Genomic DNA, 57,671 nt, shown 5'->3' with positions numbered 1-57,671 from the left:
AACATAATAGCATGTTTTCAATTCGTTCTTTTTCCTCAGTTGTTAAGATCGGACGGGTTACTTTGTTTTGTTCCTTAATCATTTCACGTATCCCATCAAATTGAGATGTTAATGCAGCAAACGGATTCCATTTGACCATTTTATCAAGACTTTTTTTCGATTATTGTAGCGATATTAATGCCTCTATCGTTGTATACATATCTTCATACATAATTCTCTTTATAATAGATTTCTATATTTTAAAGTTTGTTAAGCAATTATTACATTTTGATAAACCTGGAAAATTAAAACACCTATGTAAGGTGTTTTTAATACACTGGGATTTTATATGCCAACTTAAGTACCTTTACAGTGGTGTTTAAATACAATGGTATGAGTAGTTACCATTGTATTTAAGTGTTCAATAAATATCAGAATAACGAAGGGGTTTGGCTGATGAAGAACAATATTAAAGGATTAATTGAATATGGCGAACGTATTCCACATTTTCATAAAGATTTCCCCATAATTTTATTTTGGAGTCACAGAAGTGGTTGCACTTCTCTGGCGAATTGGTTTTTCTTCCAAATTGGGTTATATGAGGAAGCAATGAAATATGCACCGTTCATTCATTACTATGAATCTGAAATATACAAAAATAAAGTTGATTACTACACAAATTTAGAAATGCAACTCTTGGAACTAAGTAAGGATACCATAAAACTTGTGCGCAACCCTTATAAAAGAGCTGTAAGCTCATTTTTAATACTTTATGACAACCCTTACGCCTCGAAACAATGGGAACAGATTAGAGAATATTTTTATAATGATAAAAATGAATCGAAAGGAATTTCATTTAAACAATTTTTATATTATGTAAAAGAAATAGGGGCTAAATCCATTCTGTTAGATCAACATTTTTCACAACAATATATTGAGGGAGAAGAAAAGGTCATCAAACAAAATATAAAACTAGAGAATTTTAATACAATAATTCCGCAGCTGGAGAAAGAATATGGATTACTTTCTTCTGATATATCACTCCTTACAAACTCCAATCACCATAGGGCACATCAAATGATTCATAAAGGAAATTATGCAGATGATGATATTACAAATCCACACTTCCCTTCATTACCAACCTATCGAAGTTTTTATGATGAAGAAGCTCTAAACCTTGTTTCAGAAATATTTACTGACGATTTTGAAGCATATGGATATAAGAAGAATGGAATTAATTTTTAACTAATATACCTATCACCCGACTATGTATAGAGTCTCTTTAAAAACTATAACCACTATGAAAAGCCAGCGGTATGGAAGGGGAATTATAATGAGCATTTCTATTATAATGATGGGTTTCATCATAGGGGGATTGGTTGGAGTAACAGGGATAGGTGGGGCCGCATTACTGACTCCATTTCTTCTAACATTAGGCATAAGTCCTTCTGTAGCTGTTGGAACGGATCTAGTATATAATTCTATCACTAAAATGTTTGGAATATCCCAACACTGGAAACAGAAAACCATCAATTTTAAACTAGTAAAATATCTAGCTATTGGGAGTTTACCTAGTGCAATTATCGCAGTAATAATAATTCATTTCTTGCCAATTTTTCATGATAATCGAGAGGGAATTATAAAATATATATTAGGATATGTTTTAATCCTTGCGGCAATTTCTATTTTTATAAAAACATTTTTCTATAATGAATCTACACAAAGTTTTTTTCAAAAACAGACTATGGTCCAAAAAAAGAACCTAACAATTCTTATCGGTGCAATACTCGGTTTTATCGTGGGACTTACTTCCGTTGGATCAGGCTCTTTATTTGCTATTGCAATGATATATTTATATCGACTGAAACCATCCGAATTAGTAGGCACAGATATTACACATGCGTTTTTATTAGTGACGGTTGCAAGCATACTAAATATGAATTTAGGAAACGTAGATTATCTTTTATTAATTCACTTACTCATTGGTTCTATCCCAGGTGTCATACTTGGTAGTAAATTCTCCACTAAGATTCCCGTTAAACCTCTTCAAATATTTTTAGCTATCATTATTGGTGTTAGTGGACTAAAGTTAGTTATCGCTTATTAAAAATATTTCATGTTTTGCTATATAAGAATGGAGGTTCAAAATGGATCATATAGAACTATATAATTTTATATACAAGCAAGGGCGTGTCCCTCATTTTCATAAAGATTTTCCCCTCATCTTGTTTTGGAGCCAAAAAAGCGGATGTACTTCGCTAGCCCACTGGTTTTTTTATCAAATTAATTTATTTAAAGAAGCGATAAAGTACAATCCGTTCATTCACAACTATGAGTATGAAGTATATAAGAACTCTACACATTATTTAGCACAATTAGCTAATGGATTACAAACTAAAGAGAAGAAGACGTACAAACTAGTAAGAAATCCTTATAGAAGGGCAGTAAGTTCTTTTGTTGCTCTGGTTCCACCACCAAATATTGAAAATCCCGTATGGAAACCCATTCGGCAATTTCTGTATGGTGATGAAACTTGCAATAAACCCATTTCCTTTAAACTATTTTTGTATTACTTAAAAGCACACATGACAAAATTAGATCAAGTAGATCCTCACTTTACACAACAATATATACAAGGAGAAGAAGAATTTGTTACAAACTATATCCATCTAGAAAATTTTAACACAGGTATTTCGAAGCTAGAAGAGGTATATAAATTAAAAAAATCACCATTAGATCTATTATCAAAATCTTGGCATTATCAAGGGAGTAAGATGATTTACAAAGGAGTTTATGCAGACGCTGATATTACAACCCCTGTTTTTCCACGATTACCTACTTATGATAGTTTTTATGACGCAGAAACAATTCAGTTGGTTCAAGAGGTATTTGCAAAAGATTTTAATATGTATCATTATGATTTAAATTCTATTTCTTAAAATAAAAATGTTCAAATCCTGCTTTATTAAGGGTGTTATTTTACAACTGATAGGACGATATCACATATTTATAAATTTTCATAAACCTTTCCTAAATCTTTTTTCAGTTGTGTTTTTAAGTGCTCATTTTCACTTTCTAATAGCTTGTTCTTATATTTTAAAAGATTGAGCTTATTCTTTAAAGTTTCTATGATTACATCCTTGGAGGCATCCGATGTCCTTCTTTTTATATTCTTAAAATCATGTATGCCTTCTTGCTGTTGACGTAAGTCTTCAATCGTTTTTCTGATTAAGGGTTCTCTATATAAATATGCTTTTGAAACCTGTGCTTTTTCTGAAACTGAATTAAAATTAATTTTTTGTCCTTCTTTAACCATTAACTGTATTACTTCATTCACTCTATATTGTGTTTCCCTCTTTTTTTTAGAGGCATGATTCAATAACCCCGTTGTATTCGGATGTTTGTTAACCATCAATTTTTCTTTCCTCTCCTATATATTCTCGTTTATGTTTCGGCATACCGAAAATTCCAATTTCATTTTTCAATGAATCCCTAATTTCCTTATACTTATTAAGTTTTGGTTGAATCAATTCAATAGAACGAATACGACCGCTAGTTTGATACTTTATAATATCTTCTTCCATCTTTGATATCTGCGCATTATAGTAATCTAAAAATGTTGTATCTACATGAAAACTCCTACAATTATTTTTAATACAAGGGGTTTCTAAAGAATAATCTAAGAATTCACAGCTAACCTTAGGACTCTTTATGCATAATCCATGATCCAAACGAATAGAGTCCATGTTATGGCGAATCCATTCTAGTTCCAAACCGTTTTCTTCTGCCTGCTCAGGGAGACTGGCTTGTATTAATTCTCCAGTTGTGTCAATACGCACTGAGTTTTGAACTTTTTCCCATTCCCTACGAAGAGTGTTATCTGAAATTTTTGCATAAGTTAATGTCATTTCAGGACTAGTATGTGCCATTAACTTTTGTACATGAAGAATATTCATACCATTATTAATTAGATTGACCCCATATCTATGTCGAAAAGCATGGTTCTTAAATAGAAATATTTCTCCATTTTTATCAAGGATTTTATATTTTTCGGCTAGTTGATTTAATGCATAGGTAACCGATTTTTGTGAAAAGGCCATCCCTCTATTTTTTCCAGTAAGAACAGGGAACAAAAATTGATTTAAGTTGTTATGATTCTTTTCATGATTGTTAATATATTCTTGTTGTATTTTAACGATTTCCACAATTTCTTCTGAAATAGGAACAATATGTTCTTTTACATTTACTTTTCGTTGATCTCCTACCAACCACCAACCATCTTGCTTATATGTTAGACAATTTAATTGTAACTGACATACATCTGAGACTCTAAATCCTGTTGCTTCCATAATGACTATTAATCGTGCAATTTCCGAATCTAAATCATGTAGATTTTCCAACACTTGCTCCCATATAAAATCTGGCACATGTTTAACATGTTCGTGATAGTTTTTCTTTTCTCTTCGAGGAAAGTCTTCGGGAAATATTAATCTGTTAACAGGGGTTTTAGGTGCTTCTTTCCATTCAAAACCTTGCATATATTCAATTATTCTTCTGACATTTGAAAGGCACTCTATTACATGACGATTACTAGGAACACGATTTTTCGTATAACTCTTTCCTCCCATTTCACGATTTCTAACATAAAATAAAAAATCTTCAATGTCCTGTCTTTGTAGATTCTGTAAATCTATCCACTTTGGATACGTTTCTACAATGTAATCAAAAAACAAATACATTTTCTTTAAAATATTTTGGGCGGTGGCAAAGGTAATTTGTTGGTGTATAAGTAATGTTTGATTTACATACTTTTTAACTAATTCCCGAAAGGGAAATTTTATACTGGTGAAATTAAGAAATCTGTCTCTTCGAGACATATTATATGGAATCCCTAGTCTTTTTATATTCCATTTATCTTTTTGATGTTCAGGTCGTTCGTCATAATAATTAGAGAAAAAATCATATAAACTTTTACATACTCCAAGATAAGGTGAAATAAATTCTCCTCCACGATGATGGGGGTATTTTAACGGCTTATTATTTTCAGTTAGATATAATTTGTATTCATCTAATAATGTAGTGTAAGGAATATCAATTATCGATGTGACTTGAGGGAATTTTTCGACTAAAAATTTTGAAAGAAAGTACATTTTATAAAAATGTTTCTCCATAAAGCTGGATAAAAGCCAAATTTCATTGGTTAAAGAATAAAAAGAATAGTACTTTATCTCCAGTTTAATATATTCATTACTAATTTTATTGAAATCAACAATTTTTTTTGTTTCTTTAATTTTTCCTCTTCTATCTGGCAGGGGAAACTCTTCGATTTTCCATTCATCTAAAGCCCAATAACCTTTAAGGTCGTTCATAACTTTACGTTGTATTTTATTGGAATTAATAGCTACGATATTCATTTTCTCATTCTCCTATGCTGCTGGGCTTCATCCCAGTACTTTCTTATAGTTTCTTCTGAAGGATGAATATACATATTTAAAGTAGTTTGTACCTGGGCATGTCCTAATAATTTTTGAATGATACCAGCGTCCATGCCTAGATCATAAAGTTGTGTTGCACATGTATGTCTAAGTGTATGAGCGGTAAAGTTTATTTTCGTTTTTTTAGACAATATACGTATAACAGCTTGCAAAGCCCAATATTGCATTGGTTGCCCTTTATTTTTCCCTTTTAAATTAATAAACACATGGTTAGAATCTACATCATTAGTATGGTAATCGATAATATAATCTTGGAATAAATTCATTGTTTCATTTGATACATATACTTTTCTTTTTTCTCCAGCTTGTGTTTTAGATTCTCTAACAGTGATACTACCATCATTGATATTGAAGTCCTCTATCCATAAACTTAATAACTCAGAAGCTCTTAATCCTCCTTCATATAAAATACGAATTATTAACTCATCTCTTATGTTATTACATGCTATATGAATTAATTCGGCCTGCTTAGTAGTAATGGTTTTTATTTTTCTTTTAGGTTCCTTAAGTTTTAAGATATTAATTTTGGTTGTTGGGGTATGTGTTATATGATCTAAAAATTTACGATACTTCCGCCTTGTATTATGGACTTCTTTTGTAACTTTGGATTTTACATTAAATAAAATTTGACCACTACGCCATTGGTAGTCCAAAAATTCAATAACACAATTAGCGATTAAGTTAACGGAAGATTCAGTTCTTTTAGCGTGCGCTAACTTCTTTGTGTCATTTAAATAGATAGTATTCATATCATCTGTTGATTTTCTTAACCAATGAATAAATTCTGTTAATAAACTTATATCCACTTCTCTGTAATCTTTATTCTTTTCGTTTAGAAAACACCAGAATATTTTCAAATGATAACAGTATGTTTTAAGTGTATTAGGTGCTTTTCCTAAAGAATCCTTATGTTTTATAAATTTCATGATTGGGATAACTGGTTCACCCTTGTTATGTAAAACCATCCAACGTTCTTCCCCAAACGATGTAATAATACTTTGTACTTTAAACATTTTTCCACCTCCAACTGTTCAATCTATCTATACTATAAATACTATCTCTTTTTTACTATTATTATAGCTTCTACAAAGAGACAAAAAAAGAGAACTACCTATCGTTGTATACGTTATCTCTACTCATATATTATACTATTGTTAACACCATTCCGCGCCCCTTTGGCATATTAGCGTTGCTCATTTTTTGTGTCCTCCTATCAGTGTGTTTCTATATCTAGCTGTGGCGCTATGCGTGTAGGAAATTCCCCGCAATATGCTGTTCTTTCCAAACCTTGTGCGTATTTCATCCATTACTTTTGTTAATTTTACTTCTTGTTCTCGCTGCGTTAGGTTATCAAAAAGAGAAATTTGTTCCTCTCCTTCTTGGATTAGGTTCGTTAGAGAAATACTTATGCTGCGAATGGGTTCTCCAGTATATTGTTGATGTAAAAAGTATGTACAGATCTTATAAATATCCATTGTTAGGTTAGTTGGACGACTTAAAGTATGTGTTTTTCTAATACCACCGTTATAACTCTTGCTATAACCGACTGAAAAATGAACGGTTTGAGCAAGTTTATTTTGTCTTCTAAGCCGATAACAAACTTCTTCAATATGTTCCAGTAGAATAATCGGAAATTCCTCTATTGTGTAATCGCGCATGAGTATTTGGCTTTTCCCAACAGAAGTTGTGGCAGGAACATATTTTTCTGAAATGCGACTAAAGTCAATTCCGTAGCTATGTAAGTGTAATTCTTCTCCAATCTTACCGAAGCTCTGTTTTAAGTATTTAAGAGGGTAATTGGCTAAATCTCCTATAGAATGTATTCCTTTTCGATTCAACTTTTCTTCCGTTTTGTACGAAATGCCCCAAAATGTATTAAGCGGTCGTATGCTCCATAATTTTGTTGGGACATCTTCATATTTCCAATAAGCAATACCGTTTTGATTCTTCTTTGCTTCAATATCTAAAGCTACTTTGCTCATTAAAGGGTTAGGGCCAATCCCTATTGTGCATTCGATTCGTGTTTTCGCATATATTTCACGTTTAAATTTCAATGCGAATTCATAGGGATCGTTAGCAAATAAATGAATACTATCCGTAATATCCATGAAAAACTCATCGATGGAATATTGGTGAAAATCCTCAATAGGAACGTACTGTAAAGCTAGCTTTGTTATGTAATTAGAGCATTTAATGTATGTTCCCATAATCGGATTTACAACAATAATGTCTTTTCTGCGAGGAATCTCGTATAATCTGGCCATCTTCTTTACACCCAATGCTTTTAATGGTGGAGTGGCAGCTAGAACAATTGATCCATTTCTATTTACATCACCGACTACTGCCAATTTTGTATACATAGGATCTAACCCCATTTTGATGCAACTTACTGAAGCGTAAAAGCTACGTAAATCCACACATAAGATGATTCTATTCGGTAAGATAGAATAGTCATACACTGTTATTCCTCCCTAAATCAAAAGAACGTTTGTTCTTATTATATACGAACTTGCGTTCTTTTATAAAGAGTTTTTGTTTAAAAATAATTTTTTGCAAAGAAAAGACACTCTTATACGAGTGTCTTTCAGATATTCTGCTTGTGGGAGCAGCAATTCTAACACAAATCAGCAATAAGAGGGAATAGATATATATCCTCTTACTATTGATTAAAGGCACGAAACATAAAAGAAGAGACACTATGCAGTGTCTCTTCTTTTATGTTGATTTAGCTCTAAAGAAAATGTAGTGATTAATCAAAAATCGTTGGATGCTTCTTGGTTAATTTTATTATAACAATAATCTAAATGTTTATATATAAAGATTTAGATTTATTAAGATGTACTTTTCGATTGATACTTTTTGTTTTATGCACAACAAGAATATTGAAAAGGGGCTGATAAGAATATCAAACCCTATTGACTATGTAAAATTATTTCACTGCCTCTTTTAATTCTTTTCCAGCCTTAAAAGCAGGTGCTTTTGAAGCCGCAATTTGCATTTCTTCTCCTGTTTGTGGGTTACGTCCTGTACGTGCAGATCTTTCACGTACTTCGAATGTACCAAATCCAAGAATTTGTACTTTCTCTTCGTTAGCTAGAGCGCTTGTTATCGTATCTAATACAGCTTGTGTTGCTGCAGCTGCATCTTTTTGTGTAAGTTCTGTTTTTTCCGCTACTACTTTTGTTAATTCTGTCTTATTCATTTTTGCACCTCTTCATATGTAATTAGGTGACTATTATAACTTGTGTATACTTATGATGCAATTAATACTGTATACACAAGTTGTCCCCTAGCAAGAGCCAGGGGGGAATTTTGTGTGGTAGTAAGAAAGAAAATTATGTTCATCGTACAATTTATATTGTAACATCTCCATTAAATGATAAAAATTGTTTATTCTAAAATGAAAAATATCCCTCTGATTCATTTCATCTTAGAAGGATATTTCCAATCTTTTTCTTTTCTATTATTTAAAGCGGGTTTAGATAAATTTGTTGGAAGTGTTTGCTTTTCTATTTTAGCTATTCTCTCATCAAGTTTTTCAATAGCTTCTTTTGTTTCTTTCAGTTCTAATTTAATTTCTGTCAGTAAGCGAAGTATTGCATCTCCTTTTGTCATTTTCAACAGTAATCGCTCCTTTACTTAATAAAACGGAAATAACCTATTTATAGATATATAATAGCATTACTATTGAATCCCTAACAATTTAATTATAAAAAGGAATATATATACAGGAAGAAAAAACGTTATACCACAGATTATAATGCGTACAAAGTGAGCTAGAAAAAATAATGACTTACGCTAAATTCTAAAGAAAGAGAAAACAAGATAAAAGACGACAAAGCAATTTAGAGATATAATTGTAGTATTGCATGCAGAGGATACCAGAAAAACATCATTGAATTCGCTTGTTCATATGTAATTATTAGTTAGAAAAAAGAAAAGGTGGTATAAACATGAAATCAACGGGTGTTACACGAAAAATAGATGAATTAGGGCGAATTGTTCTTCCGAAAGAGTTAAGAAGAACGTTAGGAATTGCAGAAAAAGATCCTATGGAAATATTTGTAGAAGAAGAAAAGATTATTTTACAGAAATACAAAACTTATGATGCTTGTGCAATAACTGGTGATATTTCAGAAAAAAATATATCATTGGCAAATGGTCAAATCGTTTTAAGTCCTAAAGGGGCTGAAATTTTAATTAAGCAAATCCAACAACAGTTAGTTAAGTAAGTTCATTCTTCCTATTGCATATAATTAAGAAAAGCCATCTATATTGATGGCTTTTCTTTGTGACATTGAATAGTACATTTTACAAACAAAGTTTATTGCATATTAAAAAAAGAGCACCTACGCTAAGAGTATGCGAGATTTTATATAGTTTTTTGGCTAATTCAGTAACAAACGAGAAACCTAAAACCGCGCCATAATAGAGATGTATAAAAAATGTATAAGTCCATAGTGTAGCTTTAAAATAAAGTTTGATTAAAAGTCACTCTAAACTCTTAATTTCACTGCATATAAAAAGCTATCGTTTTGAATAAAGATTGATCAAAACGATAGCTTTCTTTTATTTTTAGAACTGTTTTTATAAAAAAGTTTGATTAATTTAATGCTTCTTATGTCACTAATGCACCTGTTTGTTTAAATATTATTTAAAAAAGTTCTTTATTTATAGTGCTATATTCAAATTAAATAAATCATTAATAACATGTTTTATGTTGTCTCCTGGTATACCTAAATCGTTTAATACCATAGTGTAATTAAGCCACTCTAAAGCTAATAAATCAAGAATTACCAATGAATTCAGTTCTTTATCAATATTACCATGTGCATAGTTGTTCCTTTGTTTTGCAATTCTTTCAGCCATATCTCCATAGGTAGGTTTTTCTAGATTATTTATACTGTATAAGTTTTTAATAAATAATTCTAGAACATTATCGAATTTATTAAAAGCCCAATTGATTTTTTCCTCTAGAGTCATATCACTATTTAATACAAATTTTTTATAGCTTTTAAAGAACTTTTTCTTTTTCCCAGTGTTTATTTCTATCTTTTCATCTAAGAAGGTTAAAAGCTCTTCTTTTTGAACCCTGTATTTATCTTCACTATTTTTACTTTCATCTTTAAAGGATAATTTAAATTGCCATTCAAACCCTGCCGTGATCATTATAAAACGTGACGCTGTAATTCTCCTTCTATCAATTGAGTTTTCAGGTATATGGGTGAGATAGATTTTATTTTGTACAAGCATGTTAAATAAATTCCCGATATTCTCTTCTATTAGTGGAAATTGAATGATTCTATTACGGATGATTTTTTCTGATTCTTCAAAAATATCATCTTTAATTATAAAGACTTGTCCTATCTTATCGTATAGACCTGTTTCGTCATCTCTTTTTTTAAGATATATTGAATCAACAGATATATTTCTTCTATACGAGATAAAAGCTAGGAAGTCATTTAAAATACTTATTAAATGATATAATTTTTCGTAATCATCGGTCTCTTCAAACTCAAAGTTTAAAGAAGTAAACAAGTGAAGAGGTGAAGTATCCATATCTTTAATATTGCGTGTAATGTTTAAATCTCCATTTACTGTTGTACTGTTAAATGTAAAGCTAAACTTTTTTTCTAATGATTCAAACGGTTTAATATCAACAGTCGTTTGACCTGTCTTATGATCATAGTTGTAGTCATATGCATTTCGAACATTATAAAACCAATTCAGTTCTTCTGCGTTTATTTGAAGTGCATCGAATGGTGATTCATCTTTATTAAAAATAATATACCAAAAAACCTTGCATCCATAGGATTTAAATGTTCTTTTTCTCACGTTACCTACATGGAAGATTATTTCCTTGCCATTAAAATCTTTTCCACGTAAAACATTGGTTTCATCCTTTTTAGGATTAATACCAAATAATTCTTTAAAATCTTCCTCAAACACTTTATCTCGATTTTCAATTTCCTCGATTTCAAGTGTAAAATCTTTCAGTTTAAATAAACATTTTTTATTATTATGATTCATAAATCCTGATATCATTTGTTTCAACCCCCCTTGTATTATTAAGCCTACCAAAATAATTTCCGTTAAAGCAATAATATCGCAACATTATTCAAAACATCGCGACTTTATTTCAAATCAACACATAGAACGAAAAAATTAAGTAATTATTTTTTATTGTTTTGCTCTGTATTTATATCAAATGTTTATAATTTGTGATAAAATGTTATTAACGGATAACAAAAAGTGTTATCCTTGAATAAATTATTGTATGACTGAGAACACTAGTCTTAATATTGGATGTGGTTTTATTGGCAGCATTCAACGGAGCTACACAGGCCCAGGTTGAAGATATTTTAAAGAAGATTGTTGATTGCATTAATCGGGGAAATGACCATTTTATCCTTTTAGCACAAAGAGATAAGAATGAAGCTACTTTGTTGGAATTAGGATTTAGACCCGCAGATGTAAGACGGATTGTTGAAGAAGAACTAACTTATGAAGATTATTACAGAGGACCAAATCCAAATGGTAGCAGTAATGTTCCCCCACGATTGCGAAGTAGTGATATGTGGGAATTTGGAAAGGTTGTTACTGGAAATAAAACGATGGAAGTTTATATTAAGTTTAGTTTTATTGAAGACAATGATGGTCCTTTTACCTGTTGTGTTTCTTTTCATGAACCAGATCGTACAATCACATACCCCCTCAAGGAATCATGAGGGGGCATGAAAAACAGGAGGAAAAAGATATGACGTTACAATTAAAATTCTGTGTTCATTGTTTTGAACGAACTCCGGTTGAACATAAAATTGTTAAAGATAAAGTTGAATTGCATGGCGAAACTATCATATATGATGCTGAACGTTATGAGTGTACTAAATGTGGACAGTACACAGATAACGATGAATTAACAGATAGAAACTATAATAAGATTTATCGTAAATATCAGGAAAAGAAAGATATGCTAAAAGCAGAAGATTTTTATTATGTTCGTAAGGAACTTTATCAGGTTAGTACGCGTGTAATGGCTAAATTAATTGGATGGAGCCCGGCTACTATCTCTCGATATGAACATGGAAGTTTACAGACGAAAAAACATGATACTCATTTTAAAACATATTTAGATCCACGCGCGATGAAACGAGCATTTGATAATTATCGTGATGAACTTGAAGATAAACCTAAAAAAGCACTTGAAGAAAGATTATCTTTTTTATTAGATACAGTAAAATCGGGTGAGTTATTAAAGGGATTAGATGATAGGCTTACTTTATTAAATATAGAAAATATAGATGATGAATGGCAAATGACTTCTATAGAATCAGTAGAGAAGTTTTTTATTATAAAAGGGCAAGAATTTAATGAGAGAGATGAAGACGATTTAAGAGTTTCTCCTTTAAAACTTCAGAAATTAATGTATTTTGCTCAGGGATGGAGCCACGCTTTCACTGGACACGATTTATTTGAAGATAATTTCCAAGCATGGCAACATGGTCCAGTAATACCTGATTTATACCATCGCTATAAATCATATGGTTCGAAGAGAATTGATAAGGATTTTAATGTATCTATCCATGATTTAGGTTTAACATCTGATCAGTTGAGTATATTACATTGGATATGGGATAAATATAGTAAATTTGAAGCGAAATTTTTAGAAGACTTAACACATATGGAGTACCCTTGGCGAAAAACGCGCGCAGATTTAACTGATGATGCGAGTTGCGATTGGGTAATTGAAAAAGAAGATATTCATCATTTCTTTGATTCAATGTATAGAACATTAAAATTACTACAGAGAAATTAATCTAAAGTTTATGTAGTCTGTGATAAATAAAAATCGATAATTATGTAAATGAGCTGTCCAAATGGATGGCTTATTTTATTTTTTGTTTAGCGTGTTTTTTCCGATATGCTAGCGGTACACCTAATTTTAAAAAATATAATCAGGCTATTTTTTAATAGAATGATACTTAATTTAAAATAAATTTTAGTGATTGACATAATAATCTCTAGAATGCTACGGTTTTAATGGTAAAGTAATAAGAGGTTTAATGTTTAGATATTACGTATATGATACTAAAGACGCCTGAATACTATTAGAGAAAGAGACTCTATATCCGTATAGTCCATAAAGTTCAATATATAGATAATCTGATTAATTAAACCGTAAATATGGAGAGGAAGAAAGTAAGATGCTTAAAAAAGTTACATCGATTGTAGCTTCTATTATAGGAGCCAGTCTGCTACTAACAGCTTGTAGTAGTGAAGATAAAGAAGCAAAAAATAATGCAAAAGCAATTGACAAGAATGAAACAAAACAGTCCATTAGTTTACCGTATATAGCGGAGATCCCAACAATGGATGTAACGAAGGCAACGGATAGTGAATCAATGAATGTAATGCGGAATGTGTTTGAAGGTCTGTACATACTAGGAGAAGATAACAAATTAATTCCTGGTGTGGCAAAATCTTATGAAGTGAGTAAAGATAAAAAAACATACACATTCCATCTTAGAGATTCAAAATGGTCCGATGGAACACCTGTAACAGCTGCAGACTTTGTATTCTCTTGGAAACGTGCTGTGAACCCTAATACAGCCTCGGAATATGCATTTCTATTCTTTGATATAAAAAATGCAAAGCGAATTAATAGTAAAGAGCTACCTGTAGATCAGCTAGGGGTAAAAGCAATTGATGATAAAACATTTGAGGTGCAATTAGAGCAGCCTGTCCCTTATTTCATTGATTTGACAACGTTTGCAACATTTTTACCTATTAACGAGAAATATTTTGAATCACAAGGAAAGCAGTATGGCTTAGAAGCAAATCAATTGGTTTATAACGGAGCGTTTACTCTGGATAATTGGAAGCATGAACAAGGTTTTCAGTTGAAAAAGAATCCGAATTATTGGGATGCTAAAGCTGTAAAATTAGACAAAATTAACTTTGATATTGTTAAAGATAAATCAACAGAGATAAATTTATATGAGTCAGGTCAAATTGACCGTGTAGGACTAACAGGAGAGTTTGTAGATAAATATAAAAATAGTTCTGATTTCAAAGAGCGACCTGAAGTAACTATGCAGTTTTTACGTATGAATCAAAAAAATGAGGTGCTAAAAAATAAACATGCTCGTTTGGCAATTAGTCAAGCAATGAATAAGAAAGCTTTTGTAGATACAGTGTTAAACAATGGTTCCCTTCCTGCAGTTGGTTTTATACCAGCTAATTTTGCTAAAGGATCTGACGGAAAAGACTTCCGAAAAGAAAATGGGGATTTAGTAAAAGATGATGTAAATGCAGCGAAAGAGAGCTGGAAAAAAGCAAGACAAGAACTAAAAAAAGAACAGATAACACTAGAAATGCTAACAAGTGATAATGCAATAGCCAAGAAAAATGCGGAGTATTTCAAAGGTGAACTAGAAAAGAATTTAGAGGGATTAACGGTCCATGTTAAACCACAGCCACGCAAACAGCAAATTCAGTTGCTTCTAAATAGTGATTATGATTTAGGTGTTGATGTATGGGGACCAGATATTCCTGATCCGATTACATTTTTAGATTTGTTTACTACAGATAGTACATATAACTTTGATAAGTATTCAAATAAACAATATGATGAACTAATTCAGCAAGTGAAAACAGACTTAGCTGGTGATGAAAATGCACGTTGGGAGACATTGAAACGAGCAGAGAAAATATTATTAGAAGACGGGGCAGTAGCGCCTTTATTCCAGCAAGGAAGATCGTATTTACAGCGCTCTTCTATAAAAGGTATTGTGACAAATGATTTTGGTGGAGAATTCAACTATAAATGGGCTGAAGTTAAGAAATAGAGAAAAAAGGATTCGATTTATTCGAGTCCTTTTCGTTTGTATTGCCTTACAATTATGCATAATTGCATAATTAATTATCTTCTTATATCGACAAAAAACGACATTTTTTTCGATACGCTTATATTAGAATCGGATATAATGATATTGGGTTTTATAAATATATCGAGGGATATTGAGGAATTCTTGTTTTTTTAGAAGGGAGAATTTTATGAATGAAACACTTAAGAGAGAAGATAAAATTTCAGAACAAACATTAAACAAATTCTTGAGTAAAATTATTGATGAGATTGATTTCCAAAGGAAAAATCAAGAGGATATCGCTAAAATAATTGGAATTTCTTCAGGAACGCTTTCGAAGAATTTAACAGGGAAAAATCAATTTGGATTTTGGAATATAATTAAATTATTGAAGCTATTGTATGCGGGTGATATTGATAAACAACGAAAGATGTTACACACCTTCTGTTCTGTCACAACAAGCAAGAAGAACTTAAGAATTGCTATGGAATACGCCAATGCAAAAGGTGATTTATCACTTCTTAAGCTATTAGTAGAACAGGAAAGAAAGTCTTCACTTGCAATGAATAGGGAATGGGCTTATGTATATGAATTGGTATTACTTAGAAGTAATGGGACAATTAAAAAGCAGGAATTATTATCTAAGCTTGAAGATCATAAAGGTAGTAAGATAATTAAGACAAACGAGATGAAGGTCTTATGTGGTATACTAACTTACTACACTATGTATGATTTAGAAAACTATAATTCTCTGTTCAAATATGCTGAAATGTTACTTCCAGATGTAGATGCAATTACTGATAGTTTTATTAGGTCATCTTATCTAGGTAGGATTAAAGAAGGGTTAGCATATGCCTATTTAGTACAAGATAATCTTGAAATGTGTAGGAGTTTGTGTCAGGAGATTTTAGCAATAGATGACTCTAAAGATTGTTTCCATCTTTTAAGGGCATCCGCACTCGCATATATAGCAGAGTCATATACTTTCGATTGCTATGATAGTGCATCTTGGTATATGAAAAAGGCACTGAAGCAGTTGGGAGCATGTAATTTTGAAAGGGAAAAGCATAGAAAGCTATCAATTCTTAACACATATGCTTTCATTAAGTTAGTAAATAAGCAAGAATTAGAGAATATAGTTATATATCATTCTGCAGAAAAGTCTTTTTTAGAAATCATTAAGGGGAATTACAAAAATGCAGTTGAGATCCTGAGTGATTTAGAAAAGAAAAATGGGATGCTAACTCCGATGCAATATTGTTATTTAGGAATAGCAAAGAATGATATTTCATTAATTGAAAAGTCGATTGTGTTACTAGAGTGTGCTGGTAATAGGTTCTATTGTAGGTTCCCTAAAAAAATAGTGGTAGAATTTAATAAAAATGGTATAATGTACGAGGGTGGTGCTATATGAAGAAATTATTATTTGTAGTAACAAGTATTGTATTAGCAGCAGGAATTGTTTACACTGTTGTTGATAGTAAAGAGCAACCAAACAATTTAGTAAAAAAAGATTCAGAACAATTATTAGCTAGAATGGGTGACCCTGGAAGTGGGATGGGTTAACCTTTAAATAATTAGAATGCGATTGTCTCATAGGAGGCAATCGCATTTGTTGTTTTTAGGGATATTTCCTAAATATCAAATTCGAAATACAAGAAAAGTTTGTGAAACATTCACAAACTGATAGCTAATACGAAATCAAAATTTTAAACTATATTGTTAGTAAAGTTGCAAAAACCCCTGTGTTATCAAATCTACTGATAACACAAGGGTTTCCAAAGATTATTCCGCGAGGGCGGGGCATTGAAAATGTGTAGCCCCTTTTTACAGGCTAATATTAAACAAGTGCATTTAAATCACGTATCATATAAAATATGCTGAAAAATAATTTTACATTCATTTGGCAAAATGCTTTTTTATGAAGTAGGTGTAGTCAATAAGAACCTCTAACACTTCTTGCTGTTTTTGTGGAGGCAAATCGGATATTGCTACTTTAATTAATTCTAATTTACTTTCGAGGGGTGCATTTCGCCCGAATAGTTCATCTATGGAGACATTATGTATTTCAGCAAGCTTCATGATGGAATCTGCATCAGGATCAGCTTTCCCATATTCCCAATTTGCATAAGTAGTGCGGGCAATGTTTAGGCGATGTGATATATCGGATTGGGTATATCCTTGTTTTTTTCTCAATTCAGCAAGTCGTTTGCTTAGATGGGACATATCATCACCTTTTCCTTTCTGATTTATAAAGTTAGTGTAAAACAGAAAAGGTAAATTGTGTCCTAATGACTAATAATAAGTCATAATTTAATTTTCTTTGTAATAATTAGTTTAAATGTTATGATGATAGAGAAATATTTAGAGTTCTATGGGCAAAAAAACAGGAAGAAATCGAAACGTTAAATCGAGTTTCTTCCTATTATATATACTTACTAAAATAATGAATTTCCTATATCTATTGTGGCCAAGTTTTGACGTCTTGTACGCTCTCTTAAATAACGTTCTGTAGTCATGATAGATTCATGCCCTAAATAGTCCCTTATTTTTTTTAATTCAACACCCTTTTCCATTAAGTAATTAGCCATGAAATGCCTACAAGTGTGAGGAGTGATTCTATCCTGTCGGTAACGCAGAAAATCTAAATTTATTTCTTCTATTTTTTTGGCCACAAGAGAAGAGAGATAGTCCGCTCGATAATTAGATCCATCAGCTTTAGGGAGAAAAGCGGAGGTACTCGATGCATCTAGTTCTGTTGTTTGTTTACGTAAACTTCGAACATGGCATAAAGCATCCAATGTATCTTCAAAGATGCGAACTTCCCTACTTTTATTCCCTTTACCAACAACACGAAGTAGATAGGCACTTAAAGATGAATGATAGACCAAATCTGCCCATTTTGCAGTTGCGATTTCTTCGATCCGTAGTCCTGTTGTAGTTAACAGGAAAAATGCAGTGTAAACAAAATAGTTGGATTTTTTCAGTTCATCTAATATCTGGGTAACTTCTTCTGGATAAAGGTCACGATTGACTAGCTCTTCTTTTTTTACGGATACTTTTTTAAGGCGACTACTAAAGTTGTCTGAGAGTCCGTTATTATCATACACATATTTTAAAAACTGCTGAACTACTGTTTTCTTTTTACGTAATGTAGTGGCAGCATATTTCTTACTTAATTCATAGAAGTAGATTTCCATGTCATTATGGGATAACTCCTGGATGGTTCCGATTGTTTCTTTTATGTAGCGAAGAAAATGAGAAAGATCGTGCAGATACTGTTGTTTTGTTCGCTCACTTCTTTTTTTCGTTAAAGAAGGCTCATCGTGTAAAAATAAATAAACCAATGATTCTTCACTTAATTGGGAGTAGTCAATATTACGGATACCTAAACCCATAATTTTTTCAAAATGACTGCTATCAAAAAAATCTGATTTTGATTTTACAATTTGGTTATTATGTTCGTAATTTATAATATTCAAATTTAAACACAACCTTTTATAGAATGAAATATTAAACAAATTTTTTTATATAAGTTTTTATGATTCTAATTATACCACAATAAATAGATTATTTATTGTGGTATAAAATGAAATGATTAAATATTTATATTCGCCTTAAAATTTAACGTTTCTATTTAGATGATGTATAATGGAAATGTTTAATTGATTTTTTTGTACATTTCAATCCAAATGCGGTAGGAGGAGATTTTTTTGACTCATCTTCGTCTGAAAATTTTACATGAAATCCACAATTTAGAAAGTACCCATTGTTCAATTTGCCCTCTGAACAACCTATCAGTGAATTGTACAGATGAGCAAGAACAGGCAAAACAGAGAAACTACAAACATTGTAAAGGTTGTCCCATTTTCGATTCCATACGAGAAAAAGGAGAGCAATTGAATTCTTTGTCGAAAAAGAGTACATTTAATAAAGTACGAGAACGTTATATGGAAAATCCATTTAAGTATCTTCAGTATAAGGAGTACTCAATCACAGATGTAGTAAAAGAAACAGGTTTAACAAAGTATCAACTAAGAAAATTCAAACAACAGCTAGAGTGAGAGTTTCGGATGAGGTGAGAAATGGACTATTTATCTTTAGAAGAGGTATGCGATAGGGTAGGTTTAACCAAAAATCAATTAGGCTATTTAATTAAGTATAAACAGATCGAACCTATCAATCTGGCTACCTGGAAAGCAGATGGCGGATATCGTTTTGAGCAAGAAGACGTAAAAAAGCTAGAGGAATTATACAAAGACTCTTTAACATTAAAAGAGGCAGCTGAATTTCTAAATAAATCTAAGACTTACGTTCATAATGCGGCTAAAGATGGGATATTGCCCTTTAAAGAGATTGCTAAAGGGAAATCTACTGAACGATTATACTTAAAATCCGATTTGGAAATTTTCAAAGAAAGAATTGAAAATAGATCAAAAGAGGAGTCGAAAGAAAAAAAGCAGCATTTAAGTCTATACCTTGATGAAAAGGTATTGGAAGCAATAAAGAAAAAGGCTGAAAAGAAAGGGTATAATGGCTACAAGAAGTTTGCTGAAGACATTTTAACCGCAGAAGTAAAAGAAGACATAGAAGAATAGAAATTTCAGAGGAAATAGATCCCCAAAAAACAAAAAACGTTATAAGGGGTCTATTTTTGCTTTTAAGAAACTTATAAACTATTAGGTCTAATTGCATTAGCTTAAACACAAATGACGTTTACAAGCGAATTTGAGAGGTCGTTTTTTTGTTTGTTCAGTCAAAATTGCTGTTATTACAAAAAAAGGAACTGATTATAAGAGAAAAAGTTTCACAATCTATAATATTGATATTTTTGGAAAATAAGGTATTATTTACTTAATAGTATGAGAGGCGTTCAATAGAAGAAAGTAATTTGATATAAAACATAGAAAATAAATTACGAAAAAGAAAACTTTAAGTATACATATTTATATTATAGTAAACTAACTAATGTTAGATATTAGTCTACATACTAAGAAACTTCTTTTTCAAATTTAAAGCTACTATCAAAATTAAAAGGGTTAATTTAATATATCCTAATACAGTAGGGGTTATGGTATAATGTAGATAGTAACTGAAGACGTGCGGTGGGAGGTTGCACCCTTTCTTTCTCTTAATTAAAGAGGGAAAGGAGGTGTAACCGATATGGATTTTTTACTTCAATTATTACAAGATGCTACGAAGCTATTCATTACAGTATTCGTAACAACTTATGCAACTGCTTATGCAAATAAGTTAGTTAAAAGTAATAATAAACGTAAAAGAACCACCGCGTCCGGCAAGACAAAAGGTGGTTCAAAAAGAAAATAACTAAAAACTTGCAACCAACCACCTTACAGCGGCAGTTACATATTGGACGGGATGTTTCCAGCATCCTGTCTTTTTAGTTTATGCAATTAAGTTAAGTGCTATACTTTATATACATTAAATATGCATTCAATATATATGTTCTACTGTAAAGATAACATATTTTTATTTTTGGGTCAATTTTTCTGTAGAGTTGATGCACCTCATATTAATTTTCAATAGTAATGAATATATCTATTTATATAAAGCGAGAGTATACTTTTGCTTTTCAAGCTGGTGATTTTCAAGTAATAACCGTATATAAATCAGTGATAGGTTATAATTTTCTTAATATACAAGCAAAGAAGGGATGGAATGAGTACACAGATTAAGGTAACACCTGAACAATTAGAGCAAGCTGCTAAAACTATAAGAAATACGAGATCATCATTAGAATATATACATAAAGATTTATACTCTCAAACTGAATATATAGCTTCTCAGTGGAGCGGAGCAAGCAGTGATCGTTTCTATCAGATGTTTAATGAAGCCAAGCCAATGATGTTTAACATTTTGCAAGAATTAGATAAAATTGCAGTAGAATTAGAACGTGCAGCTGTTAAATTTCGAGAAGCGGATGAATTGTATGGCGGAAATTTAGTTGATTCTGATATTCAAGAAGATGCCATGTGTGGAAAACGCCCTCCAAAATCAGAAGAGTCATTTTTCAATAAAAAAGATTTAAATGCTGCGTGGACTGGTATTTCTACTGGCTTTGTAGATGGTGCAGTGGATGCGTGGGAGGGACTAATATCCTTAGGTGATAAAGAAACCTGGCTGAATATGCGAGATGCGATTGTAAACTATAGGGAGACTATTCCTGCTGCATGGAACACTGTATCAGATACATTTATGAATAAATTTTGGAATGGAGATATGGAAAGTAGAGAGCATTATGTAGCTTATGGTGTAGCAACTTTAGGACTCGGGTTTCTGGGTGATAAGGGTCTTAGTAAAGCAGGACAAGTAGGGAAGGTAGCTGCTATTACAGGTTTTACAAAAGGAAAATCACTTGTAATTAATTCTCCGGCATACAGAAATGCATTACACATATTAATTAACTATGAATTTAAAGCTGGTAATCATCTTTCATATGCAGGTGTCGGTAGTACACAACAATATTTACAGAAAGCTGCCACCTATACTTATGAAGGTAAAAATGGTCCAAAGACAATTAGGTTAAGAATGGGTGAATTAGCTGGAGATAAACATCCAGTTTCAGGTATACCGTATGACTTAAATGGATTCCCTATTTTCGATGCTTTTGCTGAAGTAAAATTAAAAGAAGTTGACTTTAAAAAATCAAGGCCTACTCATGATAGAATATGTAATAAGCTTTTATACGAACAAATATTAAAAGATCCAAAACTAGCTGCTAAATTTACAGCAGAGGAAATTGAATTATTTAAAAATGGTCAGAAACCCAAAACATATACATGGCATCACCATCAGGACACAGGCAGAATGCAGCTTGTAGACGCGAAATTACATAAGCAGACTGGTCACACGGGTTGATATAACATTTGGGGTAAAGACGGAGAAAAATAGGGAGGTTTATTAATGCATAACATTGTATGGGTCGGTGTAAGTATAGAAAAAGTTACAGATTATGAAATCGAACAAGTAGAAAAATGCTTAAACATTAAACTACCTAATGATTTTATTGAATGTGTGAAAGAATACGACGGAGGTTACCCTCGTCCTAAAATATTTGATGTACCAGGACAAGATGAAAATGTATTCAATGATTTATTGACCTTCCATATGGAAGATGAGTATTCAATTGTTAAAAATTACGAAGATGTAAAAGAAGAATTATTAGACAACATATATCCTTTCGCAAATGACCCTTTCGGGAATTTCTTATGCTTCGACTATCGTAACAATCCCACATCACCAACAATCGTATTTTGGGATCATGAAGAAGAGGACATGGAAAAAGCAATACATCCTGTTTGCTCAACATTTACAGAATTGCTTGCTAGTCTACGTGATTTCGAAGAAGAAGATTATTGAGGAAACTAAAAAAACGGTCTAGAATTCTAGACCATTTTTTTATGATTTACTAATTTTCCAACCTTCGTTCTTTTTCTCTACTTCAATTAAGATTACTTTTTTAGGATTACCTTTATATACAGCATCAACAGTTACTGTAGCAATTTCATTTTTCTTTTCAACTTTTCGAATTTTGTAGCTTTTAAGATCCTTGCTAACTGATTTCATTAGTCCTGCATTTCCGCCCACAATAGCAACGATTTTCTTCGCTTCAGGAGTGAATAACTCTCCAAAATCTTTTACATTTCCTTCTTTTGCAACTTCGAAATATGCTGTAGCAACTTCTTCAGGATCACGATTATCTCCACATGCCGCAAGTGCTGTAACTGATAAAGCCATTACCACCTTTTACATGATCATACGAGCAAACTTGTTCTTCATTCAAACCGCTCCTTATATAACTTAATTTCAACTCGTAAAAGAAGAGTAGGGTAAGTATACCTATTATTATAGTATTGATTTCCGTTATATACATTAGTATAATAATGTGAGATTTATAGGGGTATAACAGACAACATTCATTTTTTAAAATCATAAAATCGGATTCACTTATATGAAAGATAAAAGCCCTTCTTTGGTCTTATCCCTGTCAAGTAGACAGTATTAAAAAGACTAAGCAGCCATGGAGATTCGATATTCTATCGGAGCTCGATGGTTGAGTCGTTTTTGGAAACGTTTATAGTTATAAAAGTAAATATATTCTTCAATTGCTTGTATTAAATCCGCTTCTGTTTTAAAATGATTCAAATACAACATCTCCGATTTAAAATGGGAGAAAAATGACTCGATACAGGCATTATCATGGCAGTTTCCTTTGCGAGAGTGGCTGCCAATGATACCTAAATCTAAAAGTCGTTTGTTGTAGGCATGAGATGTGTACTGGAATCCTTGATCTGAATGGAGAATGGTTCCACACACATCTCTTTTTTGTGCCAACATTTCAATTGTATCTAATACAAGTTCATTATCATTACGCTTGGAAATTTTCCAAGAAACAACTTCGTTATTATAAATATCTTGTACAACAGAAAGATAGCGGAAGCCCTCTTGAAATCGTAGGTAGGTAATGTCTGTAACAAGCGCTTCATTTTGCTGGCGATTTTTGAATTCCCGGTTTAAAACATTTGGAAAAGTATTAGAATAATTCCCTTTAAAGAAGCGACGCTTCTTCCGAATAATAGATTGAATGTTAAGCTCACTCATTAATCGATATACTTTTTTGTGATTTATAAAATACCCCTCTTCTTGTAAAGCGATTTTCATACGTGGATAACCATATTCTTTGTGCTTTAGGTGAATAGATTGAATTACCTTTTTTAATCGTTTATCGGATTCTAGTCGCGTGTTGTTCATACTTTTTGTATGAACCCACTTATAGTAACTTGAGCGATGTACATTCGCAAAATTAGTAAGCCATATAACAGGATATTTTCTCTTTAGTAATTCAATGATATGATATCGTTCTTTATATTTTAGTACGCCCCCATTTACAGATTTGGATACTGCTTTTTTAAATATTCAACCTGAGCCTTATAGTAGTCACGCTCTTCTTCAACAGTTTTAAAATGAATCCGTTTGCCTTTTAAAGGGTTCGGTATACCTTTCATTTCACTATTTTTCCCACGAGTATCTATAATTTCACCACATTCTTTATATTTTTTCACCCAATTTTTAAGTTGTGTAGAGCTTCTAATCTGATATTTTTCCGCTATCATATCGTAGCTTCCCTCATCGTTTAAATAACTTTGAACAGCTGATAACTTGATCTCATTTGAGTATGTATTAAATGTTGTACCATTTTTGGCCATGAAAAATCCCCTCCAAGTAATAGTGTAACATCCATGTGTATACATGGTCTTTTTCACACTGTCTACCTAAAGTGGATAATATCACTTTAATTAGAGGGGCTTTTATCTTTGCTTAAAGACTACAGGATATACATGAGCAGAAATGTGGTAATAGTTATGTAGTTTGTATCTGTATTAGTTGTTCCCAAAGACAACAAATATATTTCAACACAATTGACAAAAATAGAATATTTAAAATATTTATAGAGATCATTAGAACAATAACCTATAATAATACAAAAGAAAAATCAATAAAAATAACTAGATTGAGGTAAATGAAATGCCATTAAAATTATGGATTAGTCGTGAGGAAGAAGCAGGAATTTCTGATTTTAAGAGCTATGAAGAAGCAAGAGAGTATTTTAAAGAGAAGTAAGGAGATGCCTTCCAGCTTTCTGAATCTTAGAGGTAGATGGTGAACAAGTGTATTTTTATATGTATATCGTAGATAAGAAGAAATTTAATAAAATGCAGGAGTATATGAGCAAGCATAATACGAGATTTATTAACGCTGGAAACCCCAAAACAAAAGGGTTCATGGAATCATATCAATCGATTCAGATCTTCGAAGACGGCAGAGTAAATATCAAACATTAAAAATAACAGAATTATAATATTTAAAGTGCAAACCTGAAAAGAGACTTTTATTTTAGAGACACATTTTTAGGTTTTTTTAATAATTGTTACTTAATGCATAATTTTATATTATATATATTAAGTATTAATATTTGTATAATATATATCTAAATACAAATAAAAGAATGCAAATTCGCAAATTGACAAAATATTTATGTAATTAATAATAAATAATTAGATATTATGATGCAATATCCTTGAAGTTATAAAATTGAAAGGATGGAAGAAAAATGAAAAAGTTATTTCTGAGCTTCGTTTGTTCTGCTACATTATTAAGTGGAGGGGTTCCCGGTACTGAAAGTGCGAAAGCTGATGTAATTGACGGGTATTGGACTACATGGGAGGTTCAATCTAAAGAAACAGCTGGAATTGAATACGGACCGTGGGTGCGCGAGTAGGAGAGGCAAGAGGAAAACCTGGTTGTGCTTCTTTAACTATCTCAGATAGTAGATCAGTAAGCAATACTTATTAAGGAAATCTAAAAATACCTATGCGTAAGTTAGAAGGTACAGCTGGATTTTCAATTGGAAATACATTTACGAGAACTGCAACATATACTGTTCCTGTCACGGATCCTAATAAAGTGTATTACGTAAATAGTCGAAATATCTATCAAAAATATAATGTGAAGCAAAAATCTGAATATAGGGTCATGAGAGAAGTAATTCAAACTGATACCCAAACAGTAGTCGCAAAAGAATTCACAGGATTCGGTTATGATTGGGGAGTTAAATAAAAACCATATTGTATTAACGAGAATGGAAATAGGATAGAAGATGAAAAATCGAATTATAAGCCACCTATCATTGTGAATAATTGGCATAACAATATGACAACTACGAGTGAAGATACCATTATGTTTCAATATCCTCTTTATATATCAAAATCAAATTATACTAAAAACGATCTGGAATTTAGTGTAAAATCAAATAATACTAACTTTACAATTTATCAAACTCAACTCTTGTACAAACAGGAACAATTCCCTTGGAATTGTTATAGACTTACTTTTAATTTAAAAAGCCAAAAAATAGGGAAATATAAGTTTAAAAATGGGAATTTTCATTTGAAAATAAATGGTATTAAATATGCTACGTCACTAGGTGATTCCATCATAAATATCATTAAAAAAGATCCTTCTAATGTTGAGATTGTGGGTGGATCTGCGGTAATAGATAGAATTAAAAATTTAATAGAATATGAATGCTATTACAATATTAAAAATAACGGTACTAAAGATATTCTTGTTAAGAATGTAAAAGTAAACGATGATATTTTAATAACATCATCGTTTGCCAATTCAGTCATTATTAATCCATAACAACAGTAAACTGTAAAGTTTAAACTAACATTAGATAATTCAGTGAAGAATACCTTAATACATCCTCTTATTATATACGATGATAAAAATCTTGTTGGCCCACCAATAATTATTGCTGACCCTCTATATAATAACAAAATAGAAAAAATCATGAAATGAAATTACTAAGTAAAACGTAATCTATTGTAATTTCAAAGAAACAAGTGCTGAAACGTTTATACGTACAATGCATTTACTCCCCAAAAATCTTAATTTTTGAGGAGTTTTTTTATATGAATTATATCCGTCCGAATTTATTTATATGATTTAACATTAGATCACATGGATTTTATATAAATCTAAAAAATTATGTTTAGACTTTCATGTATTTTTACATAAATACATACATTGAGAAAATTAGCTACATATTAATTAATTGTAAGCTTATATTTTACTTAAAAAAATTGAAGTGTTTAGCTGCCATTAATATCTAATAATTAATATACTGAAATGGAAATTATCGTGTTTAAGAAACTATCTTTAATAGCAGAGTATATTGTGATTTAATTATAGGAAATATATTTATAAATATAATAGCGAGAGCTAGTAGAAATATTTACACAAGTCTCTGCAACTTTTATAGCCACTTTTAGTATGACTGCAGGAATACGATTGTTATGCATAACTATAAATTATTACATAGATAATATATTATTATATCTAAGAATATTAATAAATAGTTACAAAAGTATGTTAGTAGCTACTTCATACAGGCAAAGTGATTGTATATCTAATCTAACCCAATTCACATATACTTTTTCCTCTTATGAAAATTTCATTATTATTTTATAAGTATACATAAAAAGCTATTAGGAGTACCGTCACATCACTATCAAGTATAAATTTTATAATGCCCCAAAACGAAAAATTTTTGTCATTTATAGAAAGAAGTTCATTCTTATCGTTTTGGGGATACTTCAAAATATTAAGTTACTATTGGTACTAGCCCTTAATAAAGTAAGTTCCGCAAGGGAAACTGTTGAGGCAATTCCGTAATGGAGTTATTCTTTAAATTTTCAGGCGTGGATATTTACATAAAGAAAAAATGATTGTTCTCTCGTAAGTAGATCATTTGATGGGAGAATTTATTTATGCATACTTTTATTCTATCCGCTCTAACTCATCATTAAATGGCTAAAATCCGTATCGAGATTCACAATCATTTGCGTAATCTAGTTGATGGCCCAGTTTTTTTGAGCAAGTAAATAATACGTAGTTGGAACAATGTGTATACTGATAAAGGGGTTAGACCGATATCTGTGTAAAAATAGTTTACTAAATAAACTGTATTTCTGATTGAATTTGTTGAGATTAGAATAATAAATTCATGAAATTTTTTAGCAGAATATTTTCATATAAATATGCAATTTTGCATATAAAGATAAATACATATATAGATGAGTTATCTATTAATTATATTAAAATAATTTCGTGAGAGTAATTAAAGAGAAAAATAAATTTCTATCTTTAATTATAATAGTATAATTATTTCGATTTATGAAATGAGAGTTACATTTAGTTTTTCAGATATAATATTTAAAAAATCGAATAATAAAAAATTGAAAAATCAAATTTAATTAATGCGATTTTTTGGTTTACTAATAAAAAGCATTGTGTTTAAAATGAAGGGGAAGTAAGGTCCTTATATTCGAACAAAAATATAAAACGAGTTATGATTACTTAAACACAAAATCTTTATTCTCAATTTTGTTTGAAGAAATCCTAAAGTAAGGTTATGAAATATTTAAAATTGAAATTGTAAAAAAATAATAAAGAGGTGTATAGTATGAAGAATAAAATTATGACAGGATTTTTAATAACATCCATTGTTACCGGGGCGACTATTCCTATCAATACTCTCGCAACGCCAATTGTTCAGGCAGAAACAAAACAAGATAATATAGATATTTCCTCAGCATTACGAAAATTAGGTGCACACTCCAAGTTAACACAAATCTTTATCGATGGAACTTTAGCAAATCCGAATGTACAACTTGAAGAAGTTCCATCTTTAAAAACAACTCAATTTCTAATTAAACAAGATATGAAAGAGTGGTCATCCGAACTTTATCCTAAATTAATTCTATTAAATTCAAAAAGTAAAGGATTTGTAACTAAATTTAATAGTTATTATCCAACGTTAAAAGGATTTGTAGATAATAAGGAAGATAAAGAAGGATTTACAGATAGACTGGAAGTCCTTCAAGACATGACCATAACAAACCAAGAAAGTGTGCAACGCCAAATTAATGAGTTAACAGATCTAAAACTACAGGTAGATAAGAAGTTGAAAAATCTTGATACTGATGTGGCAAAAGCACAGAGTGTCCTTAATTCAGAGGGAACAGGAAAAATAGATAAGTTAAAAAATGAAATGCTAGATACAAAAAAATCAATTCAAAATGATTTGCGGCAAATAGCGTTATTACCAGGAGCTTTAAATGAACAAGGACTAAAGGTATTCCAGGAAATTTATAGTTTATCGAAAGATATCATTGAACCGGCTGCTCAAACAGCAGTAGTAGCGTATAACAAAGGACAAGAAATAAATAATGCTATTGTAGAAGCAGAGAAGAAAGCAGAGCAAGAAGCAAAAGAAAAGGGAAAATCAGCTATAGAAATTGAGGCTGCCAAAAAAGAAGCACGTGAAGCAATAGAGAAAAGTAAAAAAGGTGAAATCGCTGCAGCTGCAGTTACAAAAACGAAAGAGTATGATCTTATGAAAGTGATTGATCCTGAAAAAATAAAAAAAACATATAATACTTTTGCTGAAATTAATAAACTAACAACAGAGCAACGTGCATATTTAAATGATTTAGAGAAACAAAATCAGAAATTATATGACTTAACAACTAAATTAACTGTAGCGGATTTACAAAAATCAATGATTCTTTTCATGCAAAATGATTTGCATACATTTGCTAACCAAGTAGATGGAGAAATTGAGCTAATGAAACGTTACAAAGAGGATTTGGATCTAATAAATAATAGTATTACAAAATTATCGACTGAAGTTGATGCCAATAACACTCAGACTCAAAAAGATACATTAAGACGATTAAAAAGTGTAACAACTCAACTCGAAGAACAAGTTTATAAATTCTAATATTAAGAACATAGGTTTATCAAAAAGATTATATTGCAACTGAAAATAAGGAGGAGATCAAATGATGAAATTTCCATTTAAGGTTATAACTTTAGCCACTTTAGCAACGGTTATAACTGCTACGAATGGTAGTACTATTCATGCACTTGCACAAGAACAGACAGCTCAGGAACAGAAAATAGAAAATTATGCGTTAGGACCTGAAGGATTAAAGAAAGCATTGGCTGAAACAGGCTCTCATATTCTTGTAATGGATTTATACGCTAAAACTATGATTAAGCAACCGAATGTAAATTTATCCAACATTGATTTAGGTTCCGGGGGAGGAGAATTAATCAAAAATATTCACCTAAATCAGGAACTGTCACGAATCAATGCAAATTACTGGTTAGATACAGCGAAGCCAAACATTCAAAAAACAGCGCGTAATATTGTAAATTATGATGAGCAATTTCAAAACTATTACGACACACTAGTAGACACTGTAAAAAAGAAAGATAAGGTGAGCCTCAAAGAAGGAATAGGGGATTTAATCAATACAATTCATACAAATTCAAATGATGTTACGGAAGTCATTAAGATGTTAGAGGCTTTTAAAACAAAGTTGTATACAAATACTGTAGATTTTAAAAATAATGTTGGTGGTCCAGATGGACAGGGCGGATTAACGGCTATATTAGCGGGAAAACAAGCACTAGTCCCACAACTTCAGGCCGAAATTGAGAATTTACGTTCTACACAGAAATCACATTTTGATAATGTATTAGCCTGGTCAATTGGTGGTGGATTAGGAGCTGCTATTTTAGTTATTGGAACGATTGCAGGAGCGGTAGTAATTGTTGTGACGGGTGGTACAGCTACACCAGCTGTTGTTGGTGGTCTTACAGCTCTAGGAGCCGCTGGTATCGGTTTAGGAACAGCAGCTGGTGTCGAGGCATCTAATCATATGAATTCTTATAATGAAATTTCGAATAAAATCGGAGAATTAAGTATGAAAGCTGATCTGGCTAATCAAGCGGTTATTTCACTTACTAATACCAAGGACACTCTAACATATTTGTATCAGACAGTGGACCAAGCAATCATGTCTCTAACAAGTATTCAGCAACAATGGAATAAAATGGGGGCTAATTATAAAGATTTATATGATAATATCGATCAAATGCAAGAACAGAAACTTTCGTTAATACCTGACGATTTAAAAGCTGCTAAACAAAGTTGGAATGATATTCATAAGGACGCAGAATTCATTTCCAAAGACATTGCTTTTAAACAAGAAAAGACAAACTAAAAATTAATATATATTCATAGGAGGAATTAAAGTGAATAATAATTTTCCTTATAAACTACTTGCTGTATCGACGTTTTTAACCCTGACAACAACTACTGTAGTTTCACCAGTAGCTGCTTTTGCAAGTGAAAGTAAAATAGAACAAACCAGTACGGAAGATATATCTCTTTCTGTAAACAGTGAAAAGATGAAAAAAGCTTTGCAAGATGCTGGGGTATTTGCAAAATCCATGAATGATTACTCTTATTTGTTAATTAATAATCCAGATGTTAACTTTGAAGGAATTGATATTAAAGGATATACAAATATACCTAGTCAAATTATACAAGATCAAAAGAATGCAAGAGAGCATGCTACAAAATGGGATACGCAAATAAAAAAACAACTTTTAGATACCCTTACAGGAATTGTAGAGTATGATACCACATTTGACAATTATTACGATACATTAGTAGAAGCAATTAATGAAGGAGATGCAGATACATTAAAAGAAGGCATTACAGATTTACAAGGTGAGATTAAACAAAACCAAGCATATACACAGAATTTAATACAAGAACTAGCTAAGTTAAGAGATAGTATTGGAGAAGATGTCCGAGCATTTGGAGGTCATAAAGATATCTTGCAATCGATTTTAAAAAATCAAGCATCTGGAATAGATGAAGATGAAAAACGCCTAAATGATGTTTTAGAGCAAGTAAGACATTTTAAACAAGTAGAATCGGATGGAATAATAACTGTATCAGTTCCCTCAATTCCTACATGGATTACTGGAGGTGTAATGATAGGGGTAGCGAGAGACAATTTAGGTACGTTAGAGCCATTGTTAGTGCAATTACGCCAGACGGTAGACTATAAAATAACATTAAATCGTATAGTTGGAGTTGCGTATAATAATATTGCTGAAATGCAAAATGCAATTGGATCAGCTATTAATGCTCTTACCTATATATCAGCACAATGGCATGATTTAGATTCTCAATATTCAGGAGTACTTAATCATATTGATAAAGCATCCCAAAAAGTAGATCAAAATAAATTAAAATTCTTAAAACCTAACTTAAATGCAGCGAAAGATAGTTGGAAAACATTAAGGGCAGATGCGTTTACATTAAAAGAAGGGATAAAAATATTAAAAATGGATCATGCTTCTTTAAAAAAATAGGAAAATATAGATTTTATAGCAAGGTTCTTTAAACTGCAGAGATGCTGTTAAAAAGTCATGAAATAATTTGTTGTTTTTTATAAAAATAAAAATGGTCATCCCCCTATCAAGTAGACAGTAATAAAAAAGGTATTATGCTACGGCCTTGTCCCAATAAAATATCAGAACAAGGCCGTGGATATTTTCATTGAACGGTTTTATATTATAGAATTGAATATATTCTTGAATTACTTCAAAGACCATTTCATATATTTTGGGGCGCATTAAATTCAATTTTTCTGTTTTTATATATTAGAACCGTTTCCACGTCTAGAATAACTATCAACAAATTCTAATTTCCCTAACTGTTTGGCGCAAGAATTTGATGTATATTGAAACCCTTGGTCTGAATGTAAAAGGACTTGGCACTTTGATATTATCCACTTTAGGTAGACAGTGTGAAAAAGACCATGTATACACATGGATGTTACACTATTACTTGGAGGGGATTTTTCATGGCCAAAAAAGGTACCACATTTAATACATACTCAAATGAGATCAAGTTATCAGCTGTTCAAAGTTATTTAAACGGTGAAGGAATCTACAATATGATAACGGAGAAATATCAGATTAGAAGCTCTACGCAACTTAAAAATTGGGTAAAAAAATATAAAGAATGTGGTGAAATTACAAATACTCGTGGGGAAAATAATAAAATGAAAGGTATACCGAACCCTTTAAAAGGCAAACGGATTCATTTTAAAACTGTTGAAGAAGAGCGTGATTACTATAAGGCTCTGGTTGAATATTTAAAAAAGCAGTATCCAAATCTGTAAATGGGGGCGTACTAAAATATAAAGAACGATATCATATCATTGAATTACTAAAGAGAAAATATCCCGTTATATGGCTTACTAATTTTGCGAGTGTACATCGCTCAAGTTACTATAAGTGGGTTCATACAAAAAGTATGAACAACATACGACTAGAATCCGATAAACGATTAAAAAAGGTAATTCAATCTATTCACCTAAAGCACAAAGAATATGGTTATCCACGTATGAAAATTGCTTTAGAAGAAGAGGGTTATTTTATAAATCACAAAAAGGTATATCGATTAATGAGTGAGCTTAACATTCAGTCTATTATTCGGAAGAAGCGTCGCTTCTTTAAAGGGAATTATTCTAATACTTTTCCAAATGTTTTAAACCGGGAATTCAAAGATCGCCAGCAAAATGAAGCGCTTGTTACAGACATTACCTACCTACGATTTCAAGAGGGCTTCCGCTATCTTTCTGTTGTACAAGATATTTATAATAACGAAGTTGTTTCTTGGAAAATTTCCAAGCGTAATGATAATGAACTTGTATTAGATACAATTGAAATGTTGGCACAAAAAAGAGATGTGCGTGGAACCATTCTCCATTCAGATCAGGGGTTCCAGTACACATCTCATGCCTACAACAAACGACTTTTAGATTTAGGTATTATTGGCAACCACTCTCGCAAAGGAAACTGCCATGATAATGCCTGTATCGAGTCAGTTTTCTCCCATTTTAAATCGGAGATGTTGTATTTGAATCGTTTTAAAACAGAAGCGGATTTAATACAAGCAATTGAAGAATATATTTACTTTTATAACTATAAACGTTTCCAAAAACGACTCAACCATCGAGCTCCGATAGAATATCGAATCTCCATGGCTGCTTAGTCTTTTTAATACTGTCTACTTGACAGGGATAAGACCACTTAAGGTTTTTTTGATTGTTGCAATGTTATTAAATCCAAATCTAAATCGTCTATTAAAGGTAGCTTCAAGGCAACAATTTCATTGTTGTATAGATCTAATACAGCCAACAAATAAGTAAATTAAACTTCAATTTTTACATAAGTAATATCTGTTACTTTTTTTGATTTCGTTTGTCCCCCTGAAATCCTCGTTTCAAATATTTTTTAAATACGGCAGTTGTTTTTCTTCCATCTTCCAAGAAAACAAATTTATTTCTTTATTCATTTTTTGGTACTTATGTGTTTTACAACATCCCCTACACTTATAAGAACAGAATATTTTTTCCTTTTGGAAAGTGGAAAAAAATTCGTGCCTTGAATTTGCTATCTATGTTATTCTTAATTCGGATGTTGTTCTTCTTGTATAAGCACTATGTCATAGAACATGAATGAAAATTTTTTTATCAAGTATTTCCAGAAAAAGCACTCGAAAGAGTGTTTTTTCTCATACTTGTGGGCTTTTCGTCCGTTTCGCTGTAGGAGGTTAAACAGACGAAGGAGAATCTTTGATAATTCTTGGGCGTTTTTTATGAAATGTATAATGAAAAAGTAAGAAATAATTTTTAATCATGTACATCGCTTTATATTCACTTAGTTGGAAACGGGAGTCCCCCCATTTTAAACATAGTAGAAGAACATGATGGAATACTAAAGAGTTGTCCATATAGGTGACATTCTATCCGCTCTTGCTTAATAAAATTACAACAATGAATTCAAAACCAAGATTTCCATATTTTAAATAACAGTTGTCGGGTAAAAGACTGGTACGGTATCAGTTGTGACCCGTTTCCAGCCTCTCCCCCTTAAGAACTTGCTCGTGAGGTTTTCCCCTCAAAGCAGCTCACCCCATAAACTTCATCAAAAGGGTTATGAGACTTATCAAATGGCAGACACTTTCATTGGAAACTTTCTGGACTTTCCAGTCCCAGTAAAGCCCTGGTACACCATAGAGATATTCGTTACTCCATCTCTGCCATCCGATGCTACGCTTTCAGCGTCGTTTCTTCCTCATTAACAGTTTGCGAATTTTCATCTCCGTATAATCACGTACTTCACTGGACACACCAATTTGCCAACGCAATGAATATAAATAATAGATTTTCTCTTTTGGTATCCATTCCGTAGGAATATTTGTCGTATATACCGTAATTCCTTGTAAAAGCTTCGTGCGATCTTTATATGCAATCCCTTTTTCTTTTCACGAATAGCTTGTAAAAGTGTAGTAAATAAAGCTATAGAAGCTGAGTTAAAGCGTCGATTAAGCCTATCCGGACTTAATAAAATTTCTGTTGAGATTTTTTACTGATTACAAGGTTGAGTAAGAGAGGCGGTAGCGATTTTTTGATTAAACCACACACATAAAGATAGAAAATGGTACCCGTGACACTAAGGTTTTCTTTTCATCGCATCCGCTTCTATAGCTAATTAAGTGTAGCAGGGGACAAATATAGATATAACTCTTCAGCGAACAAAGATAATTCTTGTTTTGATTTATATTCATAAAAAGCACGTTAATGTGATTTTCCATTTGTGAAATTGCCCCTAGATCATTTCGTACACCCTTATTATTCTTTGTTTGTCATACTCATATAACTCTGTATCAGATCAATAAAATCCTCGTATTAATTCGTTGTTATCAATATGAAGGCGAAACCAATCCTACGAACTTGTAAGTGTGCTCCATGGGACTACATAAACATTAATATTTTTAGAACGATTCGATATAATATTACCACCAAACATGGAAGAATTACTCGTTGTTTGAGTATCGATTTTAATATTAGGTTCAGTAATTTCATTATGTAAAAAGAGCTGTTCATGAAGTTTTGTAGAACTTTTCGCCGCAAAGTAATTCCCCGTTTTATAAAGGGTGGGTAATAGAATAAGTACAAAGAGAATTGAAGTGATGACGATTTTTAGTAATTGTTTTCGCTTAGCTTTTTTTAAAGCATTCTTTAACGAAGTGTCCATTAATGTTTCCCTCCTATTTTTAAGTGAATAAATTTACGTGCACGAAATAATTTTTGCTTTATACTAAGGGTGTTTTTGCCCATCCCCTCGAAAGGGGGGAATAAGAAAAAAGACCCCTAATCAAAGTGTTTTCTTGACTAGGAATCTTCCCTTTACAGGCGATAATACAAAAAATGGTGAAAACTTATAAATTAAATTCAAAAATAACCCAAATACTTTATTTGATGGAACCTCCTCAAAATATTATTTGAAACTTCTTGTTTCCACTAACTTAGGATTTGATTTATCTGTAATATCATAAACATTTACAGTTAACAGACTACCAAATATACCTTCGACTCTAGCTGTCCCTTCTGCCTTTACATTATTATTTTCAAATTTGATTCCGTTTACACTATTTTTTTGAGAAGTAGATAGACCTTTCCAATAATTTTCTGTTTTGTCACTAAAAGTGTATTGTTTCCAAGCACCCATACCATTTGGAGCCCAATATGATGCAGTTCCCTTTATTGTCGTCACAGGATTGCTCCCTACACCGGTAAACGTAACATCACCCCAATAATTTCTTTGTTCCAATATAACGTCTGCTTTATATGTTTTATGCGGTGGAACTATTATTTTTTGTGGAGATGCTTCTACTGTTTTTGTCTCGGATTTTGTTTTTGATTCTGAAGTAGAAGAGTTGAATTCTGCATTTACTTTTATACCGTTATTTAAGAGTAATGGAATGGTAAATATGTTACTGCCGTCACCCGAACCTCCCACTTTAAAACCCTGTACTGTCGTGGTGGTTGTTGACTCTGTTACAGCCTTAGAATATTTAGCTGTTGTGCGCTCCACAGGTTCATCAAATGGGTTAGGAAATACATTTTCTCCTATGTATTCAACGATTGAACTATCAAAGTTCAATTTATTTTCTTTACCCGTAATACTGAAGTTAATTTTTGTGTCAACACTATCTGGTTTTTGCTTGAAAGTCAGTGTAGGCCATGACTCAATTTTTGTACCTGCAATATTATTAGTATAATGATATTCTCCTATTTTCTTTAATTCAGATTGGACATCTGTAATACCAACTCTTACATTTTCATTAACACTAGTTGGAGTATTTTCTGCTGCTAATGCATTACCAGGTCCAGATATACAAGGTATGCCAATCGAGGTGGCTAACATCAATGCTACCATAGGCTTCTTCATTTTTTTCTTCATCTTGAACTCTCTCCTAACACTTCATTTTTTGAAAACGTTTTCAATTGTGTTTTAACACGATATTCAGTTCTGTTTTATTATAGTATTTGAATATTTTGTGAAGTATAAAAATGGAACGTGAAAGGCATTCTCCTACACAGTGATCAAGGATTCCAATAAGGAGTATCTTTGCCTATCCCCGAAAAAGGGGAATAAGCTTAATTCATAAGAAAATTAAGCGTTATGTCAAAAAGTGTACTTTGTGACATAACTAAAAATGTAGAATTTTTCATTTCAAAAATACAACTTATCTATATTTGAAACATGTCAATACAATTGTAGAAGAATTGACATACATATTTTAAAATTTAATCTAATACTAATTTGGAATATTTTGTATTAATCCCCCTTTTCGGGGATGGGAAAAAACATCCACTAATTACTTTAATGTCCAAAATAACTAAAATTTTTTTATATTCTTTTTTGACTTCTTTTAATAAATTGAAAATCTCATCTTTATTTAAAATGGCATCAAATTCACAATCTGTATATTATAGCTTTGAATAAATTTCCTCGGTTAAGTAGATGCTCTGTTTCTCCCCTTTTATTCAAATTAATATATTCATTGAGTGCTACCCAAAAAAACTACGGACGTATATTGCTCTCTGTTAGATCATCCAACAGTGTGTACACTTTGTAAAAATTGTTTGAATGATATCTTCTACATCTTCTTTTTTGGCTCCTTTCGCTAGTAATAGATTGAATACTTCCTCTACTAAATTGATAAGATAGGAGGCAAATCCATTATCTTTCTTCATCATTTGTCCTCCCCATGTTTATACAACGAATAAGTAAGGATAAATGTATACACTTAAATGAAAAGTTTTTAATTTCTTAACGGAGGCTATGTTATACGATCGATCTCCGATTAGATAATTTTATTATTCCTGAAACATTATTGAATGAAAGTGGAAAATAACTTTCAAACAACTTTAATAACCTCCTCCCCAATTAACAGGTAGGAGGTTACCGTATTTCCCTGACGATACCCCTTCATGCGGATACACAAGGACAATCTACACCTGTATTTTCCTTATCCTACCTATTAGGAATTAAACTTATGCCCAGAATTTGCAATTGGAAAGATTTAAAATTTTTGCATCCAGATAAACATACACATTATAAACGTATATATCCTTTATTTAAAGATGTAATTGATTGGAGGTTGATTGAAACTCATTGGAAAGACTTATTTCAAGTAGTTGTTTCAATTTAAATAGGAAAATATTACCTTAGATCCTTCTTAGAAAATTAAGTAGTAATATTAAGAAAAGCCGACTATATCAAGCATTTCGAGAGCTCGGAAGAGTGATTCGAACAATCTTCCTTCTTCGGTATATTTCAGATATGAAATTACGTGAACAAATTACAGCTAGTACCAATAAAGTAGAAGCCTATAATGGTTTTTCAAAGTGGTTGTTTTTTGGTGGTGATGGTATTATTACAGAAAATGATCTAATTGAACAGGAAAAACGTATAAAATACAATGATTTAATCACCAATTCTGTAATTTTTCAAAATGTAGTAGATATCACCATGATTTTATGGTACAAAAAAAGAAGGTTATCGCTTTTCACGCCAAGATTTAGAAAGGCTCAGTCCTTATATAACTAGACATATAAAACGATTTGGTGATTATGTAATTGATTTACAAAAAATCCCCCAACCAATAGAAAAACCGATTCCCCTATAAGCTCAATAGGTCATAGTTGGAATAAAAGTAAGCCTATTACCTATTTTTACACGTATCTCGGCTGTACCCCAGATAGTGTTGATACAAAAGTTAAATTTAGTATTACGGGTACTTCAAATGACTTGAACTATGATAGTAAAGTAGTTGAATACATAAGAGAAAATGTATTTGAAAATACCACAGAGGGAACCCAAAAATTTTTAATAGCTAATTAAACTAAAACTGTAATAAAGTCAATAGCGACAATAAAGGGTTTTAAAGTAGGAGGTTCGGGTGACGGCAGTAACATATTTACCATTCCATTACTCTTAAATAACGGTATAAAAGTAAATGCAGAATTCAACTCTTCTACTTCAGAATCAAAAACAAAATCCGAGACAAAAACAGTAGAAGCATCTCCACAAAAAATAATAGTTCCACCGCATAAAACATATAAAGCAGACGTTATATTGGAACAAAGAAATTATTGGGGTGATGTTACGTTTACCGGTTTAGAGAGCAATCCAGTGACTACAATTAAAGAACTGCATCATATTGGGGTCCGAATGGTATAGGTGCTTGGAAACAATATACGTTTATTGATAATACGAAAAATATTTTGATAAGTTAAATTTACTTTTAAAAGTTATGATAAATGCAGGTGGAATCGAATTTGTAAATAATGATGTCAGGCAAAAGGAGCAGCTAAAATTGGAGGCATATTTGGTAGTGCGCTAACAGTTAAAGTTTATGGTATTACAATTAAACGTAATCCTACTTAAGTAGAAACAAGAAGGAAACACTGTATAAAGCGCATTCCTCTAAAAGTGAACGGAATTATACGAGTGCATCATAAATGGTTTACTAAAAATATGCCTGTTTTTAGTAGTAGAGGTATATTCAAATGTATGTCTATATCAACAAAGTTGGTTGAAAAATAGCTATTTACTTAACAAAATGTTTTAAGTAAATAGCTATTTTTCTAATTTTAATAGTAAATTATCATTTCATTGACTAAAATTCAAAAAGATTGTAGAGTATCGGAAATCTCTGTGGGTTTCCGATACTCTGAGCGCCAATACATATTAGCGCTGTTAATAAGGGAGAAAAAATTTTGGATACATTTCAATTAACATTATCGACTCTTATGTATAATCTCACACATTCGAAAAGAAAAACACATCAAATTCTCCTTTTGTCACAGGTAAATTCGATGTGTTCTGTGAGGTCTTAGGATGGGTACATAGAAAGATTGGATTGCATCTTTTCTTATTCGTATCTAATCTTGTATTTAATCTGTGAGAATATCTCGGCAATAGGATATACAGGATGCATGAGATGGAAAATTAGGATGAGTGTTTCGGCTTTACGCTCGCATTGTCACTCTGTTTCCCTAAATTTAAGATTACAATTTGAAAAGGAAGTTTTTTCTCTAAAAACAATTTTTCTTTACACCCGTTATGTTTTACCGTTATGATTTTTTCCACATCAATAAATCCAGTTAGGGCCACACCACCAGATATACCCGTATGTTCACCTGGAGAAATACAACAACTTTCGCATTCAATTTTCGTGTCAATTTGTTCAACTTCTATTTCAAATCCATTTTCATTTTCTTGTTTCATTTCATTCACATCCATTCTTTTTCAGTAAAAGGTACAAATAGTTTTCCTATAATAGGATATGTGAAAAAACATCTTTTGGATCAAGAGAGGAGCCTACTATTTTACTAAAAAAAGAGCTCCATTAGGAGCTATAAAAAGAAATGTTTCCCCACAAGAGTGAAATCCTTTCTGGTAAGGAAAGGATGAAATTACTTATACAGACGAATGATTTGAAAATTTATCATGAAAAAGACGAGATATATGAAGTTTACTATATCTCGCCTTGATATGAGTAGGAATGTTTTTGGTGTAAAGAAGCAATCATACATGACAAGCGAAATGAGAAAAAGAGAATAGTTCTAGGAGAATGTTGATAGGGATTTTAGATAACAAAGAGAATATTAGTCAAGATCGCGGTCGCGATCCCGGTCACAACAATCATGGCGTATTTTCTCGATATTAATCGCATCTAAACTCGTATAGTTTAGATTTCCACGACGATTGATCCAATATAAAAAGTCCTCATCGCCATCTTCTAAAAAGCGGATAAATGTTCCTTCGCCATCTAGCCTATTTCCTGCAGAATAGACACGGATGCGATCTCCCTCACATAAATGTTGAAATCTTCTTCTAGACATTCTTGTGTCACCTCATTTTTTGTTTTTAAACTACAGTATGTTATATGCAAAAGAAGGGTTTGCGGATTGGGCCTTTTCCCACAAAAATACAAAAATATACGTATGCTTGAATATGGAGATGTCAAAGTACATGCATTAAAAATACATGAGAAATGATTTCAAATAGGCAAAAGCCTATTCCAATGAAGAAGGATCCACATAGGCTATTGTATGAAGAAGACGCAATAGAAATATAGAGGAAGGTGAAGGCGTATGAAACAAGAAAGAGTATGTGAGTGTAACAATTGTAGGAAAAAGGGTGAGAAGAATCATCTTTGTCAGTATATAAAACGTGGGGATTGTATATGGGTCAGTTCCTTTGGAGGCAAGTTACAAAAAAGTGGAATTTTCCTGTTAATAAAAGATTCTTTTTTATTATGGTTTGATGAAAAACATCAATTAAATCAAACCAGTCTACAAGGGATTCACATTGAAAAAAGACAGTAAATGTGGCGGGGATTTCACTTCTAACGCTGTTTATACACATAATATGTACACTTCGCAATATGTATCATCTGCATATATCTGATAGGAAAGAGCCGTGGTATGTGCAAGGTATATGTATGCAAAATAAATATTTCGCAATCTTTCGAATAATGCAGAAAGATGTTATAATTGACGTACTTTCGTTAGTTTTTACGAAATCCCTAGAAAGTATCGTGAGAAGTCCCTAACAAATTTGTTAGGGATTTTTTGTGTGTTCTTTTTAAGATGTTTTTAAGTTCTTTTTAAGTTCTTTACAAAGAAAGACTGATGAAGTGAAAAAGAAATCCAATCTCCTGATACAAGAGAACCTACAAATTCATGATGCATGGGATGCAAAATCATTAAGTATGGTGTTGATATTGTAAGAGATCGAATTGAAAGTTCGGGGGCATCTTTTGGTCAAATTGACTAAAGGATGGATTCTTTACATGAGCACTTCTCGAAACCCCTTCCCATCTTGCACTTCTTCCCTTTTTGTATATATTCCCCAAAGATATCGTAATCCCTATTTCTGATAAGAGGGTTTTGTCAGTGTAGGAAGAGCGAATGTCCTTTCGTATTTCAAATAAAAAAATAAAGGATGTCTATGCACGGAAATAATAATCATATCAACAATGCCCGGTACATAAAGATAGATGGGGGTCATTTTTTGAAATGATTCGAAAAGACTCCGTTGATTCGATAGGAGGTGCACAGAAAAATGGAAGAAAGATATGCATCGCAAGATCAGTCGGATGTAGAAGTTTCTAATCGCAAGGGGAAGAAAAACCATACAGTTCCCTTTCAGTGTATGGTTTCCATTCCAACAGGTTTTCAACTTCAAAAACCCAATACACCGAAACTTGTCTATGATGTGAGTCATTTATCTATGGCAAAAGAGATGTGTAAACGAACGATTGACGTAGAGGATTGTGGGCAAGTGGAGATAGATTTACATGTCTTAAAAATCAAAGGTGTTTTACCTTTTATCGTGAATGTATCCATTGAGCCACTTAATATGGAACATGTATATACCACAAGTGGTAGAGACACATCCATATGTTTAAGTTGTCAAGAAACCGTATATGTAGATCATATTTTAAAGTATAGTGTGGATCATGTCCCGTATTATGTGATTGATAGTCATCATATTCAGGTGCGTGATGTATCGATAAAGGTAATGGAAGAAAACCCACAAACGGCTCAAATATCGGGTGTTTTTTATTTTGATTATGCATAATTACAATAAAAACAAAAAGTTCTCTTGTGTGGCATTCCCAGAAGCATCGCAACATTGTTTGTCATCCAATCGTTCGTTCCAAGAAGAATCATATTATTTTTTTATCTAACAGGAATTTTATCATCTACAGAAGAATATTCTTATCATGGTAATGAGGAGGGAGAGTGACAGTCAAAAGAGTACCTGGTTTGTCGTGTAAGAAAAAGAACCGATCGTACAGGAAAGTGAAAAGAAAGTGTAAGAAATTTTATATCTTTTGTATGTATAGGAGGAAAATAGATGAGTCCAAATAATCAAAATGAATATGAAATTATAGATGCGACACCTTCTACATCTGTATCCAATGATTCTAACAGATACCCTTTTGCGAATGAGCCAACAAATGCGCTACAAAATATGGATTATAAAGATTATTTAAAAATGTCTGCGGGAAATGTTAGTGAATACCCTGGTTCACCTGAGGTATTTCTAAGCGAGCAAGATGCAGTTAAGGCCGCAATTGATATAGTAGGTAAATTACTAACAGGTTTAGGGGTTCCATTTGTTGGGCCGATAGTGAGTCTTTATACTCAACTTATTGATATTCTGTGGCCTTCAAAACAAAAGAGTCAATGGGAAATTTTTATGGAACAAGTAGAAGAACTCATTAATCAAAAAATAGCAGAATATGCAAGGAATAAAGCGCTTTCGGAATTGGAAGGGCTAGGGAATAATTACCAATTATATCTAACTGCGCTTGAAGAGTGGAAAGAAAATCCAAATGGTTCAAGAGCCTTACGAGATGTTCGAAATCGATTTGAAATCCTGGATAGTTTATTTACGCAATATATGCCATCTTTTCGAGTGACAAATTTTGAAGTACCATTCCTTACAGTATATACAATGGCAGCAAACCTACATTTACTTTTATTAAGGGACGCATCAATTTTTGGAGAAGAATGGGGATTGTCTACAAGCACTATTAATAACTACTATAATCGTCAAATGAAACTTACTGCAGAATATTCTGACCACTGTGTAAAGTGGTATGAAACTGGTTTAGCAAAATTAAAAGGCTCGAGCGCTAAACAATGGATTGACTATAACCAATTCCGTAGAGAAATGACATTGACGGTGTTAGACGTTGTTGCATTATTTTCAAACTATGATACGCGTACGTATCCACTGGCAACAACAGCTCAGCTTACAAGGGAAGTATATACAGATCCACTTGGCGCGGTAGATGTGCCTAATATTGGCTCCTGGTATGACAAAGCACCTTCTTTCTCAGAAATAGAAAAAGCGGCTATTCGTCCACCTCATGTGTTTGATTATATAACGGGACTCACAGTTTATACAAAAAAACGTAGCTTCACTTCTGATCGTTATATGAGATATTGGGCTGGTCATCAAATAAGCTATAAGCATATCGGTACGAGTAGTACCTTTACACAGATGTATGGAACCAATCAAAATTTACAAAGTACTAGCAATTTTGATTTTACGAATTACGATATTTACAAGACTTTATCAAATGGTGCAGTACTCCTTGATATAGTTTACCCTGGTTATACGTATACATTTTTTGGAATGCCAGAAACCGAGTTTTTTATGGTAAATCAATTGAATAATACCAGAAAGACGTTAACGTATAAACCAGCTTCCAAAGATATTATAGATCGGACAAGAGATTCGGAATTAGAATTGCCTCCAGAAACTTCAGGTCAACCAAATTACGAGTCATATAGCCATAGATTAGGTCATATTACATTTATTTACTCCAGTTCAACTAGCACGTATGTACCTGTATTTTCTTGGACACATCGGAGTGCAGATCTAACAAATACAGTTAAAAGTGGCGAAATCACCCAAATACCAGGGGGCAAGTCTAGCACCATAGGCAGAAATACTTATATAATAAAAGGGCGTGGTTATACAGGGGGAGACTTAGTGGCTTTAACGGACCGCATCGGAAGTTGTGAGTTTCAGATGATCTTTCCAGAGTCTCAACGATTCCGTATTCGGATTCGTTACGCTTCTAATGAAACTAGTTATATTAGTTTATACGGACTAAACCAAAGCGGAACTTTAAAATTCAACCAGACATATTCTAATAAAAATGAAAATGATTTAACATATAATGATTTCAAATATATAGAATATCCAAGAGTCATTTCAGTAAATGCTTCTTCAAACATACAGAGGTTATCTATAGGTATACAAACGAATACAAATTTATTTATTTTAGACCGAATCGAATTCATCCCAGTAGATGAGACATATGAAGCGGAAACGGATTTAGAAGCGGCAAAGAAAGCAGTGAATGCCTTGTTTACGAATACAAAAGATGGATTACAGCCAGGTGTAACGGATTATGAAGTAAATCAAGCGGCCAACTTAGTGGAATGCCTATCGGATGATTTGTATCCAAATGAAAAACGATTGTTATTTGATGCAGTGAGAGAGGCAAAACGACTTAGCGAGGCACGGAACTTACTACAAGATCCAGATTTCCAAGAGATAAATGGAGAAAATGGATGGACGGCAAGTACGGGAATTGAGGTTATAGAAGGGGATGCTGTATTCAAAGGGCGTTATCTACGCCTACCAGGTGCGAGAGAAATAGATACGGAAACGTATCCAACGTATCTGTATCAAAAAGTAGAGGAAGGTGTATTAAAACCATACACAAGGTATAGACTGAGAGGATTTGTGGGAAGTAGTCAAGGATTAGAAATTTATACGATTCGTCACCAAACGAATCGAATTGTAAAAAATGTACCAGATGATTTACTGCCAGATGTACCTCCTGTAAACAATGATGGTAGAATCAATCGATGCAGCGAACAAAAGTATGTGAATAGTCGTTTAGAAGTAGAAAACCGTTCTGGTGAAGCGCATGAGTTCTCAATCCCTATCGATACAGGAGAGCTGGATTACAATGAAAATGCAGGAATATGGGTTGGATTTAAGATTACGGACCCAGAGGGATACGCAACACTTGGAAATCTTGAATTGGTCGAAGAGGGACCTTTGTCAGGAGACGCATTAGAACGCTTGCAAAAAGAAGAACAACAGTGGAAGATTCAAATGACAAGAAGACGTGAAGAGACAGATAGAAGATACATGGCATCGAAACAAGCGGTAGATCGTTTATATGCCGATTATCAGGATCAGCAACTGAATCCGAATGTAGAGATTACAGATCTTACTGCGGCTCAAGATCTAATACAGTCCATTCCTTACGTGTATAACGAAATGTTCCCAGAAATACCAGGAATGAACTATACGAAGTTTACAGAGTTAACAGATCGACTCCAACAAGCCTGGGGATTGTATGATCAACGAAACGCTATACCAAATGGAGATTACCGAAATGAATTAAGTAATTGGAATACAACATCTGGTGTGAATGTACAACAAATCAATCATACATCTGTCCTTGTGATTCCAAACTGGAATGAACAAGTTTCACAAAAGTTTACAGTTCAACCGAATCAAAGATATGTGTTACGAGTTACTGCAAGAAAAGAAGGGGTAGGAAATGGATATGTAAGTATTCGTGATGGTGGAAATCAATCAGAAACGCTTACTTTTAGTGCAAGCGATTATGATACAAATGGTATGTATGATACACAAGCATCGAATACAAACGGATATAACACAAATAGTGTGTACAATGATCAAACCGGCTATATCACAAAAACAGTGACATTCATCCCGTATACAAATCAAATGTGGATTGAGATAAGTGAGACAGAAGGTACGTTCTATATAGAAAGTGTAGAATTGATTGTAGACGTAGAGTAATAGTAGTGCCCCTCCAGATACAGGTTTCATTTGGAGGGGTATTTTTATGAAAAAGAGTCTTTCCAAACATAATACATTGGTTTTATCCTGATTACATATTTTGTGAATAGGAATATGGTTGGTTACCTTACGGTACCTTTTTATATCCACCGGCATTGGAAAATGTAAGAGGTAGGATAATGATATATAGTCCCTTCCCTACACATCAAATTCTTTCGAAAGTTTCTCGTGAATGAGAGTGAATATTTCTTTTTGTACTTTATTCAGGTCTTGTAAGAAAGGAATGGTATTCACACAAATGATGGGTGTGGATACGTCTGTTAAGCCCGAAATATTTGTAATAATCAAGTCATAGTTTTTAGCAAGCTGTTTAAATGAGCTAAGATGTAATACATCAATCTTAGATAATTGAATCATATGACCAAATTGATACTGCATAATATTACGAATAAATAGGGTATGTTCCATATCTGAATCACAGAAAATGCCGACATGAAGAACGGGAACCTTCTGTTTTAAGGCTTGCAATAAGTTTGTCCAATGTATGATTAAAATATATAATGTTTCCGTAAAAATATGCGCATCCCATTTGAACTGTTCATGAAAGTGAAAGTGAGTTAGTTCTTCTTTTAAAAGCAAGACAAAGTATGAAAATTCGTGAGAATGATGTTCAGAAAAGAAACGTCTTTTATTATGTAAAATAAAACTACGTCCATAATTCATGGTTTGTAAATTGTATAACTCCAAAATGATTTTTTGTTTATTTTGAAGAGGCACCTGTAGTTTGTCGGATAGTCTATGCAATAAGTTTGAAATTTTAGGAACGATTTTCCATGCGTCATTTGATTTTTGTTGTACCATCATTTCTAATTGCTCATACGTAAATGCATAATGATGATTAAAAAAAACAGAGAAGAGCTGGTAAACAGTCTCATGATTAAAATCAAGAGAAAAGGTATCCTGGAACAATTGACAAAATGAGCTGTTTTCGAAAACGCTTACATCCAAAGGGTTTGAAAAATCTTCTGAAATGGTTTTCATATGCCGGTGTTGTAAACGAATCACATTCACCATTGTCCAATACCGAATCCGTATGAGGTCTGGAAAATTTAGTTGTATCTGATTTTTTTTGGTAACATATAGAAAGAGTTGATCCAATACCTGTAGTTGGTTGTTTGAAAAAGGGGTATGAGTTACACCATATTTCTCATAAAAAAACTGGACCATAATACTTCTAATATGTTGTTCATTTCCTATGATTTTACAAGGATTTGTTTGAATGTGTATCTCATATTGTTCGAGATACACATTCAATTTTGTAACAATCCGCCTTAGGGTGGAAGTACTAAGAAATAATTCCTCCGCGATTGTCTCTATGTCATCTCTTTCATCAAAAAATATCCGTTCAATAAATGAAAACTCAGGACTTATAGATAAGACCTTTTGGTATAGAAAATCAATAGAATATTGTGAAGGATAGGTTAACATAATCCCTTTTATGGATGTCTCAATCTGAAAAGGTGGAAATTCTTGATTAATAAATTTAATGTCATCCCTTAGAATTCTTTCGGAACAGTTCAGTGTTTGTGCACTCATTCCTAACGTATGCCATCCATCTTGTTCATATAGTAGTTCTAAAAATTGTAGTTGTCTGCGTAAATTGTTATTTAAAAGAGAACGCATGAGTAGACACCTTCTTTCATTCGTGAAATATTAATGGTTCAATTCAAATGATGCCGATTATAAGGCGTTTTATGAAATGAACTGTATAGATTCCTTTGCTATAATTATGAAGCAAAAAGCCCAAAAAGAAGAAACTGTAGGCAAATTGTATGTCCATTTCTGATGGGACTTGAAATGTGAAGTAATTCCAACACCTTCTCAGACATATATAAATAAAATATAACTTTGTTTTTGGGCCGTGTTAAACCATGCACAAAATCTAAGAGAGTCTCATTATAACCTGTTTAGATTATAATTTGAAAATGTTTTATTTATATATATTATTTCAAGGTGTTTTTATTTTGTTGATTTTTATTTTTGTGTGATACGACAGTATGTGGAAAAAATGAATACAAATGTGAAAAAGAGGTGATTGTATTGCTTTTCAATATATTAGGTCTAAAAGATGCGTATACAAAGGGTCATAGTAAGAGGGTAGCTGTATACGCCACCATATTAGCGAAAGAGACAAAAAAATATAATCAGAACTCTCTTACCAAATTTTATCATTCCTGTTTACTACATGATATAGGGAAAATGGGGATACCAAATAAAATTTTAAAGAAGCCCTCTTCTCTTACGAAAGAAGAATATAATGTGATGAGAACTCATCCAGAACGAGGCTTACAAGTAGTGAAACTATTTCCTTTTATTTCTGTTGACCCTTCCATTATTCTTTCTCACCATGAAAAGTGGGATGGAAGTGGGTATCCGAATGGCTTAAAAAGACATGAGATACCGTTAAGCGCAAGGATTGTGGCAATTGCGGATGCATTTGACGCCATGACATCCACACGAGTGTATCGAACTGCAATGACACCAAAAGAAGCGTACGATCAGATTATAAAGGGAGCAGGTACTCAATTTGATCCCGAATTAATAAATATCTTTAAAAAAGTATTTACTTCTTGGGTAAAAATCATCCCAATGGATGTAAAGTAAATACACGGATTAAGATGATGTTTAAAAGGCTAGGGCTATTTTATAGTAGTGATGTCCTGATAAGGAATAATGAGGTCGATTGCTGGTGAATAGATACGTAAGCTTGAAACGACATGACAAGTATATGTATTCAATTATAACTGGTACGCCAACAATTTTGTGAATAAGTAAACAAGTGAGAGGGTTGTATTTTCAATCCTGTTGAACTTAGTTGTTGCTCTTCTAACATTTTGGTAAAGAGGCAAAAATCCTTATTAATTTTCTTACTATATTTTATATTCAATTAACTGGATGAACCGCACTTAGTCAGAGGATTTTTCCTATATAAAGCATACATTTGGATGAAAAGGTAGAATTTCTTATTTATTCCTAACAAGTTGCTTTCTTCTCAGCTTATCATTCAATACCTTTTAAGATAAAAAACATGCTGTTGTTCAATATAACATGATTCTTACTCATATATGGAGGATAAAATGGAGATAAAAGATTTTTTAACGGAAAATGAGCCAGATATAAAACGGAAAATCCAAATATTAGAGTTGATATCGAAAGAAAAAAGATGGTATACCTATACTGAAATTTCACAATGTATACGTGCTTCACATAAAACAATCAAAAATGATTTAGTCCATCTAAAAGAGGTTTTGCCCCCAACATGGCACATTAAGATAAAGAAAGGGTATGGAGTACAGGTGGAAATCCCATCCCACGCATCTGTTCAAGAGATGATTTCTTTTTTTCTTAGAGAATCTTTGATTTTTCAGATATTAGGTGAATTATTGTGCAATAAAACTGTAACTGTTCATCGATTAGTTGAAAATTTATATGTCCAGCCGAATAAAATTGCGAAAGTTGTAAAAAAAATAGACAATGAAATCCGTCATTTGGGATTAGAAATCCGAAAAAAACCGATTAGAATAATAGGTAGTGAAGCAAAAATTCTTTATTTGTTTACGAAATTGTATACAAGTGTGTATTTAAACGGGGAATGGCCCTTTCAACAAAGCCAAGAGATTATCCATACATTTATAAAAAGAATAGAAAGACAACTAAATATTCTTTTTACTGTAGATAGCAAACATCAACTTTCTTATTTTATCGCAATTCTAGTAATAAGAAAGAAGCAAGGGTATACAGTAGAATGGATCCCCCCTTTTTCAAAATTCAATCTTGATACACCGTTATATCATCATGTATCCGTATTGGTTGAAGAGACAAAACAGGATTTTCATCTTCACTTTTCAACGTATGAAAAAATTATTTTGACCATGGTACTAAAAAGTTTAAATTACAGCTATATAGATCCAATCCAGGAAAAAAAGCAAGAAATGCAAATCTTTCATCAACAAGAAATACAAGTGTATCGAATTGTAAAAGATTTTATCCATATGTTAGATGAGCGATTCGGGTCTAGCTTTATCGAAGATGAAGAATTTATTTATACGCTTATTCTCCATTTTAGAAAGACTCTCTATTTTCTTCCTATTTATTCTTACATTCAACCAAAAGAAGAAACAGTCCATACGTATATACAGCAAAAGTATAACCAAACGTTTCTTCAAGTGAAAGAAGTCTATCATACATGGGTACAAAATCATCAAATCGCTAATTATGTCCCAAATAAAGAAATCGTAAATATTGTATTACAGATCGAAGCATCTCAAATTCAAAATAAAAACACTTCAAAAAAAGTGCTAATCATTACAAAAGAACGAGATTGTTGGAAAAATTATATGATAGCTGTTTTAAAAGAAAAGTTCGGTGGAAAGATAGAATTTATATCTTTTTCTTCCACAGAACAAATAAGAGAGAATGAGTTAGCAGAAGTGCAATGTATAGATTTTGTGATCTCGACATTTCCTTTACGCTTGAAATCGAATCCAGTGATTCAGATTCAGCCTATTCTCACTGAACGAGATTTCTCTAACATCCAATATTATGTGAATCAATAACGTAATTGTATATAAAATGTCCTTTACGAATTGCTCTATACGGAGAGCGGGGGGAAGGACATTTTATTATATCATTATGTTGATTATTGGTATATAAATAATATTCCACCTTAAAGGCGTAATAGTTGAAATAACAAAAAGTGATAGGGAAGCCTATAATTAAAGGTAAGCGTTATATCTATCTATTTTAAATATAACGAAATAAAGTGTTAGGAGATGATAAAAGAGTATACCTATAATAGACAGCAATAAAGAGAGGAGTTGATTTATGAAACGATGGATACGATTATGTAATACACGTTCTAAAAGAAGCGTTCTAGCATAAAAACATAGAAGATAAGGGTAATGCAATGAATTTTCTTGGAATTTGAGTGAGGGGTGAATACGTTGAAAAAGAATATTTGTACATGTTTGATTTGTTTATCTACTTTATTGTCAATACCTATCTCCGGTCAAACTACTTATGCTTACAATAGCAAAATGGTAGAGAATCCAGGTTCTTCTATTAAAATTACCGATAATGCAGTGGACTTTAAAGATGATAAAGAAAAAGCGAAAGAATGGGGGGGAGAAAGAGAAAAAGAATGGAAACTAACGAACACTGAAAAAGGAAAAATGAATGATTTTTTAAGTGATAAAAACAACATAAGAACAAACTATAAAGAAATTACTTTTTCAATGGCCGGTTCATTTGAAGATGAAATGAAAGATTTAAAAGAAATTGACAAGATGTTTGAGAAAGCAAATCTCACAAATTCTATAACCACTTATAAAAATGTGGAACCAGCAATGATTGGATTTAATAAACCTTTAACTGAAGGGAATACAATTAATTCTGAATCTTATCAAAAGTTTAAAGAACAATTTTCAGGACAAGATATTAAGTTTGATAGTTATTTAGATACACATTTAACCGCGCAGCCGGTTTCCAGTAAAGAGAGAGTCATTCTGAAGGTTACAGTTCCAAGTGGAAAAGGTTCTACGACTCCAACAAAAGCGGGTGTAGTTTTAAGTAACAATGAGTACAAAATGCTTATTGATAATGGGTATGTACTTCATATAGAAAATATATCCAAAGTAGTAAAAAAAGGATATGAGTGTTTACAAGTTGAAGGAACACTAAGAAAGAGCCTCGACTTTAAAAATGATATCAATGCAGAAGCACATAGCTGGGGAATGAAAAATTATGAGGACTGGGCTAAAGATTTAACGAATTCTCAAAGAGAAGCTTTAGATGGTTACGCTAGACAAGATTATAAAGAAATTAATGATTATTTACGAAATCAAGGCGGTAGTGGAAATGAAAAACTGGATACACAAATCAAAGAGATTTCTGAGGCCTTAGAAAAGAAGCCAATACCAGAAAATATTACAGTATATAGATGGTGTGGTATGCCGGAATTTGGTTATAAAATAAGCGATCCATTACCTTCAATAAAAGATTTTGAAGAGAAATTTTTAAATACCATAAAAGAAGATAAAGGATATATGAGTACAAGCTTATCGAGCGAACGTCTTGCTGCTTTTGGATCAAGAAAGATCATTTTACGATTACAAGTTCCGAAAGGAAGTACGGCCGCGTATTTAAGTGCCATTGGTGGATTTGCAAGTGAAAAAGAAATTCTTCTAGATAAAGATAGTAAATACCATATTAATAAAATAACAGAGGTCGTTATTAAAGGCGTTAAGAGATATGTAGTGGATGCTACATTAATAACAAAATAAGGAGATGAATTAGATGAAGAAACAAATAGCAAGCGTTGTCACTTGTACGCTATTAGCCCCTATGCTTTTTAATGGAGATATGAACGCTGCTTACGCAGCTAGTCAAACAAAACAGACACCTGCAGCTCAGGTAAACCAAGAGAAAGAAGTAGATCGAAAAGGATTACTTGGCTATTACTTTAAAGGGAAAGATTTTAATGATCTTACTGTATTTGCACCAACGCGCGGAAATACTCTTGTATATGATCAACAAACAGCAAATACATTACTAACTCAAAAACAACAAGACTTTCAGTCTATTCGTTGGGTTGGTTTAATGCAAAGCAAAGAAACAGGCGATTTTACATTTAACTTATCAGATGATGAACATGCGATGATAGAAATCGATGGGAAAGTTATTTCTAATAAAGGGAAAGAAAAACAAGTTGTCCATTTAAAAAAAGGACAGTTCGTTTCTATCAAAATAGAATATCAAGCTGATGAACCATTTAATGCGGAAAGTCAAACCTTTAAATATCTAAAACTCTTTAAAGTAGATACTAAGCAACAGTCCCATCAAATTCAACTAGACGAATTAAGAAACCCTGAATTTAATAAAAAGGAAACACAAGAATTTCTAACAAAAGCAACAAAAACGAATCTTATTACTCAAAAAATGAAGAGTACAAGGGACGAAGACACCGATACAGATGGAGATTCTATTCCGGATATTTGGGAAGAGAATGGGTATACCATCCAAAATAAAATTGCCGTTAAATGGGATGATTCATTAGAAAATACAGAATATACAAAATTTGTTTCAAACCCTCTCGATACTCACACGGTTGGAGATCCTTATACAGATTATGAAAAAGCAGCAAAAGATTTAGATCGATCAAATGCAGAAGAAACATTTAACCCATTAGTTGCGGCTTTTCCAAGTGTGAATGTGAGTATGGAAAAGGTGATACTATCTCCAAATGAGAATTTATCAAACAGCGTTGAGTCTCAATCATCTTCAAATTGGTCCTATACGAATACAGAAGGAGCTTCTATCGAAGCTGGTGGGGGAACATCAGGCCTATCTTTTGGCGTGAGTGCAAACTATCAACATTCAGAAACAGTTGGGTATGAATGGGGAACATCTACAGGAAATACTTCGCAATTTAATACAGCTTCAGCAGGGTATTTGAATGCGAATGTTCGCTACAATAACGTGGGAACAGGTACCATCTATGATGTAAAGCCAACAACGAGTTTTGTATTAAATAAAGATACCATCGCAACAATAACGGCAAAATCCAATACGACCGCACTAAGTATCTTACCAGGACAAAGTTATCCGAAACAAGGTCAAAATGGAATCGCGATTACATCGATCGATGATTTTAATTCACATCCGATTACATTAAATAAGCAACAGGTAGGGCATCTGTTAAATAATACACCTGTAATGTTAGAAACAAATCAAACAGACGGGGTCTATAAAGTAAAAGATACACATGGTAATATTGTGACAGGTGGGACATGGAATGGTGTGACACAACAAATTAAAGCAAAAACAGCGTCTATTATTGTGGATGACGGTAAACAGGTAGCAGAAAAACGTGTGGCCGCAAAGGATTATACGTACCCAGAAGATAAAACACCAGAATTAACGTTAAAAGATGCGCTGAAGCTTTCATTCCCAGATGAAATAAAAGAAACAGATGGATTATTGTACTATAACGACAAACCAATTTATGAAGCGAGTGTCATGACTTACCTGGATGAGAATACGGCAAAAGAAGTGAAGAAGCAAATCAATGATACAACGGGAAAATTCAAGGATGTCAATAAGTTATATGATGTGAAACTGACACCAAAGATGAATTTTACGATCAAAATGGCTACATTGTATGATGGTGCAGAAGGTGGGGCAAATGTTGGGCCTTTAGGGAAATGGAATAATGTGATGATTGGTGGAGAAGCAAACACTGGACAAAATTCGTACTGGAGTATTAGTGAAGGTTACATTCCATGGCTAGAGCTATCCCCAGAGGCGAAAATTAAATTGAAGAAAAATGCTACTTACTATTTAAGTATGTATATAAGAGATCCGTTCTTCAATAAACAACGTACAATCGTAGTAAAGGGTGATCAGTCTGAAATAGCGAGTAAAAAAGTAACATTAAACAAAAACCATCAAAGGGTTGATATTTTGGTGAGAAACTCTGAAAAGAATCCAATTAATCATATAGCTATTGATCCTTATACAATAAATCATGCTGTAAATTGGGATGATGTTACGTTTACTGAAGTTTCCGCAATGAAACCTAAAGATCTTTCAGATGATGATATTAAAGAAAAATATAAAGATTATAGTGAAAATTTCGATACAGGAGTATGGAAAATGCATTTAAATAATGTAGTCTTTAAGAATATATCTCTTCTTCAAAATTATGTAACAAAATACAGAGTTAAATATGTGGGGGCTACTCCTGAAAGGTCTTTCGATAAAACTTTAAATAGTTATAAAGTAGAATCAAATGGAAGCCTAATGGTAAACTTCTTAGAATATGATGATGGTTTTGGATTAAATATGGATTCTCCATCCAAAAACGTTACTATTTATGCTATAACAGATGATGGAAGAGAGATAGAAGTTTACCATAGAGTTGGAAGTAATTCGTAAAAAAATAACTGCTATACAATATAAATTCAAATATATTTGGATTATAATAGACTTATAGAGAGTTATATCACTTTTAATATTGATAATAGTTAGGCGTAGAAGCAAAACGAAAAATTTAGGTAGCTGATTGACCATAAGTCCGGTATTGTCCAGGGCTCATGGTCTTTAGTTTTTACTCAATTTTTTTAGGATTATAATAAGTGATTATTTCTCATTTGGAAGAATCACCTTAAATTCAGAAAATCCCCAACGTTTTCATTATTTTCTTAAAATAGATACAATAATGATTTTTTACGACAAGTTCGAAAAAAAATCGACCATATTCTTTTTAACCAAAGAAAATGAACAGAAGAATACATTTCCATATAGAAACCTTTAAACGCATTATAAAAGCGGTTAACGTATCAGTATACAAAATTATATGCATGTTTGTTTGATATACACAGGTATAAATCTACTTTAAATATTACATTATTGTTATAAGAAATCGTTTAAATATATTGTTAACTCCATATAAATATATTACTAGAGAAAGGTTAGGAGATACAGATGGTCACAATTACTATAGAGGACATCTATCAGGAGATATTAGATGGAAAAAGAAATAGATTCCCACGAAATACTTGGAATTTAGATGAAAATAATGAAATGGCTAAGAGAGTAACAAGGTATTTAGTAACAAATATTTTGAATTGGAACGAAGAAGAGATAAAACAGAATTGGAATAACTCATTAATTGCGAAGTATCGATTACGTGGCCTATTGAAGCATAAATATGAAAATAGTCCATATGCGATGATTAATGATCTATATCCGAATCAATTTAAAGAATGGGAATTTAGAATGACGCCGTTAAATTTTTGGACGAAAGAAAAGGCCTTACAATTATTAAAATGGACAATTGAAGAAGAGGAGAAATTATCATCTAACAAACTCTTGCAAATTTATGGGCAAAAATGGTTAAATGAACAGCGACTAAGTGCACCTTTAAGGGTGCTCTGGGATGGAAGCCCGTATGCGATGATTAATGATTTATATCCAAATCGATTTAAAGAATGGGAATTTACTAAGGCTCCTAATAAATTTTGGACGAAAGAAAAAGCGTTACAAGCACTGAAATGGACAATTGAAGAAAAAGAAAAATTAAATCCGGATCAGTTGAAGAATATATACGAAAATAAATGGTTAACTCAATTTGGATTGAGAGGAGCCTGTCAATTATATTGGAATGATAGTCCATATGCAATGATTAATGATTTATATCCGAATCAATTTAAAGAATGGGAATTTAAGGTGACACCTAGTGGCTTTTGGACGAGAGAGAAAGCGCTAAATGCATTACAGTGGACAATTGAAGAAAAAGAAAAGCTGACAGATAATCAATTATTTCAGCAATATACAATGAAGTGGCTAAAAAGGCATAGACTATGGACACCAGTAGTAAGATACTGGAATGGAAGTCCATACGCAATGATTAATGATTTATATCCAAATAAATATTTAAAAAGTTCATTCAGAGGATATATAAATAAATCTTAGTATTATTAAACATGAAAACTCGAATAGTATAGGATTTTGTTGCAAAGTTTTCTAAATAAGGCTAAACGCTAGAAAAATCGTAAGGAGAAACACAAATGAGATACTCTAAAGAGACAATAGTTCAAGAAAGATATTATTTTAATTTTCGGCGGTTACTACTTTCATTTTTCTTTAAGTTATCGTGATGTATCTGAAATTTTAAAAGAACGTGGAACCTTAGTTCACCCAATAGCTATTATGCGCTAGGTTCATGAATACGGAAGCCTTAGCCATCAAATTTGGAAAGAAAAATAAAAGAATAAAAGTATCTTAGAAACTGGATAAAATATATATAAATGAGGGTGTTGCAAAACTAAAATAAATATGTAATGTTATGAATCAGAAAAACTAGCTGAACATGTAATAGATAGCGATTTTGACCATACCAACGTGGCTGTTCCAGCCCTTTATCTTTAAGTTTACTAAACTGTTGTTCAATTTTCCCACGTTCTTTCATCAATTATTTGCCAAGGATGATTAGTATAAAATGAGATAATATACG

The 57,671-nt window shown here is 32.2% G+C and carries 46 protein-coding genes and 11 pseudogenes (2 of these 57 running past the window's edge); 33 read left to right on the top strand and 24 right to left on the bottom strand.

Translation table 11 applies throughout. From position 1 onward, the window contains the following. Positions 1 to 139, bottom strand: partial view of a YolD-like family protein gene (locus NST86_RS32600; RefSeq protein WP_340935352.1) — the 5' end (the start) only. Its footprint begins 170 nt before the window's first position; the window shows 139 of its 309 coding nt (coding positions 1–139); its start codon is at positions 137 to 139; its stop codon lies beyond the left edge, outside the window. 296 nt (positions 140 to 435) lie between these two features. Between NST86_RS32600 and NST86_RS32595 the strand changes: the two genes are divergently transcribed. From NST86_RS32595 to NST86_RS32585, 3 genes are all read left to right on the top strand, one after another. Then, positions 436 to 1,224 (top strand): sulfotransferase family 2 domain-containing protein, encoded by a 789-nt coding sequence (locus NST86_RS32595; protein ID WP_043937167.1) that lies wholly within the window; start codon positions 436 to 438, stop codon positions 1,222 to 1,224. Between the two features lie 88 nt (positions 1,225 to 1,312). After that, positions 1,313 to 2,086, top strand: coding sequence for a sulfite exporter TauE/SafE family protein (locus tag NST86_RS32590; RefSeq protein WP_000027993.1), 774 nt, complete (start codon positions 1,313 to 1,315; stop codon positions 2,084 to 2,086). 40 nt (positions 2,087 to 2,126) lie between these two features. Beyond that, a complete protein-coding gene (locus NST86_RS32585; RefSeq protein WP_043937166.1) occupies positions 2,127 to 2,918 on the top strand; it encodes a sulfotransferase family 2 domain-containing protein in 792 nt (263 codons plus the stop codon). A gap of 68 nt (positions 2,919 to 2,986) precedes the next feature. Here the strand turns inward: NST86_RS32585 and NST86_RS32580 are convergent, their stop codons facing one another. From NST86_RS32580 to NST86_RS32555, 6 genes are all read right to left on the bottom strand, one after another. Further along, positions 2,987 to 3,391, bottom strand: coding sequence for a DUF6262 family protein (locus NST86_RS32580; protein WP_000247457.1), 405 nt, complete (start codon positions 3,389 to 3,391; stop codon positions 2,987 to 2,989). After that, positions 3,384 to 5,393, bottom strand: a complete 2,010-nt coding sequence (locus tag NST86_RS32575) for a tyrosine-type recombinase/integrase (protein WP_043937165.1) — start codon at positions 5,391 to 5,393, stop codon at positions 3,384 to 3,386. Before NST86_RS32575 ends, NST86_RS32580 begins: the two co-directional genes overlap by 8 nt. After that, positions 5,390 to 6,487, bottom strand: a complete 1,098-nt coding sequence (locus NST86_RS32570; protein ID WP_229136679.1) for a tyrosine-type recombinase/integrase — start codon at positions 6,485 to 6,487, stop codon at positions 5,390 to 5,392. Before NST86_RS32570 ends, NST86_RS32575 begins: the two co-directional genes overlap by 4 nt. Before the next feature lie 180 nt (positions 6,488 to 6,667). Next, positions 6,668 to 7,933 carry a Y-family DNA polymerase gene (locus NST86_RS32565; RefSeq protein ID WP_340935350.1) on the bottom strand — a complete coding sequence of 422 codons (1,266 nt, stop codon included), beginning with the start codon at positions 7,931 to 7,933 and terminating at the stop codon, positions 6,668 to 6,670. A 470-nt stretch (positions 7,934 to 8,403) separates the two neighbouring features. Next, positions 8,404 to 8,676: an HU family DNA-binding protein gene (locus NST86_RS32560; RefSeq protein ID WP_033698476.1), complete on the bottom strand. Its 273-nt coding sequence runs from the start codon at positions 8,674 to 8,676 to the stop codon at positions 8,404 to 8,406. Between the two features lie 218 nt (positions 8,677 to 8,894). Continuing rightward, a complete protein-coding gene (locus tag NST86_RS32555) occupies positions 8,895 to 9,089 on the bottom strand; it encodes a hypothetical protein (RefSeq protein ID WP_002083794.1) in 195 nt (64 codons plus the stop codon). Between the two features lie 338 nt (positions 9,090 to 9,427). Between NST86_RS32555 and NST86_RS32550 the strand changes: the two genes are divergently transcribed. Beyond that, on the top strand, positions 9,428 to 9,706 hold the full coding sequence (locus NST86_RS32550; RefSeq protein WP_000843051.1) for an AbrB/MazE/SpoVT family DNA-binding domain-containing protein: 279 nt from the start codon (positions 9,428 to 9,430) through the stop codon (positions 9,704 to 9,706). A 439-nt stretch (positions 9,707 to 10,145) separates the two neighbouring features. Here NST86_RS32550 and NST86_RS32545 read toward each other — a convergent pair whose 3' ends face one another. After that, complete coding sequence (locus tag NST86_RS32545) at positions 10,146 to 11,519, bottom strand: HEPN domain-containing protein (protein WP_340935349.1); 1,374 nt, start codon at positions 11,517 to 11,519, stop codon at positions 10,146 to 10,148. A gap of 263 nt (positions 11,520 to 11,782) precedes the next feature. Between NST86_RS32545 and NST86_RS32540 the strand changes: the two genes are divergently transcribed. The 5 genes from NST86_RS32540 (at position 11,783) to NST86_RS32520 (ending at position 16,906) form a co-directional block, all read left to right on the top strand. Further along, positions 11,783 to 12,202 (top strand): type II toxin-antitoxin system MqsR family toxin, encoded by a 420-nt coding sequence (locus NST86_RS32540; RefSeq protein WP_002061732.1) that lies wholly within the window; start codon positions 11,783 to 11,785, stop codon positions 12,200 to 12,202. A gap of 29 nt (positions 12,203 to 12,231) precedes the next feature. Next, positions 12,232 to 13,290 (top strand): type II toxin-antitoxin system antitoxin SocA domain-containing protein, encoded by a 1,059-nt coding sequence (locus tag NST86_RS32535; RefSeq protein WP_033698245.1) that lies wholly within the window; start codon positions 12,232 to 12,234, stop codon positions 13,288 to 13,290. Positions 13,291 to 13,678: 388 nt separating this feature from the next. After that, positions 13,679 to 15,322 (top strand): peptide ABC transporter substrate-binding protein, encoded by a 1,644-nt coding sequence (locus NST86_RS32530; RefSeq protein WP_340935348.1) that lies wholly within the window; start codon positions 13,679 to 13,681, stop codon positions 15,320 to 15,322. A 208-nt stretch (positions 15,323 to 15,530) separates the two neighbouring features. After that, a complete protein-coding gene (locus NST86_RS32525) occupies positions 15,531 to 16,754 on the top strand; it encodes an AimR family lysis-lysogeny pheromone receptor (RefSeq protein WP_340935347.1) in 1,224 nt (407 codons plus the stop codon). Continuing rightward, positions 16,751 to 16,906 carry a hypothetical protein gene (locus tag NST86_RS32520; RefSeq protein WP_340935346.1) on the top strand — a complete coding sequence of 52 codons (156 nt, stop codon included), beginning with the start codon at positions 16,751 to 16,753 and terminating at the stop codon, positions 16,904 to 16,906. The genes NST86_RS32525 and NST86_RS32520 overlap by 4 nt, the downstream gene beginning before the upstream one ends. Before the next feature lie 333 nt (positions 16,907 to 17,239). Here NST86_RS32520 and NST86_RS32515 read toward each other — a convergent pair whose 3' ends face one another. Next, complete coding sequence (locus NST86_RS32515; RefSeq protein ID WP_076775908.1) at positions 17,240 to 17,566, bottom strand: helix-turn-helix domain-containing protein; 327 nt, start codon at positions 17,564 to 17,566, stop codon at positions 17,240 to 17,242. A 212-nt stretch (positions 17,567 to 17,778) separates the two neighbouring features. After that, the gene (locus tag NST86_RS32510) at positions 17,779 to 18,822 is read right to left on the bottom strand and encodes a tyrosine-type recombinase/integrase (protein WP_076868469.1); all 1,044 of its coding nucleotides are present in this window, start codon (positions 18,820 to 18,822) and stop codon (positions 17,779 to 17,781) included. A 231-nt stretch (positions 18,823 to 19,053) separates the two neighbouring features. Here NST86_RS32510 and NST86_RS32505 point away from each other — a divergent pair, with 231 nt between their 5' ends. The 5 genes from NST86_RS32505 to NST86_RS32485 all read left to right on the top strand — a co-directional run bounded on the left by NST86_RS32505 (position 19,054) and on the right by NST86_RS32485 (position 22,720). Continuing rightward, positions 19,054 to 19,404: a hypothetical protein gene (locus NST86_RS32505; protein ID WP_000149387.1), complete on the top strand. Its 351-nt coding sequence runs from the start codon at positions 19,054 to 19,056 to the stop codon at positions 19,402 to 19,404. Between the two features lie 21 nt (positions 19,405 to 19,425). Next, entirely contained in the window at positions 19,426 to 19,938 is a 513-nt protein-coding gene (locus NST86_RS32500) for a helix-turn-helix domain-containing protein (RefSeq protein WP_340935344.1), read from the top strand. A gap of 565 nt (positions 19,939 to 20,503) precedes the next feature. After that, positions 20,504 to 20,668 carry a hypothetical protein gene (locus NST86_RS32495; protein WP_000346798.1) on the top strand — a complete coding sequence of 55 codons (165 nt, stop codon included), beginning with the start codon at positions 20,504 to 20,506 and terminating at the stop codon, positions 20,666 to 20,668. Positions 20,669 to 21,019: 351 nt separating this feature from the next. Next, positions 21,020 to 22,219 (top strand): WXG100 family type VII secretion target, encoded by a 1,200-nt coding sequence (locus NST86_RS32490; protein WP_086423609.1) that lies wholly within the window; start codon positions 21,020 to 21,022, stop codon positions 22,217 to 22,219. Positions 22,220 to 22,264: 45 nt separating this feature from the next. Further along, entirely contained in the window at positions 22,265 to 22,720 is a 456-nt protein-coding gene (locus NST86_RS32485) for an SMI1/KNR4 family protein (RefSeq protein ID WP_086423610.1), read from the top strand. Between the two features lie 39 nt (positions 22,721 to 22,759). On the opposite strand, the gene NST86_RS32480 is transcribed toward NST86_RS32485, so the two are convergent. Then, positions 22,760 to 23,098 carry a DUF4878 domain-containing protein gene (locus NST86_RS32480; RefSeq protein WP_086423611.1) on the bottom strand — a complete coding sequence of 113 codons (339 nt, stop codon included), beginning with the start codon at positions 23,096 to 23,098 and terminating at the stop codon, positions 22,760 to 22,762. Between the two features lie 273 nt (positions 23,099 to 23,371). Next, positions 23,372 to 24,567, bottom strand: a protein-coding gene (locus NST86_RS32475) for an IS3 family transposase (protein WP_445661337.1) whose coding sequence is annotated in 2 segments (ribosomal slippage) — positions 23,372 to 24,273 and positions 24,273 to 24,567 — 1,197 coding nt in all. Because the reading frame shifts where the segments join, the coding sequence is not laid out codon by codon here. Between the two features lie 905 nt (positions 24,568 to 25,472). On the opposite strand from NST86_RS32475, the gene NST86_RS32470 reads away from it, so the two are divergent. From NST86_RS32470 to hblA, 6 genes are all read left to right on the top strand, one after another. Continuing rightward, the gene (locus NST86_RS32470) at positions 25,473 to 25,640 is read left to right on the top strand and encodes a hypothetical protein (protein ID WP_176342991.1); all 168 of its coding nucleotides are present in this window, start codon (positions 25,473 to 25,475) and stop codon (positions 25,638 to 25,640) included. Between the two features lie 92 nt (positions 25,641 to 25,732). Further along, positions 25,733 to 25,978 (top strand): hypothetical protein, encoded by a 246-nt coding sequence (locus tag NST86_RS32465; protein ID WP_086423617.1) that lies wholly within the window; start codon positions 25,733 to 25,735, stop codon positions 25,976 to 25,978. Between the two features lie 120 nt (positions 25,979 to 26,098). Next, positions 26,099 to 26,563: a hypothetical protein gene (locus tag NST86_RS32460; RefSeq protein ID WP_340935342.1), complete on the top strand. Its 465-nt coding sequence runs from the start codon at positions 26,099 to 26,101 to the stop codon at positions 26,561 to 26,563. A 1,825-nt stretch (positions 26,564 to 28,388) separates the two neighbouring features. Further along, positions 28,389 to 29,708 (top strand): hemolysin BL lytic component L2, encoded by a 1,320-nt coding sequence (gene hblC, locus NST86_RS32455; RefSeq protein ID WP_086423615.1) that lies wholly within the window; start codon positions 28,389 to 28,391, stop codon positions 29,706 to 29,708. 61 nt (positions 29,709 to 29,769) lie between these two features. After that, positions 29,770 to 30,999, top strand: a complete 1,230-nt coding sequence (hblD, locus tag NST86_RS32450; RefSeq protein ID WP_086423413.1) for a hemolysin BL lytic component L1 — start codon at positions 29,770 to 29,772, stop codon at positions 30,997 to 30,999. Positions 31,000 to 31,030: 31 nt separating this feature from the next. After that, positions 31,031 to 32,164, top strand: coding sequence for a hemolysin BL binding component B (gene hblA / locus NST86_RS32445; RefSeq protein ID WP_086423523.1), 1,134 nt, complete (start codon positions 31,031 to 31,033; stop codon positions 32,162 to 32,164). 132 nt (positions 32,165 to 32,296) lie between these two features. Here hblA and NST86_RS32440 read toward each other — a convergent pair. Further along, positions 32,297 to 32,562, bottom strand: a pseudogene (locus NST86_RS32440) (IS3-like element ISBth8 family transposase); the annotation flags it as partial. A gap of 96 nt (positions 32,563 to 32,658) precedes the next feature. On the opposite strand from NST86_RS32440, the gene NST86_RS35035 reads away from it, so the two are divergent. Together NST86_RS35035 and NST86_RS32435 are read left to right on the top strand one after the other, a co-directional pair. After that, positions 32,659 to 32,979, top strand: a complete 321-nt coding sequence (locus NST86_RS35035; protein ID WP_445661336.1) for a helix-turn-helix domain-containing protein — start codon at positions 32,659 to 32,661, stop codon at positions 32,977 to 32,979. After that, complete coding sequence (locus NST86_RS32435; RefSeq protein WP_445661340.1) at positions 32,949 to 33,854, top strand: IS3 family transposase; 906 nt, start codon at positions 32,949 to 32,951, stop codon at positions 33,852 to 33,854. The genes NST86_RS35035 and NST86_RS32435 overlap by 31 nt, the downstream gene beginning before the upstream one ends. A gap of 53 nt (positions 33,855 to 33,907) precedes the next feature. Here the strand turns inward: NST86_RS32435 and NST86_RS32430 are convergent. The 7 genes and pseudogenes from NST86_RS32430 to NST86_RS32400 all read right to left on the bottom strand — a co-directional run. Next, positions 33,908 to 34,122, bottom strand: a pseudogene (locus NST86_RS32430) (IS3-like element ISBth8 family transposase); the annotation flags it as partial. A gap of 148 nt (positions 34,123 to 34,270) precedes the next feature. Continuing rightward, a pseudogene (locus NST86_RS32425) lies at positions 34,271 to 34,680 on the bottom strand (hypothetical protein); the annotation flags it as partial. A gap of 92 nt (positions 34,681 to 34,772) precedes the next feature. Beyond that, positions 34,773 to 34,988: pseudogene (locus tag NST86_RS32420) on the bottom strand (hypothetical protein); the annotation flags it as partial. Between the two features lie 166 nt (positions 34,989 to 35,154). Next, positions 35,155 to 35,403: pseudogene (locus NST86_RS35030) on the bottom strand (IS4 family transposase); the annotation flags it as partial. A gap of 14 nt (positions 35,404 to 35,417) precedes the next feature. Then, positions 35,418 to 35,902 (bottom strand): annotated as a pseudogene (locus NST86_RS32410) (sigma factor regulator N-terminal domain-containing protein); the annotation flags it as partial. Positions 35,903 to 36,145: 243 nt separating this feature from the next. Further along, positions 36,146 to 37,111, bottom strand: coding sequence for an ETX/MTX2 family pore-forming toxin (locus tag NST86_RS32405; protein WP_086424228.1), 966 nt, complete (start codon positions 37,109 to 37,111; stop codon positions 36,146 to 36,148). A 347-nt stretch (positions 37,112 to 37,458) separates the two neighbouring features. Next, positions 37,459 to 37,908: pseudogene (locus tag NST86_RS32400) on the bottom strand (RNA polymerase sigma factor). Between the two features lie 233 nt (positions 37,909 to 38,141). Between NST86_RS32400 and NST86_RS32395 the strand changes: the two are divergent. Together NST86_RS32395 and NST86_RS35025 are read left to right on the top strand one after the other, a co-directional pair. Then, positions 38,142 to 38,843 (top strand): annotated as a pseudogene (locus tag NST86_RS32395) (Tn3 family transposase); the annotation flags it as partial. 227 nt (positions 38,844 to 39,070) lie between these two features. Further along, complete coding sequence (locus NST86_RS35025) at positions 39,071 to 39,397, top strand: ETX/MTX2 family pore-forming toxin (RefSeq protein ID WP_140159122.1); 327 nt, start codon at positions 39,071 to 39,073, stop codon at positions 39,395 to 39,397. A 771-nt stretch (positions 39,398 to 40,168) separates the two neighbouring features. On the opposite strand, the gene NST86_RS32390 is transcribed toward NST86_RS35025, so the two are convergent. Together NST86_RS32390 and NST86_RS32385 are read right to left on the bottom strand one after the other, a co-directional pair. Further along, entirely contained in the window at positions 40,169 to 40,447 is a 279-nt protein-coding gene (locus tag NST86_RS32390; protein WP_340935296.1) for a hypothetical protein, read from the bottom strand. Positions 40,448 to 40,827: 380 nt separating this feature from the next. After that, positions 40,828 to 41,064 carry a hypothetical protein gene (locus NST86_RS32385; protein ID WP_061885041.1) on the bottom strand — a complete coding sequence of 79 codons (237 nt, stop codon included), beginning with the start codon at positions 41,062 to 41,064 and terminating at the stop codon, positions 40,828 to 40,830. Positions 41,065 to 41,316: 252 nt separating this feature from the next. On the opposite strand from NST86_RS32385, the gene NST86_RS32380 reads away from it, so the two are divergent. The 3 genes from NST86_RS32380 to NST86_RS32370 all read left to right on the top strand — a co-directional run bounded on the left by NST86_RS32380 (position 41,317) and on the right by NST86_RS32370 (position 46,597). After that, a complete protein-coding gene (locus NST86_RS32380) occupies positions 41,317 to 41,550 on the top strand; it encodes a hypothetical protein (RefSeq protein WP_086423163.1) in 234 nt (77 codons plus the stop codon). Positions 41,551 to 42,289: 739 nt separating this feature from the next. Continuing rightward, positions 42,290 to 42,808 (top strand): hypothetical protein, encoded by a 519-nt coding sequence (locus NST86_RS32375; RefSeq protein WP_086423162.1) that lies wholly within the window; start codon positions 42,290 to 42,292, stop codon positions 42,806 to 42,808. 279 nt (positions 42,809 to 43,087) lie between these two features. Continuing rightward, positions 43,088 to 46,597 carry an insecticidal delta-endotoxin Cry8Ea1 family protein gene (locus NST86_RS32370; RefSeq protein WP_340935338.1) on the top strand — a complete coding sequence of 1,170 codons (3,510 nt, stop codon included), beginning with the start codon at positions 43,088 to 43,090 and terminating at the stop codon, positions 46,595 to 46,597. 198 nt (positions 46,598 to 46,795) lie between these two features. On the opposite strand, the gene NST86_RS32365 is transcribed toward NST86_RS32370, so the two are convergent. After that, positions 46,796 to 48,280 carry a helix-turn-helix domain-containing protein gene (locus tag NST86_RS32365; protein WP_340935335.1) on the bottom strand — a complete coding sequence of 495 codons (1,485 nt, stop codon included), beginning with the start codon at positions 48,278 to 48,280 and terminating at the stop codon, positions 46,796 to 46,798. A 402-nt stretch (positions 48,281 to 48,682) separates the two neighbouring features. Here NST86_RS32365 and NST86_RS32360 point away from each other — a divergent pair. The 6 genes and pseudogenes from NST86_RS32360 to NST86_RS32335 form a co-directional block, all read left to right on the top strand. Next, a pseudogene (locus NST86_RS32360) lies at positions 48,683 to 49,261 on the top strand (HD-GYP domain-containing protein); the annotation flags it as partial. Positions 49,262 to 49,734: 473 nt separating this feature from the next. Beyond that, on the top strand, positions 49,735 to 51,213 hold the full coding sequence (locus NST86_RS32355; RefSeq protein ID WP_340935333.1) for a BglG family transcription antiterminator: 1,479 nt from the start codon (positions 49,735 to 49,737) through the stop codon (positions 51,211 to 51,213). A gap of 378 nt (positions 51,214 to 51,591) precedes the next feature. Continuing rightward, complete coding sequence (locus NST86_RS32350) at positions 51,592 to 52,938, top strand: ADP-ribosyltransferase (RefSeq protein ID WP_445661335.1); 1,347 nt, start codon at positions 51,592 to 51,594, stop codon at positions 52,936 to 52,938. Between the two features lie 13 nt (positions 52,939 to 52,951). Beyond that, the gene (locus NST86_RS32345; protein ID WP_340935331.1) at positions 52,952 to 55,591 is read left to right on the top strand and encodes a binary toxin-like calcium binding domain-containing protein; all 2,640 of its coding nucleotides are present in this window, start codon (positions 52,952 to 52,954) and stop codon (positions 55,589 to 55,591) included. Between the two features lie 543 nt (positions 55,592 to 56,134). Then, on the top strand, positions 56,135 to 57,130 hold the full coding sequence (locus tag NST86_RS32340) for a DUF4046 domain-containing protein (RefSeq protein WP_327952515.1): 996 nt from the start codon (positions 56,135 to 56,137) through the stop codon (positions 57,128 to 57,130). Positions 57,131 to 57,262: 132 nt separating this feature from the next. Then, a pseudogene (locus tag NST86_RS32335) lies at positions 57,263 to 57,373 on the top strand (IS6 family transposase); the annotation flags it as partial. A 109-nt stretch (positions 57,374 to 57,482) separates the two neighbouring features. Here NST86_RS32335 and NST86_RS32330 read toward each other — a convergent pair. Continuing rightward, positions 57,483 to 57,671 (bottom strand): annotated as a pseudogene (locus NST86_RS32330) (transposase); its annotated part runs 381 nt beyond the window's last position; the annotation flags it as partial.

It is taken from the genome of Bacillus sp. FSL L8-0199 (genome assembly GCF_038005705.1).
Classification (GTDB): Bacteria; Bacillota; Bacilli; order Bacillales; family Bacillaceae_G; genus Bacillus_A; species Bacillus_A cereus.
This window is presented reverse-complemented; position numbering and strand designations above follow the sequence as displayed.

Coding starts and splice junctions, on each gene's coding strand:
- NST86_RS32405 (WP_086424228.1), bottom strand. CDS start 37,111: ATGAAGAAAAAAATGAAGAAGCCTATGGTAGCATTGATGTTAGCCACC.
- NST86_RS32580 (WP_000247457.1), bottom strand. CDS start 3,391: ATGGTTAACAAACATCCGAATACAACGGGGTTATTGAATCATGCCTCT.
- NST86_RS32375 (WP_086423162.1), top strand. CDS start 42,290: ATGGAAGAAAGATATGCATCGCAAGATCAGTCGGATGTAGAAGTTTCT.
- hblC (WP_086423615.1), top strand. CDS start 28,389: ATGAAGAATAAAATTATGACAGGATTTTTAATAACATCCATTGTTACC.
- NST86_RS32465 (WP_086423617.1), top strand. CDS start 25,733: ATGCGTAAGTTAGAAGGTACAGCTGGATTTTCAATTGGAAATACATTT.
- NST86_RS32525 (WP_340935347.1), top strand. CDS start 15,531: ATGAATGAAACACTTAAGAGAGAAGATAAAATTTCAGAACAAACATTA.
- NST86_RS32460 (WP_340935342.1), top strand. CDS start 26,099: ATGTTTCAATATCCTCTTTATATATCAAAATCAAATTATACTAAAAAC.
- NST86_RS32520 (WP_340935346.1), top strand. CDS start 16,751: ATGAAGAAATTATTATTTGTAGTAACAAGTATTGTATTAGCAGCAGGA.
- NST86_RS32545 (WP_340935349.1), bottom strand. CDS start 11,519: ATGATATCAGGATTTATGAATCATAATAATAAAAAATGTTTATTTAAA.
- NST86_RS32385 (WP_061885041.1), bottom strand. CDS start 41,064: ATGTCTAGAAGAAGATTTCAACATTTATGTGAGGGAGATCGCATCCGT.
- NST86_RS32585 (WP_043937166.1), top strand. CDS start 2,127: ATGGATCATATAGAACTATATAATTTTATATACAAGCAAGGGCGTGTC.
- NST86_RS32590 (WP_000027993.1), top strand. CDS start 1,313: ATGAGCATTTCTATTATAATGATGGGTTTCATCATAGGGGGATTGGTT.
- NST86_RS32560 (WP_033698476.1), bottom strand. CDS start 8,676: ATGAATAAGACAGAATTAACAAAAGTAGTAGCGGAAAAAACAGAACTT.
- NST86_RS32470 (WP_176342991.1), top strand. CDS start 25,473: ATGAAAAAGTTATTTCTGAGCTTCGTTTGTTCTGCTACATTATTAAGT.
- NST86_RS32490 (WP_086423609.1), top strand. CDS start 21,020: ATGAGTACACAGATTAAGGTAACACCTGAACAATTAGAGCAAGCTGCT.
- NST86_RS32365 (WP_340935335.1), bottom strand. CDS start 48,280: ATGCGTTCTCTTTTAAATAACAATTTACGCAGACAACTACAATTTTTA.
- NST86_RS32515 (WP_076775908.1), bottom strand. CDS start 17,566: ATGTCCCATCTAAGCAAACGACTTGCTGAATTGAGAAAAAAACAAGGA.
- NST86_RS32495 (WP_000346798.1), top strand. CDS start 20,504: ATGGATTTTTTACTTCAATTATTACAAGATGCTACGAAGCTATTCATT.
- NST86_RS32390 (WP_340935296.1), bottom strand. CDS start 40,447: ATGAAACAAGAAAATGAAAATGGATTTGAAATAGAAGTTGAACAAATT.
- NST86_RS32595 (WP_043937167.1), top strand. CDS start 436: ATGAAGAACAATATTAAAGGATTAATTGAATATGGCGAACGTATTCCA.
- NST86_RS32380 (WP_086423163.1), top strand. CDS start 41,317: ATGAAACAAGAAAGAGTATGTGAGTGTAACAATTGTAGGAAAAAGGGT.
- NST86_RS32345 (WP_340935331.1), top strand. CDS start 52,952: ATGAAGAAACAAATAGCAAGCGTTGTCACTTGTACGCTATTAGCCCCT.
- NST86_RS32550 (WP_000843051.1), top strand. CDS start 9,428: ATGAAATCAACGGGTGTTACACGAAAAATAGATGAATTAGGGCGAATT.
- NST86_RS32555 (WP_002083794.1), bottom strand. CDS start 9,089: ATGACAAAAGGAGATGCAATACTTCGCTTACTGACAGAAATTAAATTA.
- NST86_RS32575 (WP_043937165.1), bottom strand. CDS start 5,393: ATGAATATCGTAGCTATTAATTCCAATAAAATACAACGTAAAGTTATG.
- NST86_RS32530 (WP_340935348.1), top strand. CDS start 13,679: ATGCTTAAAAAAGTTACATCGATTGTAGCTTCTATTATAGGAGCCAGT.
- NST86_RS32570 (WP_229136679.1), bottom strand. CDS start 6,487: ATGTTTAAAGTACAAAGTATTATTACATCGTTTGGGGAAGAACGTTGG.
- NST86_RS32485 (WP_086423610.1), top strand. CDS start 22,265: ATGCATAACATTGTATGGGTCGGTGTAAGTATAGAAAAAGTTACAGAT.
- NST86_RS32500 (WP_340935344.1), top strand. CDS start 19,426: ATGGACTATTTATCTTTAGAAGAGGTATGCGATAGGGTAGGTTTAACC.
- NST86_RS32535 (WP_033698245.1), top strand. CDS start 12,232: ATGACGTTACAATTAAAATTCTGTGTTCATTGTTTTGAACGAACTCCG.
- NST86_RS32370 (WP_340935338.1), top strand. CDS start 43,088: ATGAGTCCAAATAATCAAAATGAATATGAAATTATAGATGCGACACCT.
- NST86_RS35035 (WP_445661336.1), top strand. CDS start 32,659: ATGGCCAAAAAAGGTACCACATTTAATACATACTCAAATGAGATCAAG.
- NST86_RS32480 (WP_086423611.1), bottom strand. CDS start 23,098: ATGGCTTTATCAGTTACAGCACTTGCGGCATGTGGAGATAATCGTGAT.
- hblD (WP_086423413.1), top strand. CDS start 29,770: ATGATGAAATTTCCATTTAAGGTTATAACTTTAGCCACTTTAGCAACG.
- NST86_RS32355 (WP_340935333.1), top strand. CDS start 49,735: ATGGAGATAAAAGATTTTTTAACGGAAAATGAGCCAGATATAAAACGG.